Source organism: Actinocrispum sp. NPDC049592 (assembly GCF_040675465.1).
GTDB lineage: Bacteria > Actinomycetota > Actinomycetes > Mycobacteriales > Pseudonocardiaceae > Kibdelosporangium.
On the sequence record NZ_JBFAPA010000028.1, the window covers coordinates 115,344 to 161,402 of the forward strand.

Annotated in this window: 35 protein-coding genes (1 of these 35 cut by a window edge); 26 read left to right on the forward strand and 9 right to left on the reverse strand. The window is 68.5% G+C overall.

Annotated features, from left to right (window positions below):
- On the reverse strand, positions 1-459 hold the 5' portion of the coding sequence (locus AB0J95_RS48150; RefSeq protein WP_364773175.1) for a TetR/AcrR family transcriptional regulator. It extends 129 nt beyond the left edge of the window; 459 of the gene's 588 nt are visible here — the first part of the coding sequence; its start codon is at positions 457-459; its stop codon lies off the left edge, out of view.
- A 158-nt stretch (positions 460-617) separates the two neighbouring features.
- Between AB0J95_RS48150 and AB0J95_RS48155 the strand changes: the two genes are divergently transcribed.
- Together AB0J95_RS48155 and AB0J95_RS48160 are read left to right on the forward strand one after the other, a co-directional pair.
- Positions 618-1,919 carry a lysine 2,3-aminomutase gene (locus AB0J95_RS48155; RefSeq protein WP_364773176.1) on the forward strand — a complete coding sequence of 434 codons (1,302 nt, stop codon included), beginning with the start codon at positions 618-620 and terminating at the stop codon, positions 1,917-1,919.
- Positions 1,916-3,193: a pyridoxal phosphate-dependent aminotransferase gene (locus tag AB0J95_RS48160; protein ID WP_364773178.1), complete on the forward strand. Its 1,278-nt coding sequence runs from the start codon at positions 1,916-1,918 to the stop codon at positions 3,191-3,193. The genes AB0J95_RS48155 and AB0J95_RS48160 overlap by 4 nt, the downstream gene beginning before the upstream one ends.
- Before the next feature lie 3 nt (positions 3,194-3,196).
- Here AB0J95_RS48160 and AB0J95_RS48165 read toward each other — a convergent pair whose 3' ends face one another.
- Complete coding sequence (locus AB0J95_RS48165; RefSeq protein WP_364773179.1) at positions 3,197-3,481, reverse strand: acyl carrier protein; 285 nt, start codon at positions 3,479-3,481, stop codon at positions 3,197-3,199.
- Between the two features lie 109 nt (positions 3,482-3,590).
- Between AB0J95_RS48165 and AB0J95_RS48170 the strand changes: the two genes are divergently transcribed.
- Together AB0J95_RS48170 and AB0J95_RS48175 are read left to right on the forward strand one after the other, a co-directional pair.
- Positions 3,591-4,985, forward strand: coding sequence for an AMP-binding protein (locus tag AB0J95_RS48170; protein WP_364773180.1), 1,395 nt, complete (start codon positions 3,591-3,593; stop codon positions 4,983-4,985).
- Between the two features lie 23 nt (positions 4,986-5,008).
- Complete coding sequence (locus tag AB0J95_RS48175) at positions 5,009-5,842, forward strand: ACP S-malonyltransferase (protein ID WP_364773229.1); 834 nt, start codon at positions 5,009-5,011, stop codon at positions 5,840-5,842.
- 207 nt (positions 5,843-6,049) lie between these two features.
- On the opposite strand, the gene AB0J95_RS48180 is transcribed toward AB0J95_RS48175, so the two are convergent.
- Positions 6,050-7,582, reverse strand: a complete 1,533-nt coding sequence (locus AB0J95_RS48180) for a M4 family metallopeptidase (protein WP_364773182.1) — start codon at positions 7,580-7,582, stop codon at positions 6,050-6,052.
- A gap of 385 nt (positions 7,583-7,967) precedes the next feature.
- On the opposite strand from AB0J95_RS48180, the gene AB0J95_RS48185 reads away from it, so the two are divergent.
- Positions 7,968-8,381, forward strand: a complete 414-nt coding sequence (locus tag AB0J95_RS48185; protein ID WP_364773184.1) for a MarR family transcriptional regulator — start codon at positions 7,968-7,970, stop codon at positions 8,379-8,381.
- Between the two features lies 1 nt (position 8,382).
- Here AB0J95_RS48185 and AB0J95_RS48190 read toward each other — a convergent pair whose 3' ends face one another.
- Positions 8,383-9,858 (reverse strand): hypothetical protein, encoded by a 1,476-nt coding sequence (locus tag AB0J95_RS48190; RefSeq protein ID WP_364773186.1) that lies wholly within the window; start codon positions 9,856-9,858, stop codon positions 8,383-8,385.
- A gap of 108 nt (positions 9,859-9,966) precedes the next feature.
- Between AB0J95_RS48190 and AB0J95_RS48195 the strand changes: the two genes are divergently transcribed.
- From AB0J95_RS48195 to AB0J95_RS48235, 9 genes are all read left to right on the forward strand, one after another.
- Complete coding sequence (locus tag AB0J95_RS48195) at positions 9,967-10,740, forward strand: hypothetical protein (protein ID WP_364773188.1); 774 nt, start codon at positions 9,967-9,969, stop codon at positions 10,738-10,740.
- Positions 10,741-11,173: 433 nt separating this feature from the next.
- A complete protein-coding gene (locus AB0J95_RS48200; protein WP_364773230.1) occupies positions 11,174-17,866 on the forward strand; it encodes an SDR family NAD(P)-dependent oxidoreductase in 6,693 nt (2,230 codons plus the stop codon).
- A complete protein-coding gene (locus AB0J95_RS48205) occupies positions 17,854-21,723 on the forward strand; it encodes a beta-ketoacyl synthase N-terminal-like domain-containing protein (protein ID WP_364773189.1) in 3,870 nt (1,289 codons plus the stop codon). The genes AB0J95_RS48200 and AB0J95_RS48205 overlap by 13 nt, the downstream gene beginning before the upstream one ends.
- Positions 21,716-22,003, forward strand: a complete 288-nt coding sequence (locus tag AB0J95_RS48210; protein WP_364773190.1) for a phosphopantetheine-binding protein — start codon at positions 21,716-21,718, stop codon at positions 22,001-22,003. The genes AB0J95_RS48205 and AB0J95_RS48210 overlap by 8 nt, the downstream gene beginning before the upstream one ends.
- Before the next feature lie 2 nt (positions 22,004-22,005).
- A complete protein-coding gene (locus AB0J95_RS48215; RefSeq protein ID WP_364773191.1) occupies positions 22,006-22,776 on the forward strand; it encodes an alpha/beta hydrolase in 771 nt (256 codons plus the stop codon).
- Complete coding sequence (locus AB0J95_RS48220; protein ID WP_364773193.1) at positions 22,773-24,020, forward strand: nucleotide disphospho-sugar-binding domain-containing protein; 1,248 nt, start codon at positions 22,773-22,775, stop codon at positions 24,018-24,020. The genes AB0J95_RS48215 and AB0J95_RS48220 overlap by 4 nt, the downstream gene beginning before the upstream one ends.
- On the forward strand, positions 23,914-25,722 hold the full coding sequence (locus tag AB0J95_RS48225; RefSeq protein ID WP_364773194.1) for a class I SAM-dependent methyltransferase: 1,809 nt from the start codon (positions 23,914-23,916) through the stop codon (positions 25,720-25,722). Before AB0J95_RS48220 ends, AB0J95_RS48225 begins: the two co-directional genes overlap by 107 nt.
- Positions 25,719-26,594, forward strand: coding sequence for a hypothetical protein (locus AB0J95_RS48230; RefSeq protein WP_364773196.1), 876 nt, complete (start codon positions 25,719-25,721; stop codon positions 26,592-26,594). Before AB0J95_RS48225 ends, AB0J95_RS48230 begins: the two co-directional genes overlap by 4 nt.
- An 83-nt stretch (positions 26,595-26,677) precedes the next feature.
- Positions 26,678-27,499, forward strand: coding sequence for an SAM-dependent methyltransferase (locus AB0J95_RS48235; RefSeq protein ID WP_364773197.1), 822 nt, complete (start codon positions 26,678-26,680; stop codon positions 27,497-27,499).
- Positions 27,500-27,608: 109 nt separating this feature from the next.
- Here the strand turns inward: AB0J95_RS48235 and AB0J95_RS48240 are convergent, their stop codons facing one another.
- Together AB0J95_RS48240 and AB0J95_RS48245 are read right to left on the reverse strand one after the other, a co-directional pair.
- Positions 27,609-29,192: a cation acetate symporter gene (locus AB0J95_RS48240; RefSeq protein WP_364773199.1), complete on the reverse strand. Its 1,584-nt coding sequence runs from the start codon at positions 29,190-29,192 to the stop codon at positions 27,609-27,611.
- Entirely contained in the window at positions 29,189-29,542 is a 354-nt protein-coding gene (locus tag AB0J95_RS48245) for a DUF485 domain-containing protein (RefSeq protein WP_364773200.1), read from the reverse strand. Before AB0J95_RS48245 ends, AB0J95_RS48240 begins: the two co-directional genes overlap by 4 nt.
- A gap of 288 nt (positions 29,543-29,830) precedes the next feature.
- Between AB0J95_RS48245 and AB0J95_RS48250 the strand changes: the two genes are divergently transcribed.
- The 3 genes from AB0J95_RS48250 to AB0J95_RS48260 are packed head-to-tail and all read left to right on the forward strand — an operon-like array spanning position 29,831 to position 33,939.
- The gene (locus AB0J95_RS48250) at positions 29,831-33,010 is read left to right on the forward strand and encodes a nitrate- and nitrite sensing domain-containing protein (protein WP_364773202.1); all 3,180 of its coding nucleotides are present in this window, start codon (positions 29,831-29,833) and stop codon (positions 33,008-33,010) included.
- Complete coding sequence (locus tag AB0J95_RS48255; RefSeq protein ID WP_364773203.1) at positions 33,007-33,438, forward strand: roadblock/LC7 domain-containing protein; 432 nt, start codon at positions 33,007-33,009, stop codon at positions 33,436-33,438. Before AB0J95_RS48250 ends, AB0J95_RS48255 begins: the two co-directional genes overlap by 4 nt.
- A gap of 18 nt (positions 33,439-33,456) precedes the next feature.
- The gene (locus AB0J95_RS48260) at positions 33,457-33,939 is read left to right on the forward strand and encodes a DUF742 domain-containing protein (RefSeq protein ID WP_364773204.1); all 483 of its coding nucleotides are present in this window, start codon (positions 33,457-33,459) and stop codon (positions 33,937-33,939) included.
- Here AB0J95_RS48260 and AB0J95_RS48265 read toward each other — a convergent pair.
- On the reverse strand, positions 33,929-34,816 hold the full coding sequence (locus AB0J95_RS48265; protein WP_364773205.1) for a TIGR03564 family F420-dependent LLM class oxidoreductase: 888 nt from the start codon (positions 34,814-34,816) through the stop codon (positions 33,929-33,931). The two genes, AB0J95_RS48260 and AB0J95_RS48265, sit on opposite strands and share 11 nt — an antisense overlap.
- Before the next feature lie 74 nt (positions 34,817-34,890).
- On the opposite strand from AB0J95_RS48265, the gene AB0J95_RS48270 reads away from it, so the two are divergent.
- The 4 genes from AB0J95_RS48270 (at position 34,891) to AB0J95_RS48285 (ending at position 38,670) form a co-directional block, all read left to right on the forward strand.
- Positions 34,891-35,451 carry a helix-turn-helix domain-containing protein gene (locus AB0J95_RS48270; protein ID WP_364773207.1) on the forward strand — a complete coding sequence of 187 codons (561 nt, stop codon included), beginning with the start codon at positions 34,891-34,893 and terminating at the stop codon, positions 35,449-35,451.
- A 32-nt stretch (positions 35,452-35,483) separates the two neighbouring features.
- A complete protein-coding gene (locus AB0J95_RS48275; protein ID WP_364773208.1) occupies positions 35,484-36,410 on the forward strand; it encodes an amidohydrolase family protein in 927 nt (308 codons plus the stop codon).
- A gap of 104 nt (positions 36,411-36,514) precedes the next feature.
- The gene (locus AB0J95_RS48280) at positions 36,515-37,972 is read left to right on the forward strand and encodes a cytosine permease (protein WP_364773210.1); all 1,458 of its coding nucleotides are present in this window, start codon (positions 36,515-36,517) and stop codon (positions 37,970-37,972) included.
- Complete coding sequence (locus AB0J95_RS48285) at positions 37,969-38,670, forward strand: GntR family transcriptional regulator (RefSeq protein WP_364773212.1); 702 nt, start codon at positions 37,969-37,971, stop codon at positions 38,668-38,670. The genes AB0J95_RS48280 and AB0J95_RS48285 overlap by 4 nt, the downstream gene beginning before the upstream one ends.
- A gap of 160 nt (positions 38,671-38,830) precedes the next feature.
- On the opposite strand, the gene AB0J95_RS48290 is transcribed toward AB0J95_RS48285, so the two are convergent.
- Complete coding sequence (locus AB0J95_RS48290) at positions 38,831-39,538, reverse strand: VIT family protein (protein ID WP_364773213.1); 708 nt, start codon at positions 39,536-39,538, stop codon at positions 38,831-38,833.
- A 162-nt stretch (positions 39,539-39,700) separates the two neighbouring features.
- Here AB0J95_RS48290 and AB0J95_RS48295 point away from each other — a divergent pair, with 162 nt between their 5' ends.
- Both AB0J95_RS48295 and AB0J95_RS48300 read left to right on the forward strand, forming a co-directional pair.
- The gene (locus AB0J95_RS48295; protein ID WP_364773215.1) at positions 39,701-40,987 is read left to right on the forward strand and encodes a ThuA domain-containing protein; all 1,287 of its coding nucleotides are present in this window, start codon (positions 39,701-39,703) and stop codon (positions 40,985-40,987) included.
- A gap of 332 nt (positions 40,988-41,319) precedes the next feature.
- A complete protein-coding gene (locus AB0J95_RS48300) occupies positions 41,320-42,138 on the forward strand; it encodes a ThuA domain-containing protein (RefSeq protein WP_364773216.1) in 819 nt (272 codons plus the stop codon).
- Here the strand turns inward: AB0J95_RS48300 and AB0J95_RS48305 are convergent.
- Positions 42,104-43,252, reverse strand: a complete 1,149-nt coding sequence (locus AB0J95_RS48305; protein ID WP_364773217.1) for a VanZ family protein — start codon at positions 43,250-43,252, stop codon at positions 42,104-42,106. The two genes, AB0J95_RS48300 and AB0J95_RS48305, sit on opposite strands and share 35 nt — an antisense overlap.
- Before the next feature lie 175 nt (positions 43,253-43,427).
- Here AB0J95_RS48305 and AB0J95_RS48310 point away from each other — a divergent pair, with 175 nt between their 5' ends.
- The 3 genes from AB0J95_RS48310 to AB0J95_RS48320 all read left to right on the forward strand — a co-directional run bounded on the left by AB0J95_RS48310 (position 43,428) and on the right by AB0J95_RS48320 (position 45,747).
- Complete coding sequence (locus AB0J95_RS48310) at positions 43,428-43,838, forward strand: HIT family protein (RefSeq protein ID WP_364773219.1); 411 nt, start codon at positions 43,428-43,430, stop codon at positions 43,836-43,838.
- Complete coding sequence (locus AB0J95_RS48315; RefSeq protein WP_364773220.1) at positions 43,838-44,794, forward strand: D-cysteine desulfhydrase family protein; 957 nt, start codon at positions 43,838-43,840, stop codon at positions 44,792-44,794. The genes AB0J95_RS48310 and AB0J95_RS48315 overlap by 1 nt, the downstream gene beginning before the upstream one ends.
- Before the next feature lie 80 nt (positions 44,795-44,874).
- Positions 44,875-45,747 carry a hypothetical protein gene (locus tag AB0J95_RS48320; protein WP_364773222.1) on the forward strand — a complete coding sequence of 291 codons (873 nt, stop codon included), beginning with the start codon at positions 44,875-44,877 and terminating at the stop codon, positions 45,745-45,747.
- Positions 45,748-46,059 lie beyond the last annotated feature (312 nt).

The window sequence follows — 46,059 nt, forward strand, 5'->3', positions numbered from 1 at the left end:
CGAGCCCACCGAACGGATGGAGTGCTCGTCGGAGGCGGGGTCGAGCAGCTGCAACAGGGTCGCCAGGCCGCGGCGCGCGGTCTCCTGGGCGGCGGAGAAGTACGGGCGCATCTCGGGGGAGTGCTGCAGATGGCTGAAGATCTCGAACTGCGCCACCCACAGCTGGCGGTGCTCCTCGAACATGCCGATGACCCGGGTCCACACCGACTCGAACCGCTCCAGCGGGGTGTCGTCCGGGTTGACGTTCGCCGCCAGCGCCTGGCCCAGCTCGTTGCCCCACTCCTCGGTCGCCTGCACGAGGGCGGCGTTCATCAGCGCGTCCTTGGTGCCGAAGTGGTAGCCGATCGAGCCGAGGTTGGTGTTGGACGCCGCCACGATGTCGCGGGCGGTCGTGCGCGCGAACCCCTTCTCGAGCAGGCAGCGCTTGGCGCCCTCGAGGAGCTGTTCCCGGTGTCCCATCAGCTGTCCCATCCGTAAACAGACGTTCTTCGCATGGTACGCGCCACTGTCCGGTTCGTTCACGACGAGGTCGTGAGAAATTGTGCCCAGTGGCGTGACGCTACCATGACATTTCCTCGCGCGGGTTGGCAGGCGGCTTCGCTGATTACCATGGGGATATGACCGCGTTGGCCGCAACGGCCGCCGATACCGCACGTTTCCGCGCATACGGACCTCGTCATATCGAGGCCATCGGGCGGCGGTTCGGCCTGTCCGCGACGATGGTTTCCACAATTCGCGCCCTGTCCCATGTGCTGCCATTCCGGGTGAACGATTATGTGCTGAACGAGCTGGTCGACTGGGCGGACGTGCCGGGCGACCCGCTTTTCCAGCTCACCTTCCCGCAACGCGGAATGCTCCCGCTGGCGGACGAACTCCGGCTGGCGTCACTGGAGTCCCCGGGAGCGCTGCGGGACGAGGTCCGGCGAATCCGGGCGACGCTGAATCCGCACCCGTCCGGCCAGTGGCTGAATGTGCCCATTGTGGACGGTGCCTCGTTGCCCGGGATTCAGCACAAGTATGCCGAGACGGTGTTGTACTTTCCCGGGCAGGGCCAGACCTGTCACTCGTACTGCACTTATTGTTTCCGGTGGGCCCAGTTCGTCGGCGATTCCGCGCCGCGGTTCGCCGCGCCGGACCCCGGCCGGCTGGTCGCCTACCTGCACCGGCATCCCGAGGTCAGCGACGTGCTGATGACCGGCGGCGACCCGCTGGTGATGTCCGCTTCCCGCCTGGCCGAACACCTTGAGCCGCTGCTCGCGGTGGACTCGGTGGCCACCATCAGGATCGGCACGCGGGCGCCCGCGTACTGGCCGTACCGGTTCACTTCGGACGCCGACGCCGATGCGTTGCTGCGGTTGTTCGAGCAGGTCGTGGCCTCGGGGCGGACGCTGGCCGTGATGGTGCACTTCGCGCATCCACGTGAGTTGACCACTTCTGCGGCTCTGCGGGCGCTGGTCAGGATTCGGGACACCGGGGCGGTTGTCTACTGCCAGGCACCGATTGTGGCTCATGTCAACGACGACGCCCGCACTTGGGCGGAGCTGTGGCGGCGCGAGCTGCGTGCCGGTGCGGTGCCTTACTACATGTTCGTCGAACGGGATACCGGTCCGCACAACTATTTCAAGGTTCCGCTGGCCCGCGCGGCGGAGATCTTCCAGGCGGCGTACCGGACCCTGCCGGGGCTGGCACGGACGGTACGCGGTCCGGTGATGTCCGTGACGGCGGGAAAAGTCGTCGTGGACGGGGTCACCGAGACGCCGGAGGGCCGGTTCTTCCAGTTGCGGATGCTGCAGGCGCGCGACCCCGGCCTGGTCGGACGTCCGTTCCGGGCGCGGTACAGCACCACCGCTAGCTGGTTGGACGAGTTGCACATGGACTCGGCCACACCGGCTGACATAGCTGAGGGGACAGGGGCGTGAAGGAGGCGGACAAGGACATGGCCGGCTGGAGGGTCTCACCCAACCTGGCCCTCAACCAACAGGTCGAGGCGCGCCAGGCCACCGGGGAGTCCATTGTGCACCTGGGGTTCGGGGAGGCGCGGCTGCCCGCGTTCCCGCCCCTGGTGGAACGCTTGGTCGCGGGGGCGGGCCGCAACTCGTACGGGCCGGTGGCGGGTGCGCAGGCGGTCCGGGAGGCGGTCGCCGGGTACTTCACGCGCCGACGGCTGCCGACGGACGCGTCACAGGTCGTGATCGGTCCGGGCAGCAAGCCTTTGCTGATGGCGCTGAACCTGGTGGTGCCCGGGGATGTGCTGCTGCCCAAGCCGGCGTGGAACACCTATGCGCCACAAGCGGAACTGGCCGGGAAGAAGGCGTTCCACGTGCCGATCACCGCGGCCGCCGGTGGCGTGCCGGACCCGGTCGCGTTGCGGGAGACGATCCTTGCCGCGCGGGCGTTGGGGCGGGACCCGCGGATCGTGATCGTTACGTTGCCCGACAACCCGACCGGGACGTTGGCTCCGGCCAAACTGGTGCGGGAGATCTGCACGATCGCCGAGCAGGAGGACCTGCTCATCATCTCCGACGAGATCTACCGGGACCTGGTGCACGATCCTTCGGTGTCCGTGGTGAGCCCGGCGGAGTTCGCGGGGCCGCGAACCGTTGTGACGACGGGGTTGTCGAAGAGTCTTGCCTTAGGGGGCTGGCGGATCGGGGCGGCGCGGTTCCCCGCCGGGCCTTGGGGCGAGCGGATCCGTGACGGCGTTGTGTCGTTCGCGTCCGAGGTCTGGTCCACTGTGGCCGGTCCGATGCAGGAGGTCGCCTCGTACGCTTTCGCTGAGCCGCCGGAGATCCGTGCCTACGTGGAGCAGGCGGCCCAGTTGCACGGGACGGTCGCTCGGGCCGTGCACCAGATCCTGGTGGGCGCGGGGGCGTCGTGCCGGCCGCCGGCCGGTGGGTTCTATGTGTACCCGGACTTCGGGCCGGTGCGTTCGCGGCTGGCGTTGCTCGGGGTGACGGACTCCGAGTCACTGCAACGGTATCTGGCCGACGAGCACGGGATCGTGGTGCTGGCTGGGCATCTGCTGGGGGACGACTTCGGGGCGCTGCGGTTCAAGGCGGCCACGAGCATGCTCTACGGATCGACTCCCGTGCAACAACTCGCGGCCCTGGAGGCGTCGGATCCGTTGCGGGTGCCGCACATCAGCGATGTGCTGACCCGCCTGGAGGAGGCGTTCACCAAACTCTGCGCGTGAGAGTCACAGCAGCGCGGACAGCGTCGTCCACAGCACGCCGGGGGTGGCGAAGGTGGCCAGGCTGAGCGCCTCGTCGCGGAACCGCACGCGGTAGGCCGATTCCAGGTCCGCGAGCAGTTCCACGGTGCCGAAGGAATCTAGACCGAGGTCGCGCAGGCCGGACTGACTGGTCAGCGCCTGATCGGACGGGAGAAACGGGAGGTACCGGCGCAGGATCTGCTCGAACCCACCATCCCAGGTCGTGTCGCGCACCTTGTCGGCCGAGGCGAAACTCATGCAACTGGGCATGAGAAAATCATGACTCCGGCATGACGGGTGCGTCAACGACATCCATGAGTATCTCCGGGCCGCGGCATTCTTTAGGGGTTCATCGCGGCCCCGGCTGGAGTCACCGGAAATGCATCTCGCACACCGTTTCCTCCGCGGCCTTTCCCAGGCCGCGTCCCGGCCCGCGCTGGTGGTGGGCTCGGAAGTGCTGACCTATCAGGAACTGCATTCGCTGGCAATGCGCTGGGCCGGGGGTGTGCTGCGCACGGTTGGACGGCGTCCAATCGGGGTCGTCTGCGGGCGCAGTGTGCTCGGCTATGTGGGCGTGCTGGCTGGTGTTTACGCCGGGGTGCCCGTGGTTCCGTTGCTTGCTGACCATCCTGTCGGCCGAACCCGTCAGATGCTTGCCTCGGCAGGGGTCGCGGGCGTGATCGTGGATGCCGCTGGGGCTCAGTTGGATCTTGGATTGCCGGTGGTGTCGCCTTCGGCTCCGGTTGCTCCCTGTGAGGTGGGATCGTCCGACATCGCCTATATCCTGTTCACCTCCGGGTCCACTGGGCGGCCGAAGGGGGTTCGGCTTTCGTATGGGAACCTGGCGCACTACTTCTCTCTGACGGACTCTTGGTATGGGTTCTCCTGCGCGGACGTGTTCTCGCAGGCGGCCGGGTTGAACTGGGACTCCGCTGTTTCGGACCTCTGGTGTGCATGGGGGGCTGGGGCTTGCCTTGTGTCCGTGCCTGCCGTGGCCTATCGGGATCTGCCTGGGTTTGTTGGGGCGCATGGGGTCTCGGTGTGGTTCTCGGCTCCCAGTGTGATCTCTCTGGTGCGTCGGACCGGGCGGTTGGGGCCTGGGTCTCTTCGTGGATTGCGGTGGTCCTTCTTTGGGGGTGAGGGGCTTACTCATGAGGACGCTGCTTCGTGGCAGGCTGCTGCTCCTGAGTCGGCTGTGGTGAACGTGTATGGGCCGACGGAGGCGACTATCACTACCCATCGGCATACTTGGTCGGCTGCATCGGGTGGGATCAACGGGATTGTCCCTTTGGGACGGTTACATCCTGGGCTTGCGGAGCGGATTGTGGGTGGGGAGTTGTGGATCTCTGGGCCGCAGGTTTCTCCTGGGTATGTTGATGCTGATGACGGGGTCTTTCGTGATGGGTGGTATCGGACTGGGGATCGGGTGGTTTCTTCTGCTGAGGGGCTGCTCTACTTGGGACGGTTGGATGGGCAGGTTCAGGTTGGTGGGTACCGAGTTGAGCTTGCCGAGGTTGATCACGCTCTTCGCGGGGTTTCTGGGGTTGACTCGGCGGCTACTGTGGGGGCGCCTCTTGGGAGTAGTACGGCGCTGGTCGCTTTCTATACGGGAGAGGCTGTTTCGCCGCTGGTGTTGCGGCGGGAGCTGGGTGGAGTGTTGCCGGGGTACATGATTCCGCGGTACTTCCGGCATGTTACTTCGCTTCCGGTGAACGCCAATCGGAAGGTTGATCGGTTGGTGCTTGCCGCTCGGGCTCGGGAGGTTGTGTCGTGAGTTCGGCTCTGTTGTTTCCGGCTATGCCTCCGGTGTTGCCTGGTTCGGTGGTGAAGTTCCTGGTCTCGGATCCGGTGGGGCGGCGGTGTGCGGCTGAGGCTTCTGAGGTGTTGGGGTGGTCTGTCGTGGACTCTTATCTGGAGGCTTCGGGCGAGTACAGTGCTGATGCTCAGGTTCTCTTTGTGGTGCACTGTTTGGCTGTGGCTGGGTCTGTGTCTTGTGACTACGTTGTGGGGCCCAGTTTTGGGGGGCGGGCTGCGGCCGGGTTCTCTGGGGCTTTGAGTTTTGCGGACACCGTGTGGGTTACTGCTTCGCTGGCTTCTGTTGTGGGGGAGTACTTTGAGTCGGCGCACTCGGAGCTGGTGACGGTTTCGTTTGTGCGGTCTTCTTGGGGGGCGTTGGCTGGGGTGCTTGCTGAGATGGGCGGGTGGTGGGAGGTTTCTTGTGAGGTCGACTCTGACTTCTTCATGGTCTCTGTCGAGTCGGCGTGGGTTGAGTGGTTGGCTCGGCGGGTTGCTTCGGTCGGGGGGCTTTGTCTTTACGTGATGAGGCCTGGGATGCATGCCAGTGTGTTGGGGGAGTTGCGGTCTCTTGTGGACGATTGCGTCCTTTCTCGGGTGGGGTGGGGGGATCCGCTGGTGCCCTTGGTTTCTGATGCGGATGGGGGGTTGGTTCGGTCGGGGGAGGGGGTTCGGGGGATGCTTCTTGATGGGTTTGTTCGGGCTGTTCGGTGGCCTGCTGTTGTTGCTTCTCTTGGTGGGTTGGGGGTTTCTTCTCTGCGGGTCGCTGGGGTGGATGCGTTGTTCGGGAGGGTCCGGTGTACCACCGGGGCCTTCGAAGTGACTTCCCTGGTCTAGGGGGCGCCTGAAGAGCGCTCGCCGCGCGGCAGCGCCACCCAGAGGGGGTTCAGGGCACGAAGGCCACGTATGCGCTTGTGGCGGGTGATGGCTGGTGCGCGGGGATGGCTTGGCTTCGCGTCAGGGTTTCCAGCGTATGGCGAAGGTGGGGCCGGTGTCTTTGGGCGCCGGCCCCACCTTCATTTGGTTAGGTGGTCAGGGTGTGGGTTAGGGGCAGGTGGGTTCGCCGGATTGGGCTGGGACGCTCACCGCGTTCCAGGCGGCCTTGGTGGTGTTGAACTCGGTGCAGCTGCCGGGGAACAGGGCCTTGGCTGCCTGGAGGGTCGCGATGCGGGCGCGGCCGTGGGTCCAGGTGGTGGTCTTGCGCAGGAGGCCGTTGTAGAAGATCTGGCCCGCCTTCTGGATGCCGACGCCGGTCACCGTGCTGTTGTTGCAGGTGGGGCTGGCTGGTTTGCCGCCGCCGGGGTTGCTGCCCTCGGCGAGGAGGTAGAACCAGTGGTTCTGGACGCCCGCTGCCGCGTGGACCTCGGTGTTGGGGATCGATGCGCTGAAGCAGTTGGGGTGGCTGCGCAGCGAGGGGTTGTACATGAAGCGGATCGGGCCGTTGCCGACCAGGTTGACGCCCTCGCCGACCTGGTAGTCGGGGCGGTCCTTGGCGTTGTTGGCGAAGGCTTCCGTCAGCGCGCCGAAGATGTCACCGGTGGACTCGTTCAGGCCGCCCTTCTCGTTGCTGCCACCGGAACCACCGGGGGTGAACTGGAAGATGCCGTGGCCGAACTCGTGCCCGACGACGTCCATGGACGTGGCCTGGCGCTGGTTGTCCTGGGAGTGGCCGAAGGAGGCGGTGCTGCCGTTCCAGAACGCGTTCACCTGGTTCAGGCCGACCAGTGCGGGGAACCCGCCGCCGGTGCCGTTGATGCCGTTGCGGCCCAGCCAGGCGCGCAGCATGTCCCATTCCTTCTGGACCGCGAACAGGGCGTCGACGCAGCCGGTCTCGAGGTCGGTGCCCGAGCCGTTGCCCCAGTTGTCATCGGGGCCGGTGAACACCTGGTTGTTGCTCGACCGGGCACAGCGCACGCCGCTGCGGGTGGGGTCGATGGTGGAGAAGGTGCTGCCGCTGTGCTGAGTGCTGATGGTGACGGGGTTGCCCACGTAGAAGCTGTTGCCGGTGCCCTCGCGGACCTCGTCCCACTTGTCCAGGATGGTGCCGGACCTGGCGTCCACGAACACCCGCAGCACACTGGGGCCGTTCTGGAGGTTCACGCCGCTCAACGACACCTCGTAGGCGAGGGTGGGCTGTTCGGCGGCGAACACGACCAGCCGGGGCTGGGCCGCACGCTCCACAACGGACAGTTCCGTGCGGGCGATGGTGCTCGCGGCGGCCGCGGACAGCGTCGCGTGGGTGTCCACCGAGATGGTGGTGGTCTTGGCGGTGGTGCTGTCGTGCAGGCGGCCCTGGCCGTCGGTGACGACCACGGCGTCGCCGCCGATCACTTCCAGGCCACGGTAGGTCCGCTGGTAGGCGGAGTAGAACAGGCCGGCGCCACCGGCGGTGAAGCTGGTCCGCTGGAACGCCTCGTCCGGCCCCTTGGCCAGCAGCGTGCCTGCCGCCGCCGCGCTGTCGGCGGCCTGAGCGGCGAGCATCTCGGGTGCGGGCAGCGACTGGGCGGGTTGCGCCAGTGCGGCCAGCGCCAAGGTGACACTGGCCGTGGCGGCCAGGATCCCTCGCTTGCGGTTCATCAATGGGTTCCTTCCGGCGGCATGCCGGTGCGCAGGGCGAGCAGGGGACATCACCGTCATGCCGCGGCCGTGTAGTGCAGGGACAGGGACGCGCCTAAGCGGACATACAGCAGGTTGTGCGCATAGGCGCATATTTGAGTCAAGTGGCGGGCCGGGCGGCCGTCAACCCGTCATTCGGCTTAGGGGGATAACTGTTTTACGCACAACCCCCGGGTGATGCCTTGCCTGCCAGCTGTTCCCGGCGACCGGAACGTGTCCTGGCAGGAAGGCCGTAGTACACATGGGATTCGAGCCGAGGTCGGACGATAGGTCCACTCCCGACTCACTAGCCGGGCAGTGACACCGTTAGCCGGCTCATGGTGTCAGGGCAGGCTACCCTCATGCGGTGACCGACCTGCTGAGGCTGTTCACCCGAACGCACAAGGTGCTGCGCGCCCGGACGGACCAGGCGATGAGCCGGTACGGCGTACGCGCCGGGCAGAACCTGATGCTCGAAGCGCTTTGGGAGAACGACGGCCGCACCCCCGGCGAGCTGGCCGAACGCCTGGGCGTCGCGACCCCGACCGTGGTCAAGTCGGCGAGCCGGATGGAAGCGGCCGGTCTGCTCACCAGGCAACGCGACCCGAAGGACGGCAGGCTGGTCCGGTTGTACCTGACCGACCAGTCCCGGGCGGTGCGCCACGACATCGAACGCGAAGTCCATGACCTGGCCGAACGCGCGACCGCGACCCTGACCGCCGAAGAACGCCGCAACCTGGCCACCGCGCTGAGCAAGATCCTTGCGGCGCTGGAGAAGTAGCTCAACGCTCGTAGGCAAGCCATTCCGCGTAGTCCCGGATGCCCCGTTCCACACCGACGTACGGCCCCCAGCCCAAGGTCTGGTCCACCGGGACAGCGGGGATGTCCTCCGGTTGTCCTGGCGGCAGACCCAGAACCCGGCTGAGCCGCGCGGTATCGGTGGTCTCGAGGTTCGCGATGGTGTAGCCGTCGTCCGGCGTGCCGGTCAGCATCACCGCCTCGACCGCGTCGACGATGTCGTGCACGTGCACAAGTTGTTGCGCGGAACCGAAATCCGTGACCTGGCCGAACATCGCCGCCCAGACGAACCGGGCCAGCGGCGAGTCCGCGGGCATGCCCGGCCCGTACGGAACCCCAAGGCGCAGCACACACGTCCGAACACTGGGTAACGGCGACCGTGGGCCCGCAAAGGAAGTCAGGCAGATCGCGAGCCGTGCGCCGTCGACCGACACGGGTGCGCCGTCCAGATAGACCACGATATCCGCAGGTCCGGCGGTCGTCACGTGATAACCCCGGCCCGCCAACAGGAACAGCAGGTGATCGCCCAGGAAGCTGTCCCCGCAGGCGACTCGCACGCTCGGTGACGACCGGTCGGTGGTGTGCGAGACCGTCGTCATGCCCGACCGCAACCCGTCCCACACCCACGCGTGCATTCCCGGCCCGCCGATGGTGGCGAGCGCGCGGTCCAGGACAAGACCGGACCTGTGCACACCATGGCCCTCGAACCGGTTCACCACGCCCATCGCGAACCCGGTCAGCCAGGCGTTCCAGTGCCGTTCGGTGTCGAAGTCCGAGTGGATCCGCAGGTCGCCGGACCGGATGTCGAACCGCCGCAAGTACTCCACGCTGGGGATGGTCCGCCAGCCGTCGTCCATCCGGATCGCGCACTGGGCGAGCTCGTCCCGGTAGAACGGGATCACCGACAGCTCGGGCAGGCCCGGCTCGTCGCCCTCCTCGGGGTCGTCGGTGAAGAAGCACGCCGAGGGCGCGGCCGGGACGTCGATCAGGTTCGGAACCGACACGAACGTAGGAATGCCGTTCTGTCGCAGGAAACGGCTCATCAGGGCGGGTTCTGGCCAGTTTCCGGCCTGTGCGGCGGCAAAGCGGGCGAACTCGTCCGCCACCTCGACCGGCAGGACTATTCCCGTCGGCGGGACGTGCTCGCGCGCGGCCGGCACCCAGCGGGCCCCGGCGATGGCGCCCTGCCGCACCGCGCCGCCGTTGCGCGAGGTCGCGGAGGCGGTGAGCAGCAGCGCGGCGTCGGGCATGGTCTTGGCCGCCGCGTTGACCCGGGAGAAGAACGCCGATGACAGAACCATACTGTCCTGTAACAGAAAGTGGTGAGTCGATCCGTCCGGAATGGACGACCAGGCGGTGGGGACGGCCGCCGCGCTCACCTCGAGCAGACCGCCGGCGAGCGCTCGCGCCCGGCCGGGGTGGCCGGGACTGGCGAGGACGACGCCGGTGACCCGGGTCATCCGCGGTCTGGGTCCGTCACCCGCAACCTCCCAGTACGCGACTTGGTGGCATTAAACACCTTCCCACCTGGACTTGTCACCAGGTCGGACCGCTGACAGACTCGGGCTGTGCGGGTCAGGCACGCCAGTGCGCGGGGTTCGGGAGAGTCCAATGAGGACATCGTGCTGGCGGCGGACGACGTCACCGTGGTCCTGGACGGCGTGAGTCAGTGGTACACCAAGGAATCCGGCTGCCGGCACGGGACCGTCTGGTATGTCGAGCGGCTCGCCGGCCGGATCCTCGACCGCGCCGCCGACCCGGTCCCGCTCACCGAAGCAGTTGGTCGCGCCATCGGGGATGTGGCCGGTCTGCACCGGGACACCTGCGACCTCACGCATCCGTTCGGTCCGGCCGCGACGGTGGCCGTGCTGCGCGAGCGCGCCGACGAGGTGGACTACCTGATCGTCGCCGACTGCGTGATCGTGGTCCAGACCGATGAGAGCGTGACCGCGTTGACGGACCTCAGGCTTGCCCGGCTGCTGGACCGGCTGCGGCGCCCGGACGCCTCCGCGCAGGAGCGCAGCCACCTCCGCGATGGCCTGCAGCGCCTGCGAAACCGGCCCGACGGGTACTGGGTTGCCATGGCGGACCCGGAGATCGCCGCGCACGCGGTGACCGGTTCCTTCGCTCGTGACAAGATCCGGCGCGCGGCCGTGCTCACCGATGGTGCGTCCTGTCTGGTGGACGACTACGGCCAGGCGACCTGGGAGCAACTGCTGGACCTCGGCCCGTGCGGCCTGATAGACGAGGTCCGCCGGTGCGAGCGCGGTGACCCCGACCGGGTGCGCTGGCGCCGGGGCAAGGTCCACGACGACGCCACCGCCGCGTTCTGCGAGTTCTGACCGCGGCGGTGATCGTCGCCCGGCCGGGTTACCCCGCTTGTTCATAACGGCGTGACTTGAGTCATCCGAGGAACCAATCACCGAGGCGGGGGACTCACGTGGGTGAGCGATTCGGCGTTGCGGGGGTGTGGGCCGGACACAACGATGTCGTCAGACGTGAGAAATCTTCACCGGGGTGTGGACGTTCGCGGTTTTTGTTTGTACGGTGATCGCTGTGTCACGGTACCGGGCAGTAGGAACCCATTGTCACGGAACCGTGAACAGCTGGATACCTGCAGAAAGACGCATTTTCTCGTTGCGTAGAGGTTAAGCCTGCGAAACGGTTGTCAACGGTCCGGAAACGTCCCGCCGGGGTGACGCTTCCCGGTTGTTCACCACTGGTTTCCTTTCACATCCCATTCCCTGCCGGTGTGGAGGAGGAATCGACTTGAGCGTGCTTTCCTGTCGTGACCTGGTCATCGGCGTCAGTCCGCTGGGCCGGCCGAGTGCCGCGCTGGCCGTGGCGGTCGAGCGCGCCGGTGGCCTTGGCGTGCTCGACCTTGGCGCCGGGCGCGAGCACGCGCTGGCCGAGTTGCGGCGGGCGGAACGCCTGCTGGGCCGGGCCTTTGGCGTGCGCATCGGTCACGACTGTCCCATCACCCCTGGCGAACTGCCCGAGCTCGTTGACACAATCCTTACGCCGCAATGGCTTCCCGCACCCGGACGGCGGGTGCTGGTCGAGGTCACCTCGGTCGCCGAGGCGCGGGCCGCGGTGGCCGACGGCGCCGACGGCCTGATCGCGCGCGGCAGCGAGTCCGGCGGGCGGGTCGGCGAGCTGACCACTTTCGTGCTGGTGCAGCGCCTGGCCGCCGAAGTCGACGTGCCCATCTGGGCGGCAGGCGGCATTGGCCCGAATACCGCCGCGGCCGCGGTCGCGGGCGGTGCAACCGGGGTGGTTCTCGACAGCCAGCTGGCGCTTGTGCGTGAGGTCCGCGATTGCATTTCCCCGGAGGTCACGAGCGCAATTGAGGCGCTGGACGGGGCCGACACGAGCATTGTCAAGGGCCGAAGGATGGTGATCCGGCCGGGTCTTGAGAAAGCGCTGCCAGTCGGCCAGGACGGCGCCCTCGCGAAGGCGCTGAGCCAATCGGGCGGCACCGCGGGCGGCGTTGTGCAAATAATTCGTCAAGCCGTTCGGCGTAATCTCGCGGGTGCCGCCGGCAATCCCTCGCTGCGGCCGAACGGCGCCTTGACCCGGCGAAATCCGGGAGTGCGGTATCCGCTGGCGCAGGGGCCGATGACCCGGGTCAGCGACCAGCCCGCGTTCGCCGATGCGGTGGCCGAAGCCGGTGGCCTGCCGTTCCTCGCCCTGGCGCTGATGGACGGCGAGCAGACCCGCACGCTGCTGGAGACGACGGCCCGCAGGCTCGGCGACCGGCTGTGGGGCGTGGGCATCCTCGGGTTCGCCGACCCGGACCTGCGTGCCGCTCAACTGGAAGCGGTGCACGCGGTCAAGCCCCGCTACGCCATCGTCGCAGGTGGGAACCCGGCTCAGGCCAAGGCGTTGGAGGAGCGGGGGATCACCGCGTTCCTGCACGTGCCCTCGCCCGCGCTGCTGCGGCAGTTCCTGGCCGAGGGTGCGCGCAAGTTCGTCTTCGAGGGCTGGGAGTGCGGCGGGCACACCGGCCCGCGATCCAGCTTCACCTTGTGGGAGCAGCAGATCGGGGTCCTGCTGGAACGCGCCGACCTCAGCGAGGTCAGCGTGTTCTTCGCGGGTGGCATCCACGACTCGCGGTCCGCGGCCATGATCGAGGCGGTGAGCGCGCCGCTGGCCGAGCGGGGCGCGGCGATCGGGGCGCTGATGGGAACGGCGTACCTGTTCACCCGCGAGGCGGTCGAGCACGGCGCGATCCTGCCGGTGTTTCAGCAGGTCGCGGTCGAGTGCGAGGAAACGACCCTGCTGGAGACGTCCCCCGGGCACAGCGTCCGGTGCGCCCGGACGTCCTATGTGGACACGTTCGAGGCGGCCCGCACCCGGCTGTCCGAGGACGGTGTCACCCGCCAGGAGGCCTGGGAACAGCTGGAACACCTCAACCTGGGGCGCCTGCGGATCGCCAGCCGCGGCCTGCGCCGGTCGGGGACCGAGCTGGTCGAGGTCGGCGAGCGGGAACAGCGCGAGGCCGGGATGTTCATGATCGGCCAGGTCGCGACGCTGCGCCGCGAGCTGACCGACATCGCGAGCCTGCACGCCGAGGTCTGCGACGGCTCGCTGCTGCGGGCCCGCTACGAGGAGCTGGTCGAGCAGGAGACCCCGGCCGAGGCGGCGCCGCTGGACGTCGCGATCGTCGGGATGGCCGCGATGCTGCCGGGTGCGAGCGATGTCGCCGGATTCTGGGCGAACATCGTGGCGGGCGTCGACTCGGTGACCGAGGTCCCGGCCGAGCGCTGGGATCCGGCGGTGTACCCGCAAAGCCCGTCGCGGTGGGGTGGGTTCCTCTCGCCGGTCGCGTTCGACCCGCTGGCCTACGGCATCCCGCCCGCCTCGCTGACCTCGATCGAACCCGCCCAGCTGCTGGCTCTGGAGGCCGCGGCCCGGGCGATCGACGACGCCGGGTACCGGACCCGGCGGTTCGACCGCGACCGGACGTCGGTGATCTTCGGCGCCGAGGCGGGCGCGGACCTGGCCAACGCGTACACCGTCCGGTCGGCGCTGCCGGCGTTGTACGGCACGACGCCGGATGGTCTGGACGACTTCCTGCCCCGGCTGACCGAGGACTCGTTCCCGGGCGTGCTGGGCAACGTGATCGCCGGCCGGATCGCCAACCGCCTCGACCTCGGCGGCGCGAACTACACGGTGGACGCGGCCTGCGCGTCCAGCCTCGCCGCGCTGGACGTGGCCTGCAAGGAACTGCGCACCGGGTCGAGCGACATGGTGTTGTGCGGGGCGGTCGACCTGCACAACAGCGCACACGACTTCATGATGTTCGCCTCGGTCAAGGCGTTGTCGCCCAGCGGCCGGTGCGCGACCTTCGACTCCGCGGCGGACGGGATCGCGCTGGGCGAAGGCGTCGCCTGCGTTGTGCTCAAACGGCTGGCCGACGCCGAACGGGACGGCGACCGGATCTACGCGGTGATCAAGGGCATCGGCGCGTCCAGCGACGGGCGTTCGCTCGGGCTCACCGCTCCTCGCGCCGACGGTCAACGCCGTGCCCTGCAACGGGCTTACAGCGCGGCCGGCGTGTCGGTGGAGTCGGTTGGTCTCGTTGAGGCGCATGGAACCGGGACCGTTGTGGGCGACCGGACCGAGCTGGCCGCGTTGACCGAGATGTTCTCGGAGGTTTCCCCTGGCAGCTGCACGATCGGGTCGGTCAAGTCGCAGATCGGGCACACCAAGTGCACCGCCGGGCTGGCCGGGTTGATCAAGGCGGCCACGGCTGTCCACACTGGAATTCGCCCGGGCACGCTGCACGTCAAGGACCCCAACGCCTACTGGGACCGGGAGACGAGCCCGTTCGGGTTCGGCCGCCGGACCTGGTCCGCGCCCGCGGGCGAACGGACGGCCGGGATCAGCGCGTTCGGCTTTGGCGGCACGAACTTCCACACGGTCATCACCGGATATGACGGCGTCGACGAGCCTCGTCACGGTCTGCGCGAGTGGCCTGCTGAGCTGTTCGTGTTCCGCGGTGCGGACCAGGCTGCGGCTCAGCAGGCGGCCCGTCAGCTCGCTCGTCTGGTGCAGGCCAACGAGGACGCCGGACGGCCATGGACACTTCGTTCACTGGCTGCCACCTCGGCAGCGGGAACGCAGCCGATCCAGGCCGCGGTAGTTGTGTCCAGCTTGGACGAACTGCCTGGCGTGCTGGCCGCTGTTGAGAACGGGCAAGCCGGGTTCCGCTCTTCGGACCCTTCGAAGGTCGCATTCCTGTACCCCGGTCAGGGCAGCCAACGACCCGGCATGATGCTCGACCTGTTCACGGCTTTCCCCCGGCTGCAGGAGTTTCTGCGGCTCTCCGGTGGGCGGTACGAGGACGTGATGTTCCCGCCCGCGGCGCTCACACCGGAGGAGGCCGCGCGGCAGAAGGCGGCGATCACCGACACCACCGTGGCCCAGCCGACGCTCGGGATCGCTGGTTTGGCGATGACGTCTTTGCTGGCATCCCTTGGCATCCGGCCGGACCTGGCGGGTGGCCACAGCTACGGTGAGTTGGTCGCTTTGGCTGCGTCGGGTGCTTTTGATCCGCAGCAGCTCATCGCGGTGAGTGAGGCTCGGGCGGCGTCGATCGTTGCCGCGGCCGGTGATGATCCTGGCACGATGGCCGCGGTGTCGGCGTCCCGCGAACAGGTTCAGGACTTGCTGCCGCCGGATGTCGTTGTGGCCAACCACAACTCGCCCCAGCAAGTCGTGATCTCCGGCGCCACCCAGGCGGTCACGGCCGCGATGGCGGCTCTGTCCGAGGCGGGGTTGTCGGTGCGGCCGATCCCGGTCGCGGCCGCGTTCCACAGCCCGGTCGTGGCCTCGGCGGCCGAGACGTTCGCCGAAGCGCTGGAATCCCACTGGGTTCAGCCGCTGACGTTCCCGGTCTGGTCCAACAAGGACGCTGCGCCCTACGGTGAGGACATCCGGGCGACGATGGCCGCGCAGGTCGCGCACGGCGTCCGGTTCGTCGAGCAGATCGAGGGCATGTACGCGGCCGGCGCCCGGGTGTTCGTGGAAGCCGGTCCTGGTGGTGTGCTGACTTCCCTGGTGCGCAAGATTCTTGACGACCGGCCGTGCACTGTGGTCTCGCCGGGTGATGGGGACCTGACGGGGTTCCTTCGTGCTGTGGCCGAGCTGGCCGTCGCCGGGGTCGATGTGGACACCACGGCGTTGTTCACCGGCCGGGCGGCTCCGGTCCGGCTCGCCGACATTCCCAAACGCCCCCAGTGGTTCGTGGATGGAGGACTCGTGCGTGACGCTCACGGCAAGGCCCTCAACGGCGGCCTGCGCCCGGCCACCGAAACGCCACGCCTGGCCGTGCCCACCGGACTGTCGCGAGACGCCGTGGTGAAGGAGTTCCTCGACGGCATGCGCGAAGCCGTTGCCGCCCAACGCGATGTCCTCCTCGGCTACCTCGGCGCGACGCCTGCGGCACCTGTTGTTGTCGAACAGGCACCGCCGCCGGTCGTGATCGAGCCCGAACCCCTCCCCACGCAGCGCTCCACCGATGTCGGCAGCGTGGTTCTGGAAACCATCAGTGCGCGGACCGGGTATCCGCCGGAGATGCTGGACCCGAAGCTGGATCTGGAAGCGGATCTGTCGATCGACTCGATCAAGCGCACGGAGATCATCGGCGAGCTGGCCACCGCGTTCGGGACCACCGGGGACAGTGCGATGGTCGAGGAACTGGCCCGGATCAAGACGATCGAGGGCATCGTGAGCTGGTTCGGCCAGCGGGAACCGGTCGTGCCGAGCCCACGCCGACCGGTCACAGTGGACGTTGGCAGCGTGGTTCTGGAAACCATCAGTGCGCGGACCGGGTATCCGCCGGAGATGCTCGACGCGAAGCTGGATCTGGAAGCGGATCTGTCGATCGACTCGATCAAGCGCACGGAGATCATCGGTGAGCTGGCCGGCACCTTGGGGGTGCAGGGCGACAGCTCGGTCGTCGAGTCGCTGTCGAAGATCAAGACCATCGAGGGGATCGTCGGCTGGTTCGCCGGTCTGCAACCGGTGACCATCGCTGTGGAACCGAAGGCCGAGCCGCCTGCGACCGGTGCGCGCCCGAGCCGGCAGGTGCCACAGCTCGTGACGCTGGAGCCGTGCCCGGTACGGCGAAACGATGTTCTCAACGACCGAACCGTGTTCATTGTGGACGATGGTGGCGGGATCGGCCTGGAACTCTCGGATCTGCTGTCCGGGTATGGCGCCCAGATCGTCGAGGAGGCCGCCGCAGCCGACTATGTGATCCACCTGGGCGCGTTGCGGTCCGATGTCGAGCCGCTGCTGCCGTCGGCGTTCGAGGAGATCAAGGGTTACCTCGGGGCGCGTGGGTTGGTCGTGGCCACCGCGGGCGGCGGGATGTTCGGGTTCGGCGAGCCGCTGGGCGACCGTGCTCCGGCCTGTCTGGGGCTGCATGGCCTGATCCGGACGGCGGCGAAGGAGTATCCCGGCATCCACATCCGCGCTGTCGACGTCAACCCGAAGGACAGCCACCGCAGTATAGCGACGGCCCTGTTCGGCGAGTTGACCACTGTGGACGGGCCGGCCGTGGTCGGGCATTCGTCCGGTAAGCGGTACGCGATCGAGCTGAGCACCGTCGAGCTGCCGTCCGAACCGGTGCTGGAACTGACCGATGAGAGCGTGGTCCTGCTGACCGGTGGCGCCCGGGGGATCACCGCGCTGGCCGCGATCGAACTGGCCCAGCGGACCGGTTGCCGGATCGAGCTGATCGGCCGCACGCCGTTGCCGCGTGGACCGGAAGACCCGGCGACGATCGGTGCCCAGGACGAACCGGCGCTCCGTCGTGCGTTGATCGCACAAGGCCTGCGGGACCGGGATGAGATCGCGCGCAAGGCCCGGACGGTCCTCGCCGAACGCGAACTCCGGACCACAATGGACAAACTGCGCCGGCACGCCGGTTCGGTGCGCTACCACGTCTGCGACGTCCAGGACGTGGAAGCGGTGCAGGCCGTGATCGCCGACGTCACCGCACGCTTCGGCCGCATCGACGGGATCGTCCACGGCGCTGGCGTTCTGGACGACAAACTGATCGCCGACAAGACGGCCGAGTCGTTCGCCCGGGTGTACGACACCAAGGTCAACGGGGCGCTCGCGCTGGAGGCCGCGTTCCGGCACGACCCGAAGTTCGTGGTGCTGTTCGGCAGCATCAGCGGGGTGTTCGGCAACCGTGGCCAGGCGGACTACTCAGCTGCCAACGACACCTTGGACCGGCTGGCCAGATTCTGGGCAAGCCAAACCGGGACGCGCGTCGTGAGCGTGGACTGGGGGCCGTGGGCGGGCAGCGGCATGGCCGTTGACCTGGCCAAGGAGTACGAGCGGCGAGGGATCAGGCTGATCGACCCGGCCGAGGGCGTGGACTGCCTGCTGGCCGAGCTGACCCGTGGTGGCCACGACGATGTCCAGGTGGTCTACCAGTGCGAGGCGTAGACATCGCGATCGTCGGCTTGGGCGCATTGTTCCCCGGGGCCGCCGACGTGCCTTCCTTCTGGCGCAACATCGTCGGCGGGGTGGACGCGATCGGCACGATCCCGGCCGCCCGCTGGGATCCCGAGGTCTACTACCATCCGGACGCGGCCCCGGCCAGCGACCGGTTCTACTGCCGGCGCGGCGGGTTCCTCGACGACCTGGCCACGTTCGACCCGACCCGGTTCGGCATCATGCCGTCCACGGTGGACGTCGCCGAGCCGGACCAGTTGCTGGCGTTGAGCGTGGCCGCCGAGGCGGTCGCCGACGCCGGTGGCGAGCAGGCGTTGCCGGACCGGGCCAAGGTCGGGATCGTCGTCGGCCGCGGCGGGTATCTCACCCCGGGCTGCGCGCGGCTGGACCAGCGGGTCCAGGTCGACACCCTGGTGTCGGTCGTGCGGGACCTCATGCCCGGGTTGAACGAGGCCGAACTGCGGGCCGCGTTGCGGGACCGGCTGGGGCCCGAGCAGCCGGAGGCGTCGATCGGGCTGGTGCCGAACCTGGCCGCCTCCCGCATCGCCAACCGGTTCGACCTGCGCGGACCCGCGTACACAGTGGACGCGGCCTGCGCGTCCGGCCTCGTCGCGGTGGAACACGCGGTGCGGGAACTGGCCGCGGGCCGATGCGACGCGATGATCGCCGGGGCCGTGCACGTCACCCACCACCCGACGCTGTGGAGCGTGTTCACGCAGCTCAAGGCGCTGTCCCCGCGCGAGCAGATCCGGCCGTTCGACCGGTCCGCCGACGGCACGCTGCTGTCCGAGGGCGTCGGGATGGTCGTTCTCAAGCGCTATGCGGACGCCCTGACCAGCGGTGATCGGGTGTACGCGGTGATCCGCGGGGCCGGCACCGCGAGCGACGGCCGGGCGACGAGCATGATGACGCCCAACCCCGAAGGCCAGCTGCTCGCCGTGCAACGGGCGTGGCAGGAGGCGGGCCTGGAGACCGGCGCCGAGCTGGGGTTGATCGAGGCCCACGGAACGGCCACACCCGCCGGTGACGCCGCCGAACTGCAGACCATGATCGCCGCCTTCGGGGCGACGGGTCCGGCGGCGGGGATCGGCACGGTCAAGTCGATGATCGGTCACGCCATGCCAGCGGCCGGGATGGCAGGCTTGATCAAGGCCGCCCTCGCGGTCCACCACGCGACGCTGCCGCCGACCCTGCACATCACCGAACCGCACCCGTCGCTCGCCGGCACGAGGTTCGAGCCGGTGCTGTCCGCGAGGCCCTGGGACACACCGAAACGGGCGGTGGTCAACGCTTTCGGGTTCGGTGGCATCAACGCTCACCTCGTCCTGGAACCGGCCGGCGAGGGAACTCCCTTCATCCCGGCGCCGGAGACTCCGGTGCTGATGGTGGCCGCGAGTTCGCCGGAATGGCTGGACCAAGAGCTGTCGATGGACGACGATTCGCTGCTGGCGCTGGCTTTCCGGAAAGCCCCGGTGGGCGACGGGCCGTGCCGGCTGGCGGTGTGGGCGCCGAACGCCAAGCGGCTCAGGCAGGCCCGGCAGATCGTGGCGCGTGGTCGCAAGTGGACCGGACGGCACGGGATCTGGTTCTCGCCGGAGCCCTTGCTGACCCGGCCGGACCAGATCGGGTTCCTGTTCCCCGGCTTCGAGCAGCGGGACACCGGCGAACTCGCGGGCGAAGAGTCCGTTGTGGACCATGCGGTCGGGTTGTTGCAGGCCGGACGTCAGCAGGCGCAACGGCTCCGGGCGGCGGGGATCGTGCCGAGCGCGTTGGCCGGGCATAGCATGGGGGAGTGGACGGCGATGATCGTCGCCGGGATCTACCCCACGATCGACTCGTTCGTCGATTCCCTGCGGCCGGGTATGGTCGCCGTCGCTGATGTCGTCTACGCAGCCTTGGGGTGTTCCGCGGACACGGCTGCCGAGGCATTGGTGGACGGGGTCGTGGTGAGCCACGACAACTGTCCGCACCAGTCCGTGATCTGTGGTCCGGCGGAGAAGCTGCAGATCGTGGTGGAACGGCTCAAAGCCCAGGGCGTGCTCGCGCAGATCATGCCGTTCCGGACGGGCTTCCACACCCCCGCTCTCGCTCCCTTCCTCGACGCGGCACGGGACACGGTCAACAGCCTGCCGGTGCACGCGCCCAAGCTCCCGATCTGGTCGGCGACCTCGCTTCGGCCCATGCCTGGTGACGCGACTGAGATCCGAGATCTTGTTCTGCGTCACCTGGTTGAGCCGGTCCGGTTCCGGCCGGTGATCCAACGCATGTACGACAGCGGGATCCGGGCGTTCGTCCAGGTCGGTGCGGGCAGCCTGACCGGGTTCGTCGAGGATACTTTGGACGGTCCACATCTGACGGTCAGCGGCGAGCCTGACCGGGTGGCGGCCGCGCTGTGGGCGTTCGGGATGAACCGAGGCTCGGCTGGGAAGCGGTTGTCGCTGGGGTTGCCGAAGATCAAGCTGGAGCCCATCGCGGCCGCGCCGGTGCGGACCGACTCCCCGTTGAGCGCGGCCTTGAACGCGGTCCTGGCCGAGGCGAACTCCGCCGCGCGCCAGGTCGTCGAGGCGCTGTCGGCGCCGGTTGTGCCGCGGACCAAGGAGTTCACCCGCGAGTTCTCCCTGCGGACCATGCCCGAACTGGTCGACCACGCCATCTTCCCGCAGCCGGAGGGCTGGCTGGAGCTGTCCGACGGGTTCCCGACCGTGCCGATCACCGGCCTGGTCGAAGTGATCATCGACGCCGCCCGCACGGTCGCGCCGACGGCGATCGTGTCCGCTGTCGAGTCCGTGCGGGCCATGCGGTGGCTCTCCGTCGAGCCGGCCGTACACGCCAAGATCACCGTCCGACGGGAAGGCGATCGGGTCCGCGTCCGGGTCGGCGACTACGCGGAAGGCGTTGTCGTCCTGGCGAACTCGTATCCGCGACCGGAGGAACGGCAGCAACGGGCACTGGTGGGAACGAGGCCCGCGCCGGTCCGGGCAGACCAGTTGTACCGCGACGGCTGGATGTTCCACGGTCCTCGGTTCGCCGGTGTCACCGAGCTGGAGACGTTGGCGGACAACGGGATCATCGGCACGCTGACCGTGTTGCCCGCCTCGGGCGCGTTGCTGGACAACGCGGGTCAGGTGATCGGGCACTGGATGCAGGTCAGCAAGGACGTGGACCAGACCGTTCTGCCGACCGGCATAGACTCGATCCGTTACTACGGGCCAACTCCCGGTGTTGGTGAGGAAGTTCGTTGCACGGCATGGATCATCGAGGTCACGCCGGAGCAGATGCGGGCCGACGCCGAGCTGCGGACGGCGGACGGCCGGGTCTGGTGCCGGATCGAGGGCTGGACCACCCGGCGGTTCACCACGGATGACCGGATCTGGCAGGTGAAACTGCGACCGGACCGCAACACGCTCGGCGAGCCGCACCCGGACGGCTGGGTGCTGGTGACCGAGAAGTGGGCGGACAGCGCGACGCGTGAGCTGATGATGCGCCGGTATCTCACCGCGTCCGAACGCGACAGTTACAGCAAGCTGGACCTGCGGGCGCAGCGGCAGTGGCTGGTCGGCCGGGTCGCGGTCAAGGACGCGGTCCGGCGCTGGTTGTGGAGCCGGGGAGCCGGGCCGATCTTCCCGGCGGAACTGACCGTTGTGGACGATCGGGACGGTGTGCGGGTGCGGGGCGCGTTCGCGACCCCGGCCGTGTCGCTCGCGCACTGCGTCGATCCGGCCAGGCCTTCGGCGGGCGGGTGTGCGGTGGCGATCGCGGGTGAGGACACAGTCGCGATCAACGTCACCGGCGTGCGCACCGAGCAGGGAACGTCCTATGTAGTCGATTTCGGAGGACAGAGTGTCTGACATAGACGTGCTGGATGTGGTCGTTCGGATGATCGAGGAGGTCGTCGGCGCCGATGTGCTGCTGGACATGACCGTCACCCCGGACACCACGTTCAGCGACGACCTCGGCCTGGAGAGCATCGAGTTCGTGGCGCTGGCCGACAAGCTGCGCGAGCGCTACGGCGACCGGGTCGACCTGGTGGCCTTCCTTGGCGACATGGACATCGACGAGATCATGGCCATGACCGTCGGCCAGCTGGTGGACCACATCGAGTCGCACCAGCCGGCCGTGAGCTCCTGACCATGGACATCCACGCCCGCGGACTGCGGTTCCACGTCCAGCAACTCGGCCCCGAGGACGGGCCTGTGCTGGTGTTCGCGCATGGGCTGGTGATGGACAATCTGTCGAGCTTCTACTACACATTGGCCGCACCGCTGGCGAAACAGGGTGTGCGCACTGTCCTTTTCGACCTGCGCGGGCACGGGTTGTCCGCCCGGCCGCCGACAGGGTATTCGCCGCAGGACAGTGCGCTGGACCTGCTGGCCATTTTGGACGAGCTCGACATCCAGCAACCCGTGTACGTGCTGGGAAACAGCTACGGCGGGATCGTGGCCATGCACACGGCGTTGAAGGCTGCCCACCGGGTGGCCGGGGTCGTGGTCGTGGAGGCCGCGTGCTCGGGCGCGCCGGGTGAGTTGTGGGTCGAGGACATCGTGAACACGCTCAGCGTCGCCGCGCTCGGGCTGGAGTTCGACCGGACCCAGGACCAGTTGAAGGCGTTGGGACAGCGCAAGGTCGCCAAGCTCGCCGGGAACGCCAACGCGTTGCTCAACGGCACCTCGCTGATCGACGACCTGGTCGGCGGGTCGCTGCTGTCCGAAGCGGACCTCAAGCAGATCGCCTGCCCGGTGCTGGGCGTGTTCGGCGGGGAGTCGGAACTCATTGACGCGGCCACACATCTGGCCGCGCATGTGCCGGACTGCACGACACACGTGGTACCCGGGCTGGGACACACAGTTCTGCGTGAGGCCACCGACGAGTTGCTCGCCACCATCCTGGCGTGGTTGCGATGAGCCGGTTCCTGTTCGTCGTCCCGCCGCTGACCGGGCACATCAACCCCACCGTGGCGGTGGGCGGCGAACTGGAACGGCGCGGTCACGAAGTCGCGTGGGTCGGGCACCCGGCCACACTGCGACCGCTCCTCCCGGACAACGCCAGGATCTTTCCCGCCCTGGACGACTCCCTGGAACAGGACATCCAGGAGGCCCGGCGCCGGTGGCTGGAGCTCAAAGGCATCGCGGTGCTGAAGTTCCTGTGGGAGGAGTTCCTCATCCCGCTGGCGCACGCGATGATCCCGGGCGTCACGGCGGCGATCGAGGAGTACGAACCCGATGTGCTCATCGCCGATCAGCAGGCTCTGGCAGGCCCTGTTGTGGCGATGCGAACGGGGATCCCGTGGGTGACGTCGGCCAGCACGTCGGCCGAGCTGGTCCGTCCACTGCGGACCATGCCGAAGGTCGAGGAGTGGATCCGGCGCCGGCTGGCGGAGCTGACTGAGTCCGATGCAGACATACGATTTTCGGCTCACCTGGTGCTGGCGTTCACGACGAGGGAACTCGTGGGCGCGCACGAATTCCCTCCGCACTACGTGTTCACCGGACCCGCGCTCGGCCGGACGGAACGAGCCGGCTTCCCCTGGGAGTGGTTGAAAGACGGGCACAAGCGCGTCCTGGTCTCGTTGGGCACGCTGAATGGTGCTGCTGGGCACAGGTTCTTCGGTGAGGTCGTCTCCGCTGTCGCCGACCTCCAGAACGTCCAGGTGATCATGGTGGCTCCGCCGGATGCCGTCACGGTCCCGCCGCATGTGCTTGTGGCAGAACGCGTTCCCCAGCTGGCGCTGATGAAACACCTCGACGCGGTGATCTCGCACGGCGGCCACAACACCGTCTGCGAGACCCTCGCGCATGGGCTGCCGCTGGTCGTCACCCCGATCCGGGACGACCAGCCGATCATCGCCCAGCAGGTCGCCGACGCCGGGGCGGGCATCCGGCTGAAGTACCAGCGGGTCAGGGCCGGCGAGATCCGCGAGGCCCTGAACTCCGTGCTGTACGGCCCCGGGTACGCCGCTGGCGCACGCCGGGTGCAAGAGTCCTTCCGTGCCGCCGGTGGCGCCGCCACCGCGGCCGACCATCTCGAGGCGGTGGCGTGTCATGTCGTGGGTCCTGTTCGGACTGGTGGTGGCCCTCGTCCTGCTGGACACCTTGAAGCTGCGGGCCAGGGCCGGCCAGCTGCGGGTGCTTCAGCCGGCGTCGGGTGACTCCGAGGACTACCTGTCCTATCCGGCGGCACTGCCCGGCGGCGTCAGAGAGTCGGCCATCGAGTTCGCGCGCGCCGAAGACCTTGGCCTGGTGGACATCGTACCGGCGAATCTGTCCACAGTGGCCGCGATCGATCTGCTGAGGACAGTCGAGCCGAAGGACTACCGTGGTGGCCGGTGGGTGCGCGGCGTCAGCGCGGGCGAGGCGATCGTCTGCAGCCGCAAGGCGATCGACAAGCTCGACGTCGTCGAACCCGGCGACGACCCCACCGAGTACGTCACGCTCGCCCGCCGTGTGAAGGACCGCGAGGGCGTGAGCGTCGACATCGCCGTGTCCGCGACTTTGCAAGCCAAACCGTACGATCTGTCCACAAGGGCCGCTCGGTTGCGCCAGCTCGGCAAGCGCCCGGCCCTGTGGACGACTGGTTCCGTCATCGCCTACCTGGCCGTGCTCGGGACCACGCTGTGGAGCTGGCCCTGGGGGCTGATCGCGGCCGGTCTGTACATCCTGCAGCCGGTGCTGGCGTTCGCCGGAACCCCGTTGAAGCCCAAGGACTTGGCGCTGGCCTCGCTGGGCCGGGTGGTCTACACCCCGTACCTGTGGGTGCGGACGATGACCGGCCGCTGGCGTTCCTCGGCGGAACGCAAGCAGGACGCCACCCTGGCAGAGCTGATTCCCGCGTACGCGGACGAGATCGCCCGTGGCACCGACCGGTTCTTCGAGCCGCGCCGCGACACCTGCCCGGTCTGCGTGTCGACCAACCTGGACCACGTGGTCACCAGCGGCGACCTCGTCCAGCTCAAGCCGGGTGAGTTCACCCTGGAGCGGTGTGTCTCTTGTGGACACGTCTTCCAGAACCCGCGGGTCTCCCCGGACGGCCTGGACTTCTACTACCGCGACTTCTACGACGGCCACGGCGCCGGCGCGGCCGAGGCCGTGTTCGCGGGCAGCCCGGAGCCCTACTACGACCGCGCGCGGATGGTTCAGCCATTCACCACACCCGTGCGGTGGCTGGACGTCGGCTCCGGGCACGCCCACTTCTGCCGGGGTGCCAAGGAGATCCTGCCGGAGACCACCTTCGACGGTCTGGACCAGGGCGCGTCGATCGAGGACGCGGCGACCCTCGGCTGGATCTCCACAGCGTACCGGGGCGGCTTCAAGGAGTTCGCCGACAAGGTGCGCGGCCAGTACGACGTGATCAGCATGCACCACTACCTGGAACACACCCGGGATCCTTGGGACGAACTGGACATCGCGGCCTCGGTCCTGCCCGGCGGTGGCTACCTGCTGATCGAGCTGCCCGACCCGGAATGGCGGCTGGGGCGGTTGTTCGGCAAGTACTGGATGCCGTGGTTCCAGCCCCAGCACCAGCACATGATGCCGATCGGCAACCTCAAGAAGGCGCTGGCCGACCGCGGTCTCACGCCGGTCGCCGAAGAGCGCGGCAAAGCCCACCTGTGCAACGACTTCGTGCTGTCCAGCTACCTGTTCCTGGCCACTTTGGCGCCCCGCTCGCCTTCCCCGTGGCGCCCCGCGAAGCCGAAGCTCAAGGCGTTGCGCAGCCTCGCGGTGTGGTCGGTCGGCATCCCGTGGCTGATCGTGGCCGGGGTGCTGGACAAGACGCTGAACCAGTCCATCGCGCGCCGCAAGGACCTCGGCAACGCCTACCGGGTCCTGGCCCGTAAGGAGACCGCCGAATGACCGATCTGGCGGACCGCCCGGACGTCTCCCCGGAACTGCGGCTCGTGCCGCACGCGTTCCGGGAGACGTTCGGGCGCCCGGCCACCGGCGTCTGGTACTCGCCGGGGATCGTGACGCTGATGCCCGGCGTGTCGGTGTGCGCCCGCTGGGGCGCGATCGTGGCGGCGGAGCGGCGCACCGACGGCGTGCTCGAGGTCGTGTCGATCAACAAACCCGCCGAGCCCTGGCGGGTGCCGGCCGCCGAGTTCACGAGCGTGAACCCGCCGGCCTGGGCGGAACCGGTCTCGCGGGTGGTTTCGTTGCTACAGCCCGCAGGCGCCACGCTGATGTGCAGTGTGGACCTGCCCGCCGGGTCCGGTTTGTCGTCCCCGATGGCCCTCGCATGTGCTGCCGCGCTTGCGTTGCGCGACCTGTGGCGGCCGGAGATGGCGCTGGAGTCCCTGATTGCGCTGTTGGGCCCAACGGGCACTGCTGCGTTCGCCGGGTACGGGCTTGGTCTGGACCTCGACGGCGCGGCGCTGCTGGTGATCGACACCCGGATCCGCCGCGAGGTGCCCATGCCGCCCCGTGTGGTCACTCCGGTTTGTTGCACTTCGGTATCGGCGCTGGGGCGCAGCCTCACCGCGCACCACCGTTCCGGTGTGCGGGAACCCGCGCAGGACCTCGCCGTGGACGCTGCCCTGGCCGCGGGCGCGTTCGGGGCGTCGTCGCTGGTAGACGAACCGGGACGGCCCGTCTCCGTACTTTGTGAACCCGGCGGACTAAGTACCGTGCGGGCCTATGTGTCCGATGCGTTCCGCTCCGGGAACGCTCTCGCACCCAGGTACCTGACCATAAAACCGGCCGCCGGAGCCACGCGGATCACGCCGTAATCCTTGTATAACGCCCGTCGCGCTGCGTGAGCCCGTACTGTAGACAGTGATCAGGTTGATCTACAGGCGAGACGGGGCCAGGTATGACGAGCCGGGGTGATGACGCGCGGCGTGTCGACACGGCACGGCCGAGCATCACCCGTGTCTACGACGCGATGCTCGGCGGCAAGGACAACTTCCAGGCCGACCGGGACGTCCGCGACCGGCTGCTGGCGCTGGACCCCGAGTTCGGCCGCGCGTCCTGGGACAACCGCGAGTTCACCATGCGGGTGACCCGGTTCCTGGCCGGCGAGATCGACATCACCCAGTTCATCGACCTCGGCGCGGTCCTGCCGACCATGGAGAACGCGCACGAGGTGGCGCAGCGGGTGAACCGCGAGGCCACCGTGATCTACGCGTCGATCGACCAGGCGGTGCTCGCGCACGGCCGGGCGCTGCTGGCCGAGAACGACCGCACACACGTCGCCGAGGCGGACTTCCGGCTGCCGCAGCAGGTCCTGGAGAACGCGACCGTCACCAAGTACATCGACTTCGACCAGCCGGTGGCGCTGTTCCTGGTCGCGATCATGAACCACGTCTCCGACCGGCGCGACCCGGCGGCGATCGTGCGCGCCTACATCGACGCGATCCCCTCCGGCTCGTACGTCGCCCTTTCGCACCTGCTCGACCCCGGTCCGGACCACGAGCTGGCGCCCCTGATGGCGGACATCAAGACGATCTACGCCGACGCCGGGTTCCCGGGCTGGTTCCGGAGCTACGAGCAGATCGAGGCCATGTTCACCGGCCTGGAGCTGCTGCCACCCGGCCTGGTCACGCTGGCCGACTGGTGGCCGGATGGCCCGCGGCTGCGCCCGTTGGCCCCGGTGCAGCGGCTGCTGGTCGGCGGGGTCGGCCGCAAACCCTGATGCCGCACATTCGCGGGCTGCGACGCTCGTGGTGGCCATCGCGACCATCAACGCCTGGAACCCGCTTCGGCGTCATCGCCCAGCCGGAACCGGGGTTCCAGCGCAGGAACTAGCCCGCGCCGATGCCGGTGATCGAACGGACCTCCAGTTCGGCGTCCCGGGTGCCCTCCGGGCGGCCGAGCTTGGCGCCGACGAAGCCGAGCACGAACGACAGCGGGATCGACACGATGCCGGGGTTGGACAGCGGGAACCAGTGGAAGTCCACGCCGGTGACGATGGAGTTGCTCGCGCCGGAGACGACCGGCGAGAACACGATCAGGATCAGGCAGGAGCCCAGGCCGCCGTAGATCGACCACAGCGTGCCGGTGGTGTTGAACCCGCGCCAGAACAACGTGTACAGCAGCGTGGGGAGGTTCGCCGAGGCGGCCAGGGCGAAGGCGAGGGCCACGAGCGAGGCGACGTTCTGGCCGGTGGCGAGGATCCCGCCGCCGATGGCCAGGCAGCCGATCACCACGGCGGTCAGCCGGGCCACGCGGACCTCGGCGCCGGGTTCGGGGTGGCCGCGTTTGATCACGTTGGCGTACACGTCATGCGCGAACGAGGCCGAGGCGGTCAGCGTGAGACCGGCGACGACGGCGAGGATCGTGGTGAACGCCACCGCGGACACGATGCCCAGCAGCAGCGCGCCGCCGACGTGGAACGCCAGCAGCGGGGCCGCGGAGTTCTCGCCGCCGGGCGCGCCGGTGATCGCGGTGGACCCGACGATCGCGCTGGCGCCGTAGCCGATGGCCAGCGTGGACAGGTAGAAGATGACCATCGCCCAGGTGGCCCAGACCACGGATCGGCGTGCTTCCTTGGCGTTCGGCACCGTGTAGAACCGCATGAGCACGTGGGGCAGTGCCGCGGCGCCGAGCACGAGGGCCAGCGACAGCGACACGAAGTCCAGCCGGGACGTGCCGGACTTGCCGTACCGCGCACCGGGATCGAGCACCGACTCGCCCAGCGCGTTGTTCTGCGCGGCCTTGCCCAGCAGGTCGGAGAGGTTGAAGCCGAACTTGCCCAGGATGAACACGCTCATCATCACCACGCAGACCAGCAGCAGCGTGGCCTTGATGATCTGCACCCACGTGGTGCCCTTCATCCCGCCGACCAGCACGTAGCTGATCATGATCACGCCGACCACGGCGATCACCAGCGCCTGGCCGCCGGTGCTGTGGATGTCCAGCAGCAGCGCGACCAGCCCGCCGGCCCCGGCCATCTGGGCGAGCATGTAGAAGAACGAGATCACCAGGGTCGCGTTCGCGGCGGCCGCGCGCACCGGGCGCTGGCGCATCCGGAAGCTGATCACGTCGCCCATGGTGAACCGGCCGGTGTTGCGGAACCGCTCGGCGATCAGCAGCAGCGGCACGAGCCAGGCGACCATGAACCCGATGGAGAACAGGAACCCGTCGTAGCCGTTGACGGCGATGGCCCCGGCGATGCCGAGGAACGAGGCGGCCGACAGGTAGTCCCCGGACAGGGCGATGCCGTTCTGCACACCGGTGAACGCGCTGCCCGCGGCGTAGTAGTCGGCGGCCGAGGCATTTCTGGTGCTGACCCGGTACACAATGAACAATGTCACGGCGACGACCGCGAGGAAAATGCCGATGTTGATCCCGGGTTCGCCGACCCCGGCGGCGAGCGTGGTGGTCATGCGTTGTCCCCGCGCAGTTCGGCGACGGCCGGATCAACACGCCGCTTGGCGAACCGCAGATAGCACAACATGATCACCACGGTCGTCACGAACTGGGACAACCCGAGCAGCAGGCCGACCGTCACGTTGCCCCAGACGCGCTCGCTCATGAACTCGTGCGCATAGGCGGCGAGCACCACATAGGTGAGGTACCAGACCAGGAAAAGGGCGCTCACCGGGAAGATGAACCGCAGCAGGCGGCGCCGTAGACGCACGAATTCCGGGCTGTTGCGAATGGCCTCGAAATCGGGCGCCGATTCGGCTTCCCCGGTGAAATGGTCTGCCCGCGAAAAGGACGTGGTCGTGGTCATCCTCGGGTGTTCCTCCGCGGGTCTTCCGGCCCGTGCTTCGGGGGAGCGGGCCAGGTAGGCAGTCAAGCTAGGCGGGCGGGACGGCTGCGGTCAAGGAGGCCATCCGGCCCGTTCTGGGAGTGAGCAACCTAACCACTGTCTGGTGTGAAAAGTTCTTACGGCATTAGGTGGTCTGTTTGTTGTGCCATTTACGGACCGTATTGAGGCCGTGGCGTAATTGATGCTTGAACAGATGGGCGACAGTTCCTTAGGTTAGCTCGCGATGTCCTATTCAATTCCGAGGTTCCGGTGACTGGGCGGCGGTCCTGGGCGGCCGCCGTCGTGCAGTGGCGGAACTGGCCGGTGCTGGTCAAGATCGGTGCCGTTCTGGTCGTACCCGTGGTCGCCGCCATCGTGCTGGGCGCCCTGCGGGTGCAGGCCGACATCGCGCTGTCCGAGTCCTACAGCGATGTCGAGCAGCTGGCCGCGCTGCGCGGTGAGCTCGTGCCGGCCATGTCGCTGATCCAGCGCGAGCGGGTGGTGGCCGTCCAGCAGCCCGCGGCGGCGCCGCAGACGTTCCAGCAGCAGGCGCAGAGCACCGACATCGCGGTTGCCAGCCTGGATAAGCTCGTGCGCGAGACGCCGAATCTCGGATCCGCCGCGGATGCGGGGTATGAGGCCATGAAGCGCGCGCTGGGGTCGTTCCAGCAGTTGCGTGCGCGCGTGCTCGCGGGCGAGGACTCGACCGTGATCCTCGCCGGGTACAACACGATCACCGGCGCGATCCTGGACTTCGACCGCTCGCTGGTCGGCCGGTTCCCCGACCAGGAGCTGACCGGGACATCGATGGCGCTCTACGACCTGCAGGTCGCGCGCGAGCAGGTCAGCCAGCAGCAGGCGCTGGTGCTGATCGGCGTGCGCCGCGGCGAGCTGTCCACGGTGGAACGCGAATGGGTCATCGAGGCGGATGTGCGGCTGGCCGACATGATCAGCGACCTGCACGCCGTCGCGCCGCCGGAGGTCTGGCAGAACTACCTGATCAACGTGACCGGCAAGGACGTCTCCACCCGCCAGGACCTGGTCCGGCTGGCGCGTGCCGAACCGCAGCCCGCCGCGCCGCAGAAGGGCCGTCCGCGCCCGTCGATGCCGTTCGGCGCGCAGGAGTGGAACAACACCTCGGACACCACGACCGGTCTGATGACCCAGGTCGCCCGGACCGCGGCGACCCAGCTGCGGACGGCGTCGGCCGCGTTGCAGGACCAGACCAGCAGCCGGGCCGGCTCGCAGTCGGTGCTGCTGCTAGCGATCGTGCTGCTCGCCGCCGCGATCGGCGGGGTCGTCGGCCGGTACCTGCTGAAGTCGTTGGGAACACTGCGCAAGACGGCCCTCGACGTGGCCGCGCACCGGCTTCCCGCCGCGGTGGCCGACATCCGTGCCGGGAACCCCGCGTCGATCGAACCCGTGCCGGTGGTGACCACCGAGGAGTTCGGTCAGCTGGCGCGCGCCTTCGACACCGTGCACAGCCAGGCCGTGCGGTCCGCCGAGGAAGAGGCGACGCTGCGCGGGAACCTGCGCAACATCCTGGTGAACCTGTCCCGGCGCAGCCAGTCGCTGGTCGAGCGCCAGCTGAAGCTGATGGAACAGCTGGAGCAGAAGGAGAACGACCCCGACCAGCTGGCCAACCTGTTCAAGCTCGACCACCTCGCCACGCGCATGCGGCGCAACAACGAGAACCTGGTCGTGCTGTCGGGCGCCGAGCTGGGCCGCCGGTTCACCGATGCCGTGCCGGTGGCCAACATCCTGCGGGCCGCGGTGTCCGAAGTGGAGCATTACGAGCGGGCGGTCGTCCGCTCGTCGCCGCGCGTGTACATCCTCGGTTACGCGGCCGGTGACCTGGTTCGGTCAGTGGCCGAACTGGTCGAGAACGCGACGGCGTTCTCCCCGCCGGACACCCAGGTGGTCATCCAGGCGGTGCGGACCGACTCCGGTGCCGTGCTGGTCGAGATCATCGACGAGGGCATCGGCATGGGCGACACCGAGCTGGCGGACGCCAACACCAAGGTTGCCCTCGGCGGCGGCGTCGACGTGCCGGTTTCGCGGCAGATGGGCCTGTTCGTGGTCGGCAGCCTGGCCGCGCGCCAAGGGTTCCAGGTCGCCCTCGCGCACCGCCCCGGCGACGAGGAAGGCCTGATCGCCACCATCCTCGTCCCCACCGACCTCATCACCGAAAGCCCGGACGCCACCCCCAAACAGCGTCCCTCCGCGGCCGCCGCCCTGCTCGGCAGCCCCACGAGCAGCTGGCTGGGTACCTCCGAAGCCGCCGATCCCGGCCCGGATGCCCGTCGGCAGACCGCGGCCGCGTTCGCCGCCCCGGCGCCTTCGGAGGAAGTCGCGCCGAACTGGCCGGGTGCGGGTGATGACGTGGACCAGTCCGGGCTGGTCCGGGCGTTCATCACGCAGTCGGGAGTCGGGCACATCCCGCCGGTGGGCGCCATCGGCGGGGTCAATGGGACTGAGGTTCCCGGCTCCGGTGTGGGGCAGATTCCCGTGGTGCCCACCGAACCGGGCACTGTGCGGATCCAGCCCGTTGAGCCGCCGGAGAAGAGTGCGGCTGCGGCATCCGGCGCGGGTGCAATCCCGCCGGTGCCCACCGACGAAAAGGCTCAACGGGCCGACGCCTCGGGTGCCGGGACGATTCCGCCGCTGCGCGCTGGTGAACAGGAGCAGCGCGCCGCCGCCTCCGGCCAGGAGCCTCGGCACATGGCGGCGCCGGATGGCGAGGACCGGGTTGCGGGCTCGGGTGTGGGCAGCGTGCCGCCGGTGCCCACCGACGAGCAGGCGCAGCCGGGCGATGAGCGTCCTGCGAATGTTCCCGATGTCCGGACTGGGTCTGGTGTCTCCCCCGTGAAGCCGGAGCAGTCGGGGGTGGGGCTGATTCCGCCGGCCAAGCTGGGGTCTGTAGGTAGTAGTGCGGTGGCTGGGGCCGGTGGTGATGGGGCATTCTCTGGCTTGGGGCTGAGTCGGCCGGAGGTGTCGGGTAACGGTGTTCACGCGGCTGATGGGGTCGTGAGGGCTTCCGGGACGTTGTCCGGGCAGTTGGAGTCGGTAGGGATCCATGTCCGGCTGCCCGAGTTGCCGGTGGCCAGTTCGCCCGCGTCGATCCTGTTCCGCGACGGTGACGCCGGCTCCGGTGCACAGCCTGATGACAGTGGGTTCGCCTGGCTTGGCACTTCGGTGCCCTCGGGGCCTCCGGCGCAGCGCGTGGCCGCAGCGCCGGTGGTCAGGCAGGAACCCGGTGGCGCTCTTCCCAAACGCGTGCCGCAGGCGCAGTTGCACGCGGGTGCCCGCCGCACCTCGAAAACCGTGCAGCCGCCGAGGCGTCCCGCCAACGCCGAGCGCGCACGCGGGTTTCTGAGCAGTTTTCAGGCGGGTGTCCGCCTGAGCAAGGCCGCTGAGCAGGGCGGCGACGTGGGGGAGGAGAAACCATGACCCAGACGCCGACCAAGGGCCGACAGGTCAGCAGGTTCGGGTGGCTCGTCGACAACTTCGCCGAGCGGGTCCCGGGTGTGGCGCATGCCGTGGTGATCTCGGTGGACGGGCTGTTGCTGACCGCATCGGCCCGGCTGCCGGCGGAACGGGCCGAGCAGATGGCGGCGATCGCGGCCGGCATCGTCAGCCTGAACCTCGGTGCGGCGCGATGTCTCGGCGCGGACGCGGTCAACCGGTCGATCGTGGAGATGGACCACGGTGTCCTGTTGCTGACGTCCATCCGGGACGGTTCCTGCCTGGCCGTGCTGGCCCGGCGGGACACCGACATCGCGCAGATCGCGTACGAGATGACCGTGCTCGTGGACCAGGTCGGCCAGATGCTGACCCCCGAGCTGCGGGCCGAACTGAGCGGGTCCGCCCGCCGGTAACCGGAGCAGAGGTGGTTCGTGGGCGCTGACGAGGACACGTTCGCCGACGTGCTCAACGGCCTCACCCAGGGCATCGGCCGCCGCAAACGGCGCAACGAACCCGAGGTGCCGGCCCAGCACGTCCCCGAACCGGTGCCGCACCAGGACCGCGGCGAGGACATCGAGGACAACGCCGCCAGCGTGCGCGCCTACGCGTGGACCGGCGGCCGCACCAGACCCGAGTACCGCCTGCGGATCGAGACCCTGGTCTCCGCCTCCGCCGAGGGTCTCGACCGGTTCGCCGGGCTGTCCGCCGAACACCAGGAGGTCATCGAGCTGTGCACGCAGTCCCGGTCGGTGGCCGAGGTCGGGGCCGTGCTCCGGCTCCCACTGGGCGTGGTCAAGGTGCTGCTCGGCGACATGGCCCGGCTCGGCCTGATCACCGTGTACGAGAACGACTCCGGCCCCGACCTGCACCTGCTCGAACGCGTCCTGCACGGCCTCACCCGGCTCAGGACGTGAGCGACCCCAGCAACGAGACTGTCCGCTCCTGCTCCTCGGCGGACCCGATCGCCACCGCCAGCAGTCCCGTCGCGCCGGCGTCGAACAAACGCTGGATCTCCGCCACCACAACGCTTTCCGGCCCGACAATCGCCGTGTCGCCGACCGAGGTCACGCCTTCCCGGTCGAAGATCGCCCGATAGCTCGGCAAGGACATCGCCGCGCCGTACATCGAGTTCAGCCACTCCCGCGCGGAATCGGGATCCGGAGTGACCGCCACACAGAGGTTCGCGATCACCTCAGGCGAACGCCCCGAAGCCGTGATGGTGGGAACAATCAACGACGACAACGTCTTCGGCCCCGCCCACGTGGTGATCGTGCCATCGGTCAGCTCACCGGCGATCCGCAGCATCCGCGGTCCCAAAGCCGAGATCAGCACCGGCGGCGCCGACGCACCCGGCACGGCAACCTGCCCGGTAGCCGACAGCGTCGACCCCTGATAGGCCACGTTCTCCCCACGCAGCAACGGGATCAGCGCTTCCAGGTACTCCCGGACGTGCCGCGCGGGTTTGTCGAACGAGTAGCCGTACTGCCCCGAGATGATCGCTTCGTGACTCGGCCCGACCCCCAGAACCAGCCGGTTGCCGGTCGCGGCCTGGACCGACAAAGCCTGGTCCGCCAACGCGATCGGGTGCCGCGGGTATGTCCGCAGCACGGCGGTGCCGAGCCGGATCCCGGGGATCTCCCGGCCGGTGATCGCCAGCAGTGTCAACGGGTCCCACGCCAGCCGGTCACCCAGCCACAACTCCTGGATGCCCGCGTCGACCGCCGACCGCGCCGCGGCGAGGTACTCGTCGAGCGTCGTGCCGCGGTCGTCGATGAACAGTCCGATCCGCATGACCTACCCCATAAGTGGATGAATTTCTTCCGGTTCGCCGCTCACGCTACCCTAACCGGAAGAGGATCGTCCACATGACGGGAACGAGCATGAAGACGCTGCGGGCCGACGCGCGCCGCAACCGCGAACAGATCGTCGAGGCGGCGCGGCTGCTGTTCGTCGAACGCGGGCCGGACGTGCCGATGGAGGAGGTGGCGCGGGCCGCGGGGGTCGGCGTGGGCACGCTCTACCGGCGTTTCCCGGACCGCGGTGAGCTGTTGACCGCCGTGGCGCTGGACGTGTTCGAACGTCTGTCGGCGATGGCCGGCGAAGCCGCCGCCGGGGAACCCGACGCCTGGACGGCCCTGCAACGGTTCCTCAAGGGCTGGGCGGAGTTCCGGCTGGGCCTGCTGCAGGACGCGTTGTGCGCGGGTATGCCGGCGGCTGTGGCCGCGAACAAGGACCTGCAGCGGGCCCGCGAGACCTGGCTGGAGCAGTTCGAAGGGCTGATCACGGCCGCGCAGGCCGAAGGGGCGCTGCGCGAGGACGTCACGCTGACCGAGATCGCGGTGTTCATGAACATGCTCATCCGCGGCGAGCCCACCCCGGCCGACGAGATGATCCTGCACGTGATGCTGGACGGGCTGCACCGTTGACGGGCGGGGCTCCGGCGGCGTAAGTCCGTGCCATGCGAATCGATGTGCACCATCACGCGCTGCCCAAGGACTACGTGTCCGTCCTGCGCGGCAAGGGGATCGAGGCGGCCGGCGGGCGGGACCTGCCGGCCTGGGACGTCGCGGGCACGATCGCGATGATGGACGCGCACCGGATCGACAAGGCCATCGTGTCGGTCTCCGCGCCCGGCGCGAACTTCGGCGACCCGGCCGAGGCGGGCCGGATCGCCCGCGAGGTCAACGAGTTCCTGGCCGAGCTGGTCAAGGATCGGCCGGACCGGTTCGGCTTCTTCGCCACCCTGACCCTGCCCGATGTGGACACCTCGTTGGCCGAGATCGCGCACGCCTTCGACGAGCTGTCCCCGCACGGCGTCATCCTGCTGGCCAACAGCCTCGGTACCTACCTGGGTGACCCCGCCTTCGACCCGGTGATGGCCGAGCTGGACTACCGCGAGGCCGTGGTGTTCGTGCACCCCAACGAGTTACCCGGCCCGGAGGTGCCGGGGATCCCGCCGTTCGCGGCGGACTTCCTGCTGGATACCACGCGCGCCGCGGCCAACCTGGTGATGCACGATGTCCCCGCCCGGTATCCCGCCGTCCGGTACATCCTGTCGCACGCGGGCGGGTTCCTGCCGTACGCCTCGCACCGGATCGGGTTCATCGTCGCCGCGATGACCGGCCGTGACCCGGCCAAGGTGCTCGACACCATGGCCGGCTTCTACTACGACACCGCGTTGTCCGCCTCCCCCGCCGCCCTGCCGAGCCTGCTGGCCTTCGCCAAACCCGGCCGGGTCCTGTTCGGCAGCGACTGGCCGTTCGCGCCGGAGCCGTTCATCGGCTACTTCACGTCCACTTTGGACGCCTACCCGGACGTCGACGACGACACCCGCGAGGCGATCAACCACGGAAATGCCCGGGTGCTGTTCGGCACGGACGCTTGAACCAAAGCCGTCACTGCCTGCTAATGGGTTCTTGACGGTGTGCGCCGGACGGCTTAACGTCCACGCAATTGAACAGGTCTGAACCGGATCAGGGAGCGGGCTCGATGACACACGAGACGACCGCTGCGGACGCGGCGGCTGAGGTCCGGCCCTTCCAGGTCGAGGCCAACGGCATCAACGTGATCAGCGACGAGGAGCGCAAAGGCACGCCGCGTCAGCTGTTCTGGCCGTGGTTCGCCGCGAACGTCTCGGTGCTCGGGCTGAGCTACGGCACGTTCGCGCTCGGCTTCGGCATCTCGTTCTGGCAGGCGGTGGTCGTCGGCCTGGCCGGCATCGTGGTGTCGTTCCTGCTCTGCGGGTTCATCGCGGTGGCGGGCAAACGCGGCTCGGCGCCGACCATGGTGCTGTCCCGCGCGGCGTTCGGCGTCCGCGGCAACCGGCTCGTCTCGCTGATCTCGTGGATGCTCACGGTCGGCTGGGAGACCGTGCTGACCATCCTGGCCACGCTGGCGACCTCGACGGTGTTCGAACGCCTCGGCTGGGGCGGCGGCGACGCGACGAAGATCATCGCCCTGCTCGTGGTCACCGTCCTGACCGTCGCGGGCGGGGTGCTCGGCTTCGACCTGATCATGCGCATGCAGGCCGTGATCACCATCGTGACCGCCGTGCTCACGGTGATCTACATCGGTTTCGTCGCCAGCCGCATCGACTTCGGGACCGTGTCGGCGATTCCGGGCGGCTCCGCGCAGAACGTCATCGGCGCGCTGGTGTTCCTGATGACCGGGTTCGGCCTCGGCTGGGTGAACGCCGCCGCCGACTACTCCCGGTACCTGCCGCGGTCGTCGTCCAGCCGTGGGGTCATCGGCTGGACGGCCTTCGGCTCGTCCCTCGCCCCGGTCATCCTGCTGGTCTTCGGCCTGCTGCTGGCGGGCTCGTCGACCGAGCTGAGCCAGGCCATCGGCGCCGACCCGATCGGGGCACTGGCCACCATCCTGCCGACCTGGTTCCTGGTGCCGTTCGCGCTGGTGGCGGTGCTCGGCCTGGTCGGCGGCGCGGTGCTGAACATCTACTCGTCCGGGCTGACCCTGCTGGCGCTGGGCATCCGCATCCCGCGCTACGCGGCGGCCTTTGTGGACGGAGTGGTCGTGGTGCTGGGCACCATCTACGTGGTGTTCTTCGCCAACAATTTCCAGGGCCAGTTCACCGGGTTCCTGATCACGCTCGGTGTGCCGATCGCGGTATGGTGCGGCGTGATGCTGGCCGACGTGGCACTACGCCGGCGGGACTACACCGAGGCGGATCTGTATGACCCGAACGGACGCTACGGCGACGTCCGCTGGTCCGCGATCGCCGTGGTCCTCGCGGGCACCGCGATCGGCTGGGGCCTGGTGACCAACACCGCGGCCGACTGGCTGTCCTGGCAGGGCTACCTGCTGGACCCCTTCGGGCTGGGCGGGGCATGGGCGGGCGCGAACCTGGGTGTCCTGGTGGCACTGGTGATCGGGTTCGTGGTGACACTGGTATCCGGCCGCGGCCGGGTGCGGGCACAGGAGGAGCTGTGAGCGGACGTCTCAAGCACGAGCACATCGTCGCGGAGCTGGCCAGGGAGATCCAGGTCGGCAGGCTGCCCAACGGCGCCCAGTTACCCGGCGAGAACGCCCTCGCGGCCCGGTTCGGCGTCAGCCGCAACACCGTCCGCCAGGCCCTGACCGAGCTGGGCAACCAGGGCCTGATCGCCACCCACTCGGGCAAGGGCTCGTTCGTCACCTTCGACGACCGCGCCATCGACGACCGTCTCGGATGGACACGGGCGCTGGCCGAGAACGGCGTGCGGACCGCCACCACGGTGGTGCTGCTGGAGGTTGTCGAGGAACCGGAGCTGGCCACCCTGTTCGACCTCGAGTCGGCCACCATGGTCGCCATCGACCGGGTGCGCACCATTGTGGACGGAGCGCCGATCTCCATCGAGCGCAGCCGGATCCCGGCCATCGGCGGCCTGGCCGAGCTCCCGGAACGCGGCCGGGTCGACCACATCTACGACGACCTGCGGTCGGTCGGCCTGGTGCCCGAGGTGGGCGAGGAGTGGGCCGAGGTGATCCGGCTGAGCGCGAACGACGCCCGCCTGCTCGGCCACCAGGAAGGCGACCGCTTCCTGCGCACCCGCAGGCTGTCCCGAGACCTGGACGGCAAGTTCGTCGAGTACGTGGAGAGCATCCTCGACCCCGACCGCTTCCGCCTCCACATCACCTTCGGCTCCTAACCCCGCGTGTCCCCCTTTCCTCCGAGGTGTGTCCCCCTTTCCTCCACCCCGAGTTCTCCCCGCCCGGAGGAACGGGGGACACAGGCCGGAGGAACGGGGGACACGCGGGGGAGGAACGGGGGACATGGGGCGGAGGAACGGGGGACACGCGGGGGAGCGGTTAGCCGACGGCGGTGCCTACGAGGTGGCCTATGGCGTAGGTGACGGCCATGGCCACGACTCCGCCGCCGATGTTGCGCATGATGGCGGGTAGTCGCGGGGCGCCGCCGAGGCGGGCGCTGATCGAGCCGGTGAGCGCCAGGGCGAGCACGCCGGTGGCCACGGTGAGTGACACCCGGAAGGCGCCGCTCGGGATCAGGAACGTCAGCAGCGGCAGCAGCGAGCCCACGGTGAACGCCACGAAGCTGGCGAAGGCGGCCTGCCAGGGGCTGGTCAGGCCGTCGGGGTCGATCTTGAGCTCCGCCTCGGCGTGCGCGGCCAGCGCGTCCCTGGCGGTCAGCTGCTCGGCGACCTCGCGGGCCAGCTGCGGGCTCAGGCCCTTCTGCTCGTAGATCTCGGTCAGCTCGGCCAGCTCGTATTCGGGCATTTCCTTCAGTTCCCGGCGTTCCTGCTCGAGCAATGCCCGCTCGGCGTCCCGCTGGCTGGAAACGGACACGTATTCCCCGGCGGCCATGGACAGCGCACCCGCGAACAGGCCGGCCAGGCCCGCGGTCACGATCTGTGGCACCGAGGTGGTTGCCCCGGCGACGCCCAGCACGATGCTCGCGGTGGACACGATTCCGTCGTTCGCGCCGAGCACGCCCGCGCGCAACCAGTTCAGCCGCGCCCCGGTGTCCTCGTGCGGCTCGTGATGCTGGACCTCCGTCACTCACTGAGCGTAGAACACGCCCGCCGGGTTTGCTCTCATCGGCGTCTTGCGAGAATGGTATAGACCACCGTACGCTCTGGTCTCGCTGTGTAACCGTCAGCTGTCGGTACTGGTCCCTGCCTGCCAGTTTCAGCGCCGCCGATATCCCGAAGGGGTACCTGCATGCCTAAAAACGGGGGCATCAGAAAACTGGTGCAGGCACTGGCCGTGCTCGGGCTGTTCCTCGGTTTCATGTCGATCCCCACCGTCGCGTCGGCGGCGCCGCAGTTCAAGGTGATCGCGTTCTACAACGGGAACTTCGACTCCGGGCACATCGCGTACGTCAAGGAGGCCAACCCCTGGTTCGCCAACCTGGCCGCACAGAACAACTTCAGCTACACCGCGACGCAGAACTGGGACCTGCTGGCCAACAGCTCGCAGCTGTCGCAGTACCAGGTCGTCATGTTCCTCGACGACCTGCCGCACTCCGCCGCCCAGCGCAGCGGTTTCCAGAACTTCATGCAGAACGGCGGCGGCTTCTTCGGCTTCCACGTGTCCGCGTTCACCACGAACGCGAACGAGTGGTCCTGGTACCACAACACGTTCCTGGGCGGCGGTAACTTCCGCAACAACACCTGGGGACCGGAGGCGGCGATCCTCACCATCGAGAACCGCACGCATCCGTCGACCAAGAACCTGCCCGCCGTGATCAACTCGTCGGTCAGCGAGTGGTACAGCTGGACCAACGACCTGCGGCAGAACCCGGACATCCAGATCCTGGCCTCGGTCAACCCGCGGAGCTTCCCGCTGGGCACCGACCCCAACCAGGCGTGGACCAGCGGGTACTACCCGATCATGTGGACCAACAAGAACTACAAGATGCTCTACGCCAACTTCGGCCACGACGCCGTGGGTTCCAACGGGCAGGGCACATCGTCCACCTTCGCCAGCCCGGACCAGAACCGGTTCATCACCGACGGCCTGATGTGGCTGGGCGGCGGCACCCAGGTCCCGCCGGACCCGGGCGGCCCGATCTCGCCGACCGCCTGGTACAGCGTGATCAACAAAGGTTCGTCGAAGTGCGTGGACGCCCGCGCCGCGGCCTCGGCCAACGGCACGGTCATCCAGCAGTACGCCTGCAACAGCACGAACGCCCAGCAGTTCCAGTTCCAGCCGACCACCTCCGGGTTCACCAGGGTGAACAACCGCAACAACCCGGCACAGGTGATCGACGTGGCCGGAGTGTCCACAGCGGACAACGCCGGGCTGCAGCTGTGGGCGTACGGCGGCGGGAACAACCAGCAGTGGCAGCCGGTCTCCGAGACCGGCGGTTACTTCCACTTCGTCGACCGGCATGCCAACAAGTGCCTGACGGTGCCGGGTGGGTCCACTGCGGACAGTGTGCAGCTGGTGCAGTTGACCTGCAACGGCAGCGCGTCCCAGTCGTTCCGGGTGAACGCGCTGGGCTGAGTTCCGCAGGCCGAGGGGCGGTCGCGGCCGTCCCTCGGCAGTTCATGCAATCCAAGCGATGTCAGGTGTCCTGTGGGTGCGAGAGTCCAGTTTGTACGTCGGCCACGCACGGCCGGGCAGGTCGCGGTGCGGACCTGGCCGGACCAGCCGGAGACCCGGGACCAGCCGGCGGATCCCCGGGCGATCGCCGTCCGTCCGGGAACAGAGCCGCAGGGCAAGGCCTCGCGTGAGCAGTAGCCGTACCGCAGCACTGCGCGGTGCTTGAAACATCCATTCGGTACTGGCGTCAGTTGCCGGTCATCGCCGCCGCCGCTAGTCGAAAGGATATGTGCATGCCGAAAACCGGCATCAGGAAGTTCATCCAGGCGTTGGTCGTTCTCGTCGCGGCCATCGGGCTGCTGGCGGTTCCGTCGGTCGCCTCGGCGGCGCCGCAGTTCAAGGTGATCGCTTTCTACAACGGTGACTACGACTCGGGACACATCGCGTACGTCAAGGAAGCCAACCCCTGGTTCGCCAAGCTGGCCGCCCAGAACAACTTCAGCTACACCGCCAGCAAGGACTGGACCATCCTGGCCAACAGCTCGAAGCTGTCGCAGTACCAGGTCGTCATGTTCCTTGACGACCTGCCCACGGCGGCCAACCAGCGCACCGGTTTCCAGAACTACATGCAGAACGGCGGCGGCTTCTTCGGCTTCCACGTCTCGGCGTTCACCACGAACGCCAGCGGCTGGTCCTGGTACCACAACACGTTCCTGGGCTCGGGCAACTTCAAGAGCAACACCTGGGGCCCGACGTCGGCTGTTTTGGACATTCCCAACCGGACGCATCCGTCGACCAGGAACCTGCCCGCGGTGATCACCTCGTCGGTGAGCGAGTGGTACAGCTGGTCGAAGGACCTGCGGCAGAACTCGAACATCACCATCCTGGCGTCGGTCAACCCGCGCAGCTTCCCGCTGGGCACCGACCCGAACCAGTCGTGGCGCAGCGGGTACTACCCGATCATGTGGACCAACAAGAACTACCGCATGCTGTACGCCAACTTCGGCCATGACGCCGTGGGGCCGAACGGTCAGGGCACCTCGTCGACGTTCGCCAGCGCGGACCAGAACAAGTTCATCACCGACGGCCTGATGTGGCTGGGCCGGCGCTGACCACCGGATCCGAGGGGCGGTCCGCGCCGCCCCTCGAGTCCACTATGTACAGACCGGCGACGTACCCGGACAGGCCGCGGTGTGCTCGCGGCCAAACCAACACGAAGCTGAGGAACGCGATCAGCGCGGGCGCCGGACCGAAGAACGACGAGTCCATTGTGTTCAGTCCGGTGAGGATGAAGTAGCCGCCACCGCCGAACAACGCCGCGAGCAGGCCACGCGCACCCGGGCGTTCACCGTCCGTCCGGACCCGTCGCAGCCGCACCGCGTTCTGTCCCACCGTGGAACCGCGCATCGACGGCACGAACAGCAATACCGCCGCGGGCAACCACACGCCGAGCACGACGTCGATGCCTTCGTTCCACATCTGGCTGTTCGGGTCCACATCGAACACCAGGTACGCGGTCAGCCGGGTCACGGTCACCAGCAGCGCGCCGAGCAGGTACACCGACACGAGGTCGAGCAGCATGCCCAGCAGCCGCCGCCAGGCCGTGACCCGCCGCGGTTCACCAGGCGCGGCAGCCGGTTCACGCGCCCCGAGCACCCGCAACACCGGCGCCAGCGCCACACCGACCACCGTGCCCAGGGTGTTCGCGATCAGGTCGTCGACGTCGAACAGCCGGTAGGGGCACGGGAACAGCAACCAGTTGCCGGTCAGCTGGGTGCACTCGACCAGCAGCGACACCCCGAACCCGATCAGCACCGACGTCACCGGTCCGCGCCGGAAGAACTGCCGCAGGAACGCCCCGAGCGGCACGAACAACGCGACGTTGAACGCGATCTGCTGGACCGCCGGGTTGTGCAGCAGCGCCGAGAACCCGGCGCCGTGTTGCTCCCGGCGGATGTCGGCGATGAACTGCAGCACGTTCACCTGCGGGTGACGCAGCGACTCGTGCGCCGCGCACCAGGCGGCGTTGAGGTCCGGCAGCGGCAGCAGCGTGTACGTCACGATGGCCAGGCCGTAGACCAGGAACCCGAACGCGAGCAGCGTACGCCCGAAGCCCAGCTCGCCGCGTCTGCGGTAGCTGACCACCACGAACGGCAGGAACGCGAACGCGGCCAGCACGCAGCCGCCGACGATCGCGAGGGCGGCGGACATCGCGTGGGAACTCACCGTGCGGAACACCTTTCCTGTTCGACCCGGCCGTCATACCGATCCCACCAGGGCCGGACAACTCGGGTAGCCGGATCGAGTGAACGCGGCCCGGCCATGCGCGCGCATCCACCTCCAGGCGACGCGGCGATCAGCATGGGGGCTGATGGCCCAGTGAGACCACTAGGGTGAGCGAATGGCGTGTTTGTTCTGTGAGATCATCGCCGGCCGGCAGCCGGGGTTCGTGGTCGCCGCCGAGCCGGCAGGCACGGCGTTCCTGGACATCCGGCCGGTGTTCAAGGGCCATGTCCTGGTCGCCCCGGCCGCGCACATCGAGACCCTGACCGACCTGCCCGCCAAGGACCTCGCCGGGTACTTCGGGTTCGTGCAGCGGATCACCGCCGCCGTGCAGGACGGGCTGGGCGCGCAGGGCTCATTCGTCGCCATGAACAACGTGGTCAGCCAGAGCGTGCCGCACCTGCACACGCACGTCGTGCCGCGGACCAAGGGCGACGGGCTGCGTGGCTTCTTCTGGCCACGGACCAAGTACGAGTCCGACGAGGAGGCCGAGCAGTACGCCGGCGACATCCGCAAGGCGCTGGGCTGATGGCGGTGGACCTCTCCGGGTACCCGCGGGTCGTGCTGGGGCAGTGGCCGACCGCGCTGGAGGACTGCCCTCGGCTGACCGAAGCCCTTGGCGGGCCACGGATCCTGGTCAAACGCGACGACGTGAACGGCCTCGGGGTGGGCGGCAACAAGCTGCGCAAGCTGGAGTTCCTGATCGGCGAGGCGCGGGAGTCCGGTGTGGACACCGTGATCACGTTCGGGGCGCTGCAGAGCAACCACGCCCGGCAGACCGCCGCGGTGTGCGCGAAGCTCGGCCTGCAGTGTGAGCTGATCCTGACGAAATCAGTGCCGCGGTCCGATGTCGCCTATGAGCGGTCCGGCAATGTGCTGCTGGACAATTTGTACGGCGCGAACGTCCACATTTGTGACACGGAAGAAGAGACGGTCGCGACCTACGAGCGGCTGGCGGCGCGGGAGAAGACCGCCACGTTCCCGGTCGGCGGGTCGAATGAGACCGGGATCCTCGGATATGTGGCCGCCACCGCCGAACTGCACGCGCAGCTGGCGTCGATCTCGAAGATCGTGGTCCCGGTCGGCAGTGCCGGAACGGCGGCGGGTGTCGCTGCCGGAATTTGCCTGCTGGACTGGCCGGTGACGTTGGTCGCGGCCTGTGTTTCGCACACCGCGGACGAGTCCCGTGCGGACATCACCCGCCTGGCCTCGGCGGTCGCGAACCTCGACGGTCTGGATCTGCTGATCACGGATCGTGCCGTCGGTCCGGGATATGGGATTCCCACCGCGGAGATGTGGGGCGCGCTGCGGTTGTTCGCGCGCACCGAGGGCATCACCTTGGATCCGGTCTACAGCGGCAAAGCGGCCGCGGCCATGGTGGACATGATTCGCAATGGTGAGATCGGTGCTGATGAGACCATTGTGTTCCTGCACACCGGCGGGGTGCCCGGCCTGTTCGCTTACGCGCCCGAACTCACCGGCTGAGATATTCCCGCCACGGCGGTACCGGGAGGTTCCGCCGGCGGGCGACTATGGTCGCGGGAGGGCCGAGGAGGCAGGTGACCATGGGACAGACTGACAAAACTCGGGCAGCCCTGCTCGCGGCCGTTGTCGTCACCATCGTCGTGCTGGCGCTCAGCCTGGTGGTCCACGGACCGGTGTGGATGTGGGCGGCGGTGATGATCGCTGGTGACGCCATCGCCGCGCTGATCGCGGTGAACATCGTGCACCGCCGCGAGCAGGCCGAGCTGCGGGCCATCGTCGAGCAGCAGAAACGCGCCCAGATCGAGGAGGCGGAGGCGCAGCCGCCCGAACCGCCCGCGCACGTGCAGTACCCGCTGTCGGCGATCCCGCTGCCCAGCTCCGAGACCGACTACCGGGTGCTGTTGTCGGCGACGGTGTGCTGGCGGCAGACCGAGCCGAAGAACAGCACCCCGCACGCCAGCCCGGTCGACCTCGCGGTGAACTGGATCCTGACCCGGGCGCGTGAGCTGACGGTGCTGGAGAAGCCCGAGGACGTGAAGGTCGTCCAGCACCGGCTCGCCGTCGCCTTGGGAACTCCGCTCGCCGAGCCGTATGGGCACGTCATCGCGTGGGCCGTGGACGTGAAGCTGGTGGTGTCCGACGAGGACGAGCGACGCCTGGCCCGGCTCGCCGAGCTGCGCAAACACGAGCGGATGTGGGACCAGGAGCGGCGGATGGAGGTGAGCATGCGCCGGTACCTGAGTGAGGACGTCCTCAAGGACACCGGCAGCGCAGTGGTGTGGTGGCTCGCCCGGCACACCGACCAGATCGAGGACAGCGCCCGCATGATCGGCCACCTGGCCCAGCTCACGGCGGCCGCCAACAGCAAGGACCTCCCGGCCCCTGAGATGCTCAAACTCATCCAGGCCATCGAACCCAACGGCCACCAACTCCCCACCCCACCCGAGCCATAGCCCACCCCACCCCCGCGTGTCCCACACTCACCGCCCCCGTGTCCCACGTTCACGGTGGGTGTCTTCCGCGTTCGCCCACCCCCGTGGCGGACGAATGGGGAACACGGGGTGCGTGAATGGGGAACACGGGGTCCGTGAATGTGGGACACGGGGTCCGTGAATGTGGGACACGGCGGGAGGTGAGGGGGATGCGGCGGGGAGGTGGGTGAGTGGGGTGGGGTTAGACATCCCAGGGCCGTGGCTTGTCAAGCGGCGGTTTGGTGATCTTGGGTGCGGTGGGCCCAGGCGGTGTGTTCGTCATAGCAGGTGTGG

Coding starts and splice junctions, on each gene's coding strand:
- AB0J95_RS48175 (WP_364773229.1), top strand. CDS start 5,009: ATGCCTCCGGTGTTGCCTGGTTCGGTGGTGAAGTTCCTGGTCTCGGAT.
- AB0J95_RS48165 (WP_364773179.1), bottom strand. CDS start 3,481: ATGCCCAGTTGCATGAGTTTCGCCTCGGCCGACAAGGTGCGCGACACG.
- AB0J95_RS48245 (WP_364773200.1), bottom strand. CDS start 29,542: ATGACCACGACCACGTCCTTTTCGCGGGCAGACCATTTCACCGGGGAA.
- AB0J95_RS48230 (WP_364773196.1), top strand. CDS start 25,719: ATGACCGATCTGGCGGACCGCCCGGACGTCTCCCCGGAACTGCGGCTC.
- AB0J95_RS48315 (WP_364773220.1), top strand. CDS start 43,838: ATGGCGGTGGACCTCTCCGGGTACCCGCGGGTCGTGCTGGGGCAGTGG.
- AB0J95_RS48255 (WP_364773203.1), top strand. CDS start 33,007: ATGACCCAGACGCCGACCAAGGGCCGACAGGTCAGCAGGTTCGGGTGG.
- AB0J95_RS48170 (WP_364773180.1), top strand. CDS start 3,591: ATGCATCTCGCACACCGTTTCCTCCGCGGCCTTTCCCAGGCCGCGTCC.
- AB0J95_RS48300 (WP_364773216.1), top strand. CDS start 41,320: ATGCCGAAAACCGGCATCAGGAAGTTCATCCAGGCGTTGGTCGTTCTC.
- AB0J95_RS48220 (WP_364773193.1), top strand. CDS start 22,773: ATGAGCCGGTTCCTGTTCGTCGTCCCGCCGCTGACCGGGCACATCAAC.
- AB0J95_RS48310 (WP_364773219.1), top strand. CDS start 43,428: ATGGCGTGTTTGTTCTGTGAGATCATCGCCGGCCGGCAGCCGGGGTTC.
- AB0J95_RS48280 (WP_364773210.1), top strand. CDS start 36,515: ATGACACACGAGACGACCGCTGCGGACGCGGCGGCTGAGGTCCGGCCC.
- AB0J95_RS48190 (WP_364773186.1), bottom strand. CDS start 9,858: ATGACCCGGGTCACCGGCGTCGTCCTCGCCAGTCCCGGCCACCCCGGC.
- AB0J95_RS48240 (WP_364773199.1), bottom strand. CDS start 29,192: ATGACCACCACGCTCGCCGCCGGGGTCGGCGAACCCGGGATCAACATC.
- AB0J95_RS48265 (WP_364773205.1), bottom strand. CDS start 34,816: ATGCGGATCGGACTGTTCATCGACGACCGCGGCACGACGCTCGACGAG.
- AB0J95_RS48155 (WP_364773176.1), top strand. CDS start 618: ATGACCGCGTTGGCCGCAACGGCCGCCGATACCGCACGTTTCCGCGCA.
- AB0J95_RS48295 (WP_364773215.1), top strand. CDS start 39,701: ATGCCTAAAAACGGGGGCATCAGAAAACTGGTGCAGGCACTGGCCGTG.
- AB0J95_RS48225 (WP_364773194.1), top strand. CDS start 23,914: ATGTCGTGGGTCCTGTTCGGACTGGTGGTGGCCCTCGTCCTGCTGGAC.
- AB0J95_RS48180 (WP_364773182.1), bottom strand. CDS start 7,582: ATGAACCGCAAGCGAGGGATCCTGGCCGCCACGGCCAGTGTCACCTTG.
- AB0J95_RS48215 (WP_364773191.1), top strand. CDS start 22,006: ATGGACATCCACGCCCGCGGACTGCGGTTCCACGTCCAGCAACTCGGC.
- AB0J95_RS48270 (WP_364773207.1), top strand. CDS start 34,891: ATGACGGGAACGAGCATGAAGACGCTGCGGGCCGACGCGCGCCGCAAC.
- AB0J95_RS48320 (WP_364773222.1), top strand. CDS start 44,875: ATGGGACAGACTGACAAAACTCGGGCAGCCCTGCTCGCGGCCGTTGTC.
- AB0J95_RS48275 (WP_364773208.1), top strand. CDS start 35,484: ATGCGAATCGATGTGCACCATCACGCGCTGCCCAAGGACTACGTGTCC.
- AB0J95_RS48235 (WP_364773197.1), top strand. CDS start 26,678: ATGACGAGCCGGGGTGATGACGCGCGGCGTGTCGACACGGCACGGCCG.